The organism is Alcaligenes parafaecalis (assembly GCF_026344135.1).
GTDB classification, from domain to species: domain Bacteria; phylum Pseudomonadota; class Gammaproteobacteria; order Burkholderiales; family Burkholderiaceae_B; genus Alcaligenes; species Alcaligenes parafaecalis.
In genome coordinates this window covers 1-57,391 of record NZ_JAPKNA010000003.1, presented here as the reverse complement: position 1 = coordinate 57,391, position 57,391 = coordinate 1, and the positions used below count along the sequence as shown (strand labels likewise).

General features: G+C 56.4%; 52 protein-coding genes and 1 tRNA gene. 18 read left to right on the top strand and 35 right to left on the bottom strand.

Annotated elements, in window-relative coordinates; translation table 11 throughout:
• Positions 1 to 101: 101 nt before the first annotated feature.
• Positions 102 to 548 (bottom strand): MaoC family dehydratase, encoded by a 447-nt coding sequence (locus OSH09_RS10855; protein WP_207873375.1) that lies wholly within the window; start codon positions 546 to 548, stop codon positions 102 to 104.
• A gap of 308 nt (positions 549 to 856) precedes the next feature.
• Between OSH09_RS10855 and OSH09_RS10850 the strand changes: the two genes are divergently transcribed.
• Complete coding sequence (locus OSH09_RS10850; RefSeq protein ID WP_266120991.1) at positions 857 to 1,696, top strand: alpha/beta fold hydrolase; 840 nt, start codon at positions 857 to 859, stop codon at positions 1,694 to 1,696.
• A 41-nt stretch (positions 1,697 to 1,737) separates the two neighbouring features.
• On the opposite strand, the gene OSH09_RS10845 is transcribed toward OSH09_RS10850, so the two are convergent.
• The 8 genes from OSH09_RS10845 to OSH09_RS10810 form a co-directional block, all read right to left on the bottom strand.
• A complete protein-coding gene (locus OSH09_RS10845) occupies positions 1,738 to 2,763 on the bottom strand; it encodes an L-threonylcarbamoyladenylate synthase (protein ID WP_266120990.1) in 1,026 nt (341 codons plus the stop codon).
• Positions 2,756 to 3,928, bottom strand: coding sequence for a 5-(carboxyamino)imidazole ribonucleotide synthase (locus OSH09_RS10840; protein ID WP_243430217.1), 1,173 nt, complete (start codon positions 3,926 to 3,928; stop codon positions 2,756 to 2,758). Before OSH09_RS10840 ends, OSH09_RS10845 begins: the two co-directional genes overlap by 8 nt.
• A gap of 24 nt (positions 3,929 to 3,952) precedes the next feature.
• Positions 3,953 to 4,465: a 5-(carboxyamino)imidazole ribonucleotide mutase gene (gene purE / locus OSH09_RS10835; RefSeq protein WP_207873372.1), complete on the bottom strand. Its 513-nt coding sequence runs from the start codon at positions 4,463 to 4,465 to the stop codon at positions 3,953 to 3,955.
• 78 nt (positions 4,466 to 4,543) lie between these two features.
• Entirely contained in the window at positions 4,544 to 5,425 is an 882-nt protein-coding gene (locus OSH09_RS10830; protein WP_009455127.1) for a phosphoribosylaminoimidazolesuccinocarboxamide synthase, read from the bottom strand.
• A gap of 138 nt (positions 5,426 to 5,563) precedes the next feature.
• A complete protein-coding gene (gene fba, locus OSH09_RS10825) occupies positions 5,564 to 6,628 on the bottom strand; it encodes a class II fructose-bisphosphate aldolase (protein WP_207873371.1) in 1,065 nt (354 codons plus the stop codon).
• Positions 6,629 to 6,709: 81 nt separating this feature from the next.
• Positions 6,710 to 7,339: a molybdopterin adenylyltransferase gene (gene mog, locus OSH09_RS10820; RefSeq protein WP_207873370.1), complete on the bottom strand. Its 630-nt coding sequence runs from the start codon at positions 7,337 to 7,339 to the stop codon at positions 6,710 to 6,712.
• 80 nt (positions 7,340 to 7,419) lie between these two features.
• Entirely contained in the window at positions 7,420 to 8,178 is a 759-nt protein-coding gene (locus OSH09_RS10815) for an SDR family oxidoreductase (protein WP_207873369.1), read from the bottom strand.
• A 136-nt stretch (positions 8,179 to 8,314) separates the two neighbouring features.
• A complete protein-coding gene (locus tag OSH09_RS10810; RefSeq protein WP_266120989.1) occupies positions 8,315 to 9,757 on the bottom strand; it encodes an aldehyde dehydrogenase family protein in 1,443 nt (480 codons plus the stop codon).
• Between OSH09_RS10810 and OSH09_RS10805 the strand changes: the two genes are divergently transcribed.
• Positions 9,756 to 10,676 (top strand): NAD-dependent epimerase/dehydratase family protein, encoded by a 921-nt coding sequence (locus OSH09_RS10805; protein WP_376912312.1) that lies wholly within the window; start codon positions 9,756 to 9,758, stop codon positions 10,674 to 10,676. The two genes, OSH09_RS10810 and OSH09_RS10805, sit on opposite strands and share 2 nt — an antisense overlap.
• Positions 10,677 to 10,833: 157 nt before the next feature.
• On the opposite strand, the gene OSH09_RS10800 is transcribed toward OSH09_RS10805, so the two are convergent.
• The 3 genes from OSH09_RS10800 to tkt form a co-directional block, all read right to left on the bottom strand.
• A complete protein-coding gene (locus OSH09_RS10800) occupies positions 10,834 to 12,024 on the bottom strand; it encodes a phosphoglycerate kinase (RefSeq protein WP_279382244.1) in 1,191 nt (396 codons plus the stop codon).
• Positions 12,025 to 12,086: 62 nt separating this feature from the next.
• On the bottom strand, positions 12,087 to 13,100 hold the full coding sequence (gene gap, locus OSH09_RS10795) for a type I glyceraldehyde-3-phosphate dehydrogenase (protein ID WP_153229192.1): 1,014 nt from the start codon (positions 13,098 to 13,100) through the stop codon (positions 12,087 to 12,089).
• Positions 13,101 to 13,112: 12 nt separating this feature from the next.
• Positions 13,113 to 15,158: a transketolase gene (gene tkt, locus OSH09_RS10790; RefSeq protein WP_266120988.1), complete on the bottom strand. Its 2,046-nt coding sequence runs from the start codon at positions 15,156 to 15,158 to the stop codon at positions 13,113 to 13,115.
• Positions 15,159 to 15,352: 194 nt separating this feature from the next.
• Here tkt and OSH09_RS10785 point away from each other — a divergent pair, with 194 nt between their 5' ends.
• Entirely contained in the window at positions 15,353 to 16,081 is a 729-nt protein-coding gene (locus OSH09_RS10785) for a 16S rRNA (uracil(1498)-N(3))-methyltransferase (protein WP_266120987.1), read from the top strand.
• A gap of 3 nt (positions 16,082 to 16,084) precedes the next feature.
• Here OSH09_RS10785 and OSH09_RS10780 read toward each other — a convergent pair whose 3' ends face one another.
• The 4 genes from OSH09_RS10780 to OSH09_RS10765 all read right to left on the bottom strand — a co-directional run bounded on the left by OSH09_RS10780 (position 16,085) and on the right by OSH09_RS10765 (position 21,179).
• A complete protein-coding gene (locus OSH09_RS10780) occupies positions 16,085 to 16,552 on the bottom strand; it encodes a barstar family protein (RefSeq protein WP_207873364.1) in 468 nt (155 codons plus the stop codon).
• A complete protein-coding gene (locus OSH09_RS10775) occupies positions 16,552 to 17,748 on the bottom strand; it encodes a patatin-like phospholipase family protein (protein WP_266120986.1) in 1,197 nt (398 codons plus the stop codon). Before OSH09_RS10775 ends, OSH09_RS10780 begins: the two co-directional genes overlap by 1 nt.
• 8 nt (positions 17,749 to 17,756) lie before the next feature.
• Positions 17,757 to 20,051, bottom strand: coding sequence for an NADP-dependent malic enzyme (locus tag OSH09_RS10770; RefSeq protein WP_266120985.1), 2,295 nt, complete (start codon positions 20,049 to 20,051; stop codon positions 17,757 to 17,759).
• Between the two features lie 228 nt (positions 20,052 to 20,279).
• Complete coding sequence (locus OSH09_RS10765; protein ID WP_266120984.1) at positions 20,280 to 21,179, bottom strand: hypothetical protein; 900 nt, start codon at positions 21,177 to 21,179, stop codon at positions 20,280 to 20,282.
• Positions 21,180 to 21,321: 142 nt separating this feature from the next.
• Here OSH09_RS10765 and OSH09_RS10760 point away from each other — a divergent pair, with 142 nt between their 5' ends.
• Positions 21,322 to 22,482: a pyridoxal phosphate-dependent aminotransferase gene (locus tag OSH09_RS10760; RefSeq protein ID WP_222667659.1), complete on the top strand. Its 1,161-nt coding sequence runs from the start codon at positions 21,322 to 21,324 to the stop codon at positions 22,480 to 22,482.
• 95 nt (positions 22,483 to 22,577) lie between these two features.
• On the opposite strand, the gene OSH09_RS10755 is transcribed toward OSH09_RS10760, so the two are convergent.
• Positions 22,578 to 23,417, bottom strand: coding sequence for a lytic transglycosylase domain-containing protein (locus tag OSH09_RS10755; protein WP_207873359.1), 840 nt, complete (start codon positions 23,415 to 23,417; stop codon positions 22,578 to 22,580).
• 142 nt (positions 23,418 to 23,559) lie between these two features.
• On the opposite strand from OSH09_RS10755, the gene OSH09_RS10750 reads away from it, so the two are divergent.
• Entirely contained in the window at positions 23,560 to 25,104 is a 1,545-nt protein-coding gene (locus OSH09_RS10750) for a UbiD family decarboxylase (RefSeq protein ID WP_207873358.1), read from the top strand.
• A gap of 124 nt (positions 25,105 to 25,228) precedes the next feature.
• Here the strand turns inward: OSH09_RS10750 and gloA are convergent, their stop codons facing one another.
• Positions 25,229 to 25,645: a lactoylglutathione lyase gene (gene gloA, locus OSH09_RS10745; RefSeq protein WP_266120983.1), complete on the bottom strand. Its 417-nt coding sequence runs from the start codon at positions 25,643 to 25,645 to the stop codon at positions 25,229 to 25,231.
• A gap of 96 nt (positions 25,646 to 25,741) precedes the next feature.
• Positions 25,742 to 26,662, bottom strand: a complete 921-nt coding sequence (locus tag OSH09_RS10740) for a LysR family transcriptional regulator (protein WP_266120982.1) — start codon at positions 26,660 to 26,662, stop codon at positions 25,742 to 25,744.
• 309 nt (positions 26,663 to 26,971) lie between these two features.
• Here OSH09_RS10740 and OSH09_RS10735 point away from each other — a divergent pair, with 309 nt between their 5' ends.
• Both OSH09_RS10735 and OSH09_RS10730 read left to right on the top strand, forming a co-directional pair.
• On the top strand, positions 26,972 to 28,351 hold the full coding sequence (locus OSH09_RS10735; protein WP_207873355.1) for an MFS transporter: 1,380 nt from the start codon (positions 26,972 to 26,974) through the stop codon (positions 28,349 to 28,351).
• A gap of 249 nt (positions 28,352 to 28,600) precedes the next feature.
• Positions 28,601 to 29,035 (top strand): hypothetical protein, encoded by a 435-nt coding sequence (locus OSH09_RS10730; protein ID WP_207873354.1) that lies wholly within the window; start codon positions 28,601 to 28,603, stop codon positions 29,033 to 29,035.
• 68 nt (positions 29,036 to 29,103) lie between these two features.
• On the opposite strand, the gene OSH09_RS10725 is transcribed toward OSH09_RS10730, so the two are convergent.
• The 13 genes from OSH09_RS10725 to dacB form a co-directional block, all read right to left on the bottom strand.
• A complete protein-coding gene (locus OSH09_RS10725; RefSeq protein ID WP_266120981.1) occupies positions 29,104 to 30,414 on the bottom strand; it encodes an amidase in 1,311 nt (436 codons plus the stop codon).
• Positions 30,395 to 31,567 (bottom strand): oxamate carbamoyltransferase subunit AllG family protein, encoded by a 1,173-nt coding sequence (locus tag OSH09_RS10720; RefSeq protein ID WP_266120980.1) that lies wholly within the window; start codon positions 31,565 to 31,567, stop codon positions 30,395 to 30,397. Before OSH09_RS10720 ends, OSH09_RS10725 begins: the two co-directional genes overlap by 20 nt.
• 9 nt (positions 31,568 to 31,576) lie before the next feature.
• Positions 31,577 to 32,191 carry an NAD-dependent dehydratase gene (locus tag OSH09_RS10715; RefSeq protein WP_266120979.1) on the bottom strand — a complete coding sequence of 205 codons (615 nt, stop codon included), beginning with the start codon at positions 32,189 to 32,191 and terminating at the stop codon, positions 31,577 to 31,579.
• Positions 32,192 to 32,241: 50 nt separating this feature from the next.
• On the bottom strand, positions 32,242 to 33,114 hold the full coding sequence (locus OSH09_RS10710) for an NAD-dependent epimerase/dehydratase family protein (protein WP_266120978.1): 873 nt from the start codon (positions 33,112 to 33,114) through the stop codon (positions 32,242 to 32,244).
• Between the two features lie 21 nt (positions 33,115 to 33,135).
• On the bottom strand, positions 33,136 to 34,101 hold the full coding sequence (locus tag OSH09_RS10705) for a PDR/VanB family oxidoreductase (protein ID WP_266120977.1): 966 nt from the start codon (positions 34,099 to 34,101) through the stop codon (positions 33,136 to 33,138).
• A gap of 18 nt (positions 34,102 to 34,119) precedes the next feature.
• A complete protein-coding gene (locus OSH09_RS10700; protein ID WP_207873348.1) occupies positions 34,120 to 35,343 on the bottom strand; it encodes an aromatic ring-hydroxylating oxygenase subunit alpha in 1,224 nt (407 codons plus the stop codon).
• A 247-nt stretch (positions 35,344 to 35,590) separates the two neighbouring features.
• A complete protein-coding gene (locus tag OSH09_RS10695; protein ID WP_266120976.1) occupies positions 35,591 to 36,469 on the bottom strand; it encodes a LysR substrate-binding domain-containing protein in 879 nt (292 codons plus the stop codon).
• Positions 36,470 to 36,629: 160 nt separating this feature from the next.
• Complete coding sequence (locus tag OSH09_RS10690; protein ID WP_266120975.1) at positions 36,630 to 37,019, bottom strand: hypothetical protein; 390 nt, start codon at positions 37,017 to 37,019, stop codon at positions 36,630 to 36,632.
• Complete coding sequence (locus OSH09_RS10685) at positions 37,016 to 37,405, bottom strand: phage holin family protein (RefSeq protein WP_207873345.1); 390 nt, start codon at positions 37,403 to 37,405, stop codon at positions 37,016 to 37,018. The genes OSH09_RS10690 and OSH09_RS10685 overlap by 4 nt, the downstream gene beginning before the upstream one ends.
• 158 nt (positions 37,406 to 37,563) lie before the next feature.
• The gene (locus OSH09_RS10680; protein WP_207873344.1) at positions 37,564 to 37,881 is read right to left on the bottom strand and encodes a DUF883 family protein; all 318 of its coding nucleotides are present in this window, start codon (positions 37,879 to 37,881) and stop codon (positions 37,564 to 37,566) included.
• Between the two features lie 67 nt (positions 37,882 to 37,948).
• Entirely contained in the window at positions 37,949 to 38,665 is a 717-nt protein-coding gene (locus OSH09_RS10675) for a hypothetical protein (RefSeq protein WP_207873343.1), read from the bottom strand.
• Positions 38,666 to 38,767: 102 nt separating this feature from the next.
• Positions 38,768 to 39,418, bottom strand: coding sequence for a uracil phosphoribosyltransferase (gene upp, locus OSH09_RS10670; protein WP_207873342.1), 651 nt, complete (start codon positions 39,416 to 39,418; stop codon positions 38,768 to 38,770).
• A 70-nt stretch (positions 39,419 to 39,488) separates the two neighbouring features.
• Positions 39,489 to 40,937: a D-alanyl-D-alanine carboxypeptidase/D-alanyl-D-alanine endopeptidase gene (gene dacB, locus OSH09_RS10665; RefSeq protein ID WP_266120974.1), complete on the bottom strand. Its 1,449-nt coding sequence runs from the start codon at positions 40,935 to 40,937 to the stop codon at positions 39,489 to 39,491.
• A gap of 158 nt (positions 40,938 to 41,095) precedes the next feature.
• Here dacB and queA point away from each other — a divergent pair, with 158 nt between their 5' ends.
• The 5 genes from queA to secF all read left to right on the top strand — a co-directional run bounded on the left by queA (position 41,096) and on the right by secF (position 46,647).
• Entirely contained in the window at positions 41,096 to 42,160 is a 1,065-nt protein-coding gene (gene queA, locus OSH09_RS10660) for a tRNA preQ1(34) S-adenosylmethionine ribosyltransferase-isomerase QueA (RefSeq protein WP_222667673.1), read from the top strand.
• Complete coding sequence (gene tgt, locus OSH09_RS10655) at positions 42,157 to 43,293, top strand: tRNA guanosine(34) transglycosylase Tgt (protein WP_207873339.1); 1,137 nt, start codon at positions 42,157 to 42,159, stop codon at positions 43,291 to 43,293. Before queA ends, tgt begins: the two co-directional genes overlap by 4 nt.
• An 89-nt stretch (positions 43,294 to 43,382) precedes the next feature.
• On the top strand, positions 43,383 to 43,724 hold the full coding sequence (gene yajC / locus OSH09_RS10650; RefSeq protein ID WP_207873338.1) for a preprotein translocase subunit YajC: 342 nt from the start codon (positions 43,383 to 43,385) through the stop codon (positions 43,722 to 43,724).
• Positions 43,725 to 43,784: 60 nt separating this feature from the next.
• On the top strand, positions 43,785 to 45,656 hold the full coding sequence (gene secD / locus OSH09_RS10645; protein WP_266120973.1) for a protein translocase subunit SecD: 1,872 nt from the start codon (positions 43,785 to 43,787) through the stop codon (positions 45,654 to 45,656).
• 52 nt (positions 45,657 to 45,708) lie between these two features.
• On the top strand, positions 45,709 to 46,647 hold the full coding sequence (gene secF / locus OSH09_RS10640) for a protein translocase subunit SecF (protein WP_153229167.1): 939 nt from the start codon (positions 45,709 to 45,711) through the stop codon (positions 46,645 to 46,647).
• Between the two features lie 450 nt (positions 46,648 to 47,097).
• Here secF and map read toward each other — a convergent pair whose 3' ends face one another.
• Positions 47,098 to 47,865: a type I methionyl aminopeptidase gene (map, locus tag OSH09_RS10635; protein ID WP_266120972.1), complete on the bottom strand. Its 768-nt coding sequence runs from the start codon at positions 47,863 to 47,865 to the stop codon at positions 47,098 to 47,100.
• Complete coding sequence (locus tag OSH09_RS10630; RefSeq protein ID WP_153229165.1) at positions 47,862 to 48,083, bottom strand: ParD-like family protein; 222 nt, start codon at positions 48,081 to 48,083, stop codon at positions 47,862 to 47,864. Before OSH09_RS10630 ends, map begins: the two co-directional genes overlap by 4 nt.
• A gap of 261 nt (positions 48,084 to 48,344) precedes the next feature.
• Between OSH09_RS10630 and miaB the strand changes: the two genes are divergently transcribed.
• The 5 genes from miaB to lnt all read left to right on the top strand — a co-directional run bounded on the left by miaB (position 48,345) and on the right by lnt (position 53,850).
• Entirely contained in the window at positions 48,345 to 49,745 is a 1,401-nt protein-coding gene (miaB, locus tag OSH09_RS10625) for a tRNA (N6-isopentenyl adenosine(37)-C2)-methylthiotransferase MiaB (protein ID WP_266120971.1), read from the top strand.
• Positions 49,746 to 49,748: 3 nt separating this feature from the next.
• Entirely contained in the window at positions 49,749 to 50,744 is a 996-nt protein-coding gene (locus OSH09_RS10620) for a PhoH family protein (protein ID WP_207873333.1), read from the top strand.
• Positions 50,737 to 51,213 carry an rRNA maturation RNase YbeY gene (gene ybeY, locus OSH09_RS10615; RefSeq protein WP_266120970.1) on the top strand — a complete coding sequence of 159 codons (477 nt, stop codon included), beginning with the start codon at positions 50,737 to 50,739 and terminating at the stop codon, positions 51,211 to 51,213. The genes OSH09_RS10620 and ybeY overlap by 8 nt, the downstream gene beginning before the upstream one ends.
• 149 nt (positions 51,214 to 51,362) lie before the next feature.
• The gene (locus tag OSH09_RS10610) at positions 51,363 to 52,244 is read left to right on the top strand and encodes an HlyC/CorC family transporter (protein ID WP_207873331.1); all 882 of its coding nucleotides are present in this window, start codon (positions 51,363 to 51,365) and stop codon (positions 52,242 to 52,244) included.
• Positions 52,231 to 53,850, top strand: coding sequence for an apolipoprotein N-acyltransferase (lnt, locus tag OSH09_RS10605; protein ID WP_266120969.1), 1,620 nt, complete (start codon positions 52,231 to 52,233; stop codon positions 53,848 to 53,850). The genes OSH09_RS10610 and lnt overlap by 14 nt, the downstream gene beginning before the upstream one ends.
• A gap of 67 nt (positions 53,851 to 53,917) precedes the next feature.
• Here lnt and OSH09_RS10600 read toward each other — a convergent pair whose 3' ends face one another.
• The gene (locus OSH09_RS10600; RefSeq protein ID WP_266120968.1) at positions 53,918 to 56,623 is read right to left on the bottom strand and encodes a bifunctional diguanylate cyclase/phosphodiesterase; all 2,706 of its coding nucleotides are present in this window, start codon (positions 56,621 to 56,623) and stop codon (positions 53,918 to 53,920) included.
• Between the two features lie 673 nt (positions 56,624 to 57,296).
• On the opposite strand from OSH09_RS10600, the gene OSH09_RS10595 reads away from it, so the two are divergent.
• A tRNA-Ala gene (locus OSH09_RS10595) sits at positions 57,297 to 57,372 on the top strand.
• The last annotated feature ends 19 nt before the right edge of the window (positions 57,373 to 57,391 follow it).

The window sequence follows — 57,391 nt, the reverse complement described above, 5'->3', positions numbered from 1 at the left end:
AAAACGTAGCGTGGGGTTTCTTTCCAGCCGCAAGGACATTTTCAAGATCAAAAGGACCCCGGAAAAAATCGGCAAGCTAGAGATAATGTTTGGTGGTCTTTTTATTCTTGTTCGGGCTTCAACTCAAACATGCTGGTAGCTTCCAGTTCCAGCACCAGTTCATCACGCTGATTAAACACATTCCAGTTCCAGCGAATGATGCCCAGGTCTGAACGGCTGCTGGACACGCGTTTGGAAGCGACAGTGGCTTCCAGACGGATGGAATCGCCAGCCCGCACAGGCAAGACCCAGCGAAGACGTTCCAGACCGGGCGAGCCAAAGGACTCGGAGTCATGCAAAGCAGAGTCCACAGCCATGCGCATGGTCTTGCCACAAGTGAGCCAGCCACTGGCAATCAAACCGCCCCAATGGCCTTCTTCGGCTTGCTTGTCATCAATATGAAAGGACTGCGGATCGTATTTCTGGGCAAAATCCAGCATCTCTTCGCGAGTCACAGGTACAAGTGGGTGATTGATGACCATACCCACTTCAAATTCAGCAAATTTCATGTTGTTGTGTAAGCAAAAAAGCCCCCACGCTACGTTTTCGGCTTGCTACCCCCGAGGGGGAGCTTTTTGCCGGGGGGCACCGAGCCTTGGGACGGCCCGGCGGCAAAAACAGATCGAGAGCGCCACTCTACCATCTCTGCAAAAATTTGCAGCACCCCGCCAGAATGCAGACAAAACAGCAGCAAAATGTCCACATCAGGGATCAGGATGGGCCTGCGTATGCGTCTCTGATCAATCTATGGCATAAAGAGAGTTTCCTAATTACTTCAGCGCCCCCTCTGTCCAGGGCTTCTGTACACAAGACGGCTATGACAACACTCGATTCCTCTGTGCAATTTGCGAGCCTGACTCAAGGCACCCAAGCTATTAATCTGGAATATCAACGTATTTTCCCAGAGCGGGAAACAGCCCCTTTGCTGGTGTTTCTGCACGAAGGTTTGGGCTCGATTGCAATGTGGAAAGACTGGCCTGCGCAGTTGTGTGAACAAACCGGCTGTAGTGGCCTGATGTATTCACGCTATGGCTATGGCCGCAGCACCCCGCGCCCGGACAATAGCCCGAAAGAGCCGGACTATCTGCACGAGCAGTCACTGGAAGTACTGCCGCAATTGCTGGAACAGTTGGGGGAAGATGGGAAGAAACGCCCGATTGTGCTGGTCGGTCACAGTGATGGCGGATCGATTGCGCTGCTGGCGGCCAGCGGCTTTAGCGACAAGCTGCAAGGCATTGTGGTGATGGCCCCGCACCTGTTTGTGGAAGATATTTCCCTGCGCGGTATTTTGGTGGCCCGCGAAGCCTACGAACAAGGCTTTCTGCGCGAACGTCTGGGCCGTTATCACGACAATGTGGAATCGGCTTTCTGGGGCTGGAACGCTACCTGGACAGATCCCCGGTTCCGCGACTGGAATATTGAAGAAGACGTTACCCGCATCACCTGCCCAATTCTGGCTATCCAGGGCGTGGATGATGAATACGGCACACTGGAACAAATCCGCCGCATCAAGGAGTTGGTGCCACACACCGAGCTGCTGGAACTGGAGCAGTGCGGACACCTGCCCTACCGGGATAAGGAAGCACAGGTGAACCAGGCGATTGTGGACTTTCTGAAGCAAACAGCTCGCCAAGCAGCGAACTCACTCCGTCCCTAAGGTCAGCCCTTAAAGCACACACACACTACTAAACAGCAGCCTTACTCAAAGGCTGCTGCTGCTCGGCCCAGGCGGTCATTGACCGCCTGCCAGGCTGGCGTAGTCGGGCACCGCTGCACCCAGATATGCTCGTACTGGCCTTGATCCAGACGACGCAGCATGGCGTACAAATCCTGGGCATAGACTTGCGCATCAGGACTGCATACATACCAATCGTGTACATCCGCCGAGAACGGCGGCAAGGTTGCAAAGGCCACCACAGCCTGCTTGCCCCCTTCAGCCAGGGCGGCCTGCACGGCAGGCGCACTGCCTTCATCAAATAAAGACAAAGGGGTACGGGGTGCGTAATGCGCTTTCAAGCTACCCGATACTTGTGGTGCTTGCTGATCCGGGCTGGCTGGCTCATAGCCGATCACCTCGGCAATCATGGCTGCCGTGATATGACCGGGCCGCAAAAGCACAGCACCGAGGCCTTGATGGGTACGCGACACGTCCACAATAGTGGACTCGATCCCCACTTCTGAAGAACCCGCTTCCACAATCAGCAGCTCGTCCGCGCTCATATCGGCAAATTCGTCACGCACATGGCTGGCCGCCGTGGGCGATACCTGACCAAATTTATTCGCTGATGGCGCTGCCACTCCAGCCTGCCCGCTAGGCTTGAGTTCCGCCATGCGTTTGAGCAAAGCCTGCGCGACCGGATGAGACGGGCAACGAATACCAATACTGCTTTGGCCACCACTAACCGTATCGGGGATAGCAGGGTTACGCGGCAGAATCAGGGTCAAAGGACCGGGCCAGAAAGCGTCAATCAATTGCTGCGCAAGGGCTGGGATCTCCGTCACCCAATAGCGCAGATCCGCCCCAGGAGCCACATGCACAATCAAAGGATGATTGGCTGGGCGTCCCTTGGCCTTGTAAATCAACTGCACAGCAGCCGGATTTTCTGCATCCGCACCCAAGCCGTAAACCGTCTCGGTCGGAAAGGCCACCAGCCCCCCTTGTGCCAGCACACGGGCAGCCTGCTCTATTTGCTGTTCAGAGGGGGTGTGGGGAGTATCAGTCATGGTCAAAAGCAATGAGCAAGGCAGCCGCGGCACGAGCCGTACGATCACGCACCTGCTGGTCGGACTCGCCCACAATATTGACGTGACCCATCTTGCGACCTATGCGGGCCTCGGTTTTACCGTACAGGTGCAAGGACACACCCGGTACGGCCAGCAAAGCCGCCCAATCCGGTTCACGCATCTGGCCTTGAGCATCAAACCAGATATCGCCCAGGATATTCAGCATCATGGATGGGCACAGCGCCTGGGTGTCACCCAAAGGCAAAGCGGCCATCACACGGGCCTGTTGTTCAAACTGGCTGGTGACGCAGGCGTTCATGGTGTAGTGACCACTATTGTGTGGACGAGGAGCCACCTCATTCGCCAGCAAACGGCCATCTTCCAGAATGAAAAATTCCACGCAAAGCACACCTACGTAATCCAGGGTGCGGGCAATGGCAGCCGCCGCCTGACGGGCCTGCTCGGACAAGACATCGTCCTGGAACTGGGCGCTAATCGTGGACACAGCCAAAATGCCATCACGGTGCTCGTTACGAGCACATGGAAAGGTTTTGACCTGATCGTCCAGACCACGGGCCAGGACAACCGAAATTTCGGACTTCAAAGGCTGCAAGGCTTCCAGCACACAGGCTTGGGAACCGAATTCCTTGAAGGCAGCCAGCGCCTGTTCACGGTCCGCCACACGGGCCTGCCCTTTACCGTCATAACCAAAGCGCGCCGTCTTCAGAATGCCGGGGAACAAGGCGCTATCGGCGGCTTGCACGTCTTCCAGGCTTTCAATGGCCGCATAGGGTGCCACTGGCACACCGGCTTGTGCGATAAAGGCTTTTTCACGGATACGATCCTGCACGATACCCACGGCATCACCCGAAGGCGTGACACGAGTGTGCTGGGCCAGGGTCAGCAGGGACTGTGCTGGTACGTTCTCGAACTCGGTACTGACGGCTTGGCACAGCTCCCCCAGTTGAACCAATGCTTGTGCATCATCGTAGGCAGCACAGATATGCAGATCCGCCACGGCACCAGCCGGGCTGTGAGTGTCGGGGTCCAGCACCGCCACTTTGTAGCCCAGGCTTTGAGCACTATGGCAGAACATGCGGCCCAGTTGGCCGCCTCCAATCATGCCCAGCCAGGAGCCAGGGACCAGTAGGACAGCATCAGTCATGGGGGTCATCATCACAAAATCAAATCAGGCAGTGGCAGGAGGAACGCGCATAGCTCGGGCGGCCTCAGTCTGGCGGGCACGGTACGCAATCAGTTTTTCAGTCAGGACCGTATCGTTGACGGCCAGATTGGCAATAACATGCAGCGCGGCATTAGCGGCACCCGCTTCACCAATGGCGAAGGTAGCAACCGGCACGCCCTTGGGCATTTGCACAATCGACAGCAGGGAGTCCTCACCGCGCAGGTAACGCGAAGGCACGGGTACGCCAAACACAGGCAAGTGTGTCAGGGCAGCCAGCATGCCGGGCAAATGAGCCGCCCCGCCTGCTCCCGCAATAATGGCTTTCAGGCCACGGGCTGGCGCCTGGGCACCGTAATCCACCATGTCAATCGGCATGCGGTGGGCAGAGACCACACGGCACTCGTAAGACACGCCAAATTCATCCAGAATGGCCACGGCCTGGCTCATGACATCCCAGTCGCTGGAGGAACCCATCACAATGCCGACGGTGGGGGTCGCAGGAGTTTGTACGCTCATCAGAGATACGCCCTAAAAGGAAGAAGGCGCCATGCTGCCAGGCGCCTTGGTAAATAGAAAATCCGAGCTACTGCCCGTTCACGCTGTCAGGCGCTCCAGCGCTTCGCGATATTTGTCAGCGGTGCGCTCAGCCACTTCAGCAGGCAAGCGAGGGGCAGGTGGCGTCTTGTCCCAAACCTGGGTTTCCAGCCAATCACGCACAAATTGCTTGTCGTAGGACGGTGGGCTGATGCCTTCGGCATAGCTGTCGGCTGGCCAGAAACGCGAGGAATCCGGAGTCAGCACTTCGTCCATCAAATGCAGTTGGCCTTGATCATCCAGACCGAACTCAAACTTGGTGTCAGCGATCAGGATGCCACGGCTGGCGGCGTAGTCAGCGGCTTCGGTGTACAGACGCAAGGTCACATCACGAATCTGCTCAGCCAGCTCCTGGCCCACTTCCTTGACCACGTGCGCAAAATCCACGTTCTCGTCGTGCGAGCCCATTTCTGCTTTGGCAGCCGGTGTAAACAGCACGTGAGGCAGCTTGGCGGCTTGCTTCAAGCCAGCAGGCAAGGTGATACCACAAACAGCACCTGTCGCCTGGTAGTCTTTCCAGCCCGAACCAATCAGGTAACCACGAGCCACCGCTTCCACCATGATGGGCTTCAAGCGCTTGACCACCATGGAGCGGCCTTCGACTTGAGCACGCTCTTCAGGCGCCACCACATCAACCGGGTTCACGCCCGTCGTGTGATTAGGGATGATGTGTGCCAGCTTGTTCAGCCAGAATTCGGTCATCTGCGTCAAGACAGCGCCCTTGCCGGGAATGGGGTCGTCCAGAATCACGTCGAATGCCGAAATGCGATCACTGGCCACGATCAACAACTTATCCTCACCCACCGCATACATGTCCCGAACTTTGCCGCGCGCGAGTAGCGGCAAGGAGCTCAGGCTGGATTGATGTAAGGGCTCTTGCACGATTTCATCCTTAAAACGAAAACATCCCGCTGACTATGGATGCAGGCGGGACGACAATCCCGGCGCCTGCGGCACCGGGCAAAGACGCGGAACCGGGGCGGGCAGTCGTGCTGCCCACTCCTGCTCCGCCTGACAAAATTACTGAACGATCTGGGACAGCTCGCCGGTGCTGTACTGGCGGGCGATTTCCTGCAAAGGAATGGCCTTGATCTTGGAAGCCTGACCAGCAGCGCCGAATTCCTGGTAGCGGGCCACGCACACTTTCTTGGCGGCTTCGCGAGCAGGTTTCAGGTATTCGCGCGGGTCGAATTTCTCTGGGTTTTCAAACATGAAGCGACGGATGGCAGCGGTCATGGCCAAACGGATATCGGTGTCGATATTGACCTTGCGCACACCGTACTTGATGGCTTCCTGAATTTCTTCCACAGGCACGCCGTAGGTTTCTTTCATGTCGCCACCGAACTGGCGGATTTCAGCCAGCAGTTCCTGAGGCACGCTGGAGCTGCCGTGCATGACCAGGTGGGTGTTGGGCAAACGACGGTGAATTTCTTTCACACGCTCGATGGACAGGATGTCACCAGTAGGCTTGCGGGTGAACTTGTAAGCACCGTGGCTGGTGCCGATGGCGATAGCCAGCGCGTCCAGTTGAGTGCGGGTCACGAACTCAGCCGCTTGCTCAGGGTCGGTCAACAACTGATCCAGGGTCAAAACGCCGTCCGCACCGTGGCCGTCTTCCTTGTCGCCCTGCATGGTTTCCAGGGAACCCAGGCAACCCAGCTCGCCTTCAACGGTCACGCCCAGCTTGTGAGCCATGTCGACCACTTTGCGGGTCACTTCCACGTTGTATTCAAAGTCGGCAATGGTTTTGCCGTCTGGCAGCAAGGAGCCGTCCATCATTACGCTGGAGAAACCCAGGTCGATGGCGCCTTTGCAGATTTCGGGGGACTGGCCGTGATCCTGGTGCATCACCACAGGGATGTTGGGGTAGGACTCAACCGCAGCTTCGATCAGGTGACGCAGAAAATCGCCACCCGCGTACTTACGAGCACCCGCCGAAGCCTGCATGATGACGGGACTGTCCGTCTCCGAGGCGGCTTCCATAATGGCCTGGACCTGCTCCAGGTTATTGACGTTGAACGCTGGAATACCATAACCGTGCTCGGCCGCATGATCGAGCAGCTGGCGCATGGAAACTAGGGCCATGAAAAGACCTCCTGAAGACTAAAATAATTGAAAAACTTGGCTGGGCACGGTTCGTGTCCAGCCGATTGTTTGTTGAGCGTGTTAACTGGCGGTCCGACGCGCCGACTTGGGGCGGAACGCTTGCACCACATGCTCGTGAGTTTGTGCGTAGGGCCCGCCGATCAGGTCGATGCAATAAGGAACGGCTGCAAAAATACCGGGAACCAATACCTGTCCGGTTTCTGTATCCCGTAATCCTTCCAGTGTTTCCTGAATGGCTTTGGGCTGCCCAGGCAGATTGATAATCAGAGCAGCGTGGTCCTGAATTTCTCGGATGACCGCAACTTGCCGCGACAAAATCGCTGTTGGTACGAATTTTAAACTGATTTGGCGCATCTGTTCACCGAATCCGGGCATTTCGCGCGTTCCCGCGTCCAGAGTGGCCTCTGGCGTCACATCGCGACGGGCCGGGCCCGTGCCGCCGGTGGTCAGAATCAGGTCGCAACCGGCCTCGACCAACTCGATCAGGGTGCCGGTAATCTGGGCTCGCTCATCCGGAATCAGGCGCTCCAGATAGGCTGGCGCGACCGTCAAGGCGGAATCCAGCCAGCGGCGCAGCGCCGGTATACCTTGATCCTGGTACTGTCCGCTGGAGGCGCGATCCGAAACCGACACCAAGCCTATGCGCAATTGATCCGGATGTTCGCGAGAAGACTGTCGATTGAATGTCATGCTTTTCCTTGGAAGCGAAATAAACTACAGGCCCTTAACGGGCCTGCCAATAGCACGATTGTAACGAATCGCAGTGGCGCTTAAATACAACGGCCGCCATCTACCTCGATGCAGGTGCCGGTCACAAACTCGGCCTCATCGGAAGCCAGATACAGCGCAGCAGCAGCAACATCCTTGGGTGTGCAAAAACGGCCCAGCGGAATTCCCGCCAAAAAGCGGCTGCGGTTTTCGGGGGTATCGGGCATACCCATGAATTGTTCCAGCAATGCCGTGTCACCAATCACCGGGTTGATGCAGTTGACCCGAATATTGTCCGGACCCAATTCGGCTGCCATCCCCTTGCTGATCGTCACCACGGCACCTTTTGTGCCGTTGTACCAGACCAGACCGGGACGAGGCCGCAAAGCGGCAGTCGAGGCGATATTGATGAACGACCCCGAACCCTGAGCCCGCAAGTACGGCACAAAGTGTTTGGCACTCCAGTAAATGCTTTTCACATTGACGGCATAGACCAGATCGAACTCGCTTTCACTCACCTCCAGCAAAGGCTTGTTGCGGTGTGTGGTGCCTGCATTGTTCACCACAATGTGCAGCCCGCCGCATTCGCGCAGGGCAATATCCAACAGGGCATGAACTTCGTCCCCTTGCGAGACGTCGCAAGCGGCAAAAATGGCCTGACCGCCTTGTGCCTGAATCTGGGCGGCGGCTGCCTGCCCTTGCTCTGCATTCAGGTCAGCAATCAGTACACGCGCTCCTTCGCGTGCAAAGCGCTGTGCAATGCCCAGACCAAAACCCGAGGCACCGCCCGTCACGATAGCCACTTTGTCTTGCAATCGCATGTTTGTCTCCTTCTGCTTTTTTATATAGAAATGGCGGCTTTGCGCCGCCATGTAGAAATACGGTTTAGCGTTCAGCAGCCATGCTGCCAGAAAACGCCCGGCACCACAGCCGCGCTTACCCTAAAGACTCCTGTGATTAGTTGACTGCATGACGTAGAGCAACTGTTTTCAGACTGGTCAGGGCATACAAGGCCTCAAAGCCCTTTTCACGCCCGATGCCGGACTGCCCGGTGCCACCGAAAGGCAGCTCCACCCCGCCTGCTGCACCGTAGTTATTCACAAAGACCTGACCGGCCCGCAATTGCCGAGCCATGCGCACCTGACGGGCGCCATCACGGGTCCAAACTCCGGCCACCAGGCTATAAGGCGTGCCATTGGCCATGTCGATTGCTTCTTGCTCCGTGCCAAAAGGCTGAGCCACCAGCACAGGGCCAAAGATTTCTTCCTGCGCCAGACGATGTTCAACAGGCACATGCCCCAATAAAACAGGCACTTGGTAGAAGCCACCCGCCGGGGCTTTAGAATCCAGCTTGCCTTGAGCCAGCACCACAATGCCGTCCTTGTCCAGATTCTCCAGATAGGAACGGACCCGCGCCTGCTGCTGCGCACTGATCAGGGGACCGCAATCCAGATTGTCGCTGGCCGCCCCGGTCAGCAAGGCTTTGAAGGCTTCGGCCAGACGCTCGGTAAAGTCGCCATAAATAGCGCGCTGAATCAGCACCCGGCTGCCTGCCGAGCAAGTCTGCCCGGCATTTTGCACAATCGCATTGACGACCACAGGCAGAGCAGCGTCCAGATCCGCATCCGAGAACACGATTTGAGGAGACTTGCCGCCCAGTTCCAAGGTTACCGGCACAAAGTTCTGCGCGGCTTGCAAGGCCACCTGACGGCCTGTGCCGGGAGAGCCGGTAAAAGAAATATGGTTGATGCCGGTATGCGCCGCCAGGGCCTGGCCCGCCTCGCTGCCCAGGCCAGTACAAATATTCAGTACGCCGGAAGGCAAGCCAGCCTCGTGCAAGAGCTCTGCGACGCGCAGCAAGGACAGGCTGGCGTCTTCTGCCGGTTTGACTACGCAGGTATTACCGGCCGCCAAGGAGGCCGCCACGCTGCGGCCAAAGATCTGCAAAGGGTAATTCCAGGGAATGATATGCGCCGTCACCCCCAAGGGCTCGCGCAGGGTAAAGGCCGTCATCTCCCAGCCCAACGGGATGGTTTGACCATGCAGCTTGTCCACCGCCCCGGCATAAAACTCAAAATAGCGGACAATAGCGGCAGCATCGGACTGGGCCTGACGCAAAGGCTTGCCGGTATCACGCGACTCCAGCCGCGCCAGCTCCTCGCGCGCATCAGACAGGGTTCGGGCACAACGCAGCAGCAACTGGCTGCGCTGCGCCGCACTGAGGCGGCTCCACGGCCCCTGGCTGGCACGCCGGGCAGCCTGAACGGCCCAATCAATATCCACCTCGGACGATTGCGCCAAGCGGGCGAAGGTTTCGCCAGTGGAGGGGTCGATAACTGGTAGCAAACCACCGCCCTCCGCGCCAAGTTGCTGTCCGTCAATCCAATTGCGACACTCCATGACCGCCTCCAATGCTATTGTTATCTTCAGCCAATCGAGCTTTGCTCGAGATCATTCTACTCAAGGACCTGCTGCTTTGGACTCTCGACACCGTACTTTGCTTTTAGCTGGCGCTGGCGATCTGGGCACCCGCACCGGTAAGCTGGCCCGCCATCACGAATGGCCGGTTATTGGGCTGCGCCGTCATATCCCCCTGGAAGACAATAGCGGGATTGAATGGGTGGAAGCAGATCTGAGCGAGCCCACGTCCCTGCGTCTGAAACACCGCAAGATTACCCACGTACTCTACGCCGTCTCTCCCGACCAGCGTAGTCAGGCCGCTTACGAGCGCGTATTTCTGCAAGGTTTGGAAAATCTGCTCAACGAGCTGGACCTGAAAGCCCTGAAACGCTTTGTGTTTGTTTCATCCAGCGCGGTCTATGGCCCCTCCAACGAGTGGGTGGACGAGAACTCACCAACCGAGCCGACGCAATTCAATGGACAAGTGCTGCTGGAGGCCGAGCAACTGCTGCACCACCGCATCCCTGCCCAGGCCGTCGTCATCCGCCCTAGCGGCCTGTACGGGCCAGGGCGTACCCAATTACTGGATCGCCTGCGTGAAGGCCGTGCGACCGTGCCAGACGACCCGGAACACTGGGCCAACCGCCTGCATATAGAAGATGCCGCGCGTGCCTGCTGGCATTTGCTGCGTACTCCTGCACCCTTCCCCTGCTATATAGGCACGGACAGCCGCCCTTACCGGATCACTGAACTGTATGACGGCTTGGCGGATCTGCTGGAAGTGGCTCACCCCGAACGGCGACAATCCAACGAGGGTGGCAAGCGCCTGAGCAACCAGCGACTGCTGGATAGCGGGTTTCAACTGGACTGGCCGGATGCTCTGCAAGGGTATGCGCAGTTGATTAAAGATGGGGCGTGAACAAAGTCTGCCGCTTTGGGTCTCGTAGTTTGATGCCACCGGAGTGACTCGGACCCGCCTGCATTTATTAACTACTTAATACAGCCAGGCGGTAACCAAGAAAAAAGCCAGTCAACCTCTGTTGACTGGCTTTTTTCCTTATGCAGCAAAGACTAACTTAAGCCTTGTCTTCCAATGCAGCTACAGCAGGCAAGCGCTTGCCTTCCAGGAATTCCAGGAATGCGCCGCCGCCAGTGGAGATGTAGTCTACATCGTCACCAATATTGAACTGGGCAATCGCAGCCAGGGTGTCGCCACCGCCAGCAATCGAGAATGCCTTGGAGCCTGCAATCGCGCGCGACAGGGTTTCGGTGCCTTGTGCAAAGGCCGGGAACTCGAACACGCCCAGCGGGCCGTTCCAGACCACGGTGCCAGCCTTGGCAATGATGTCTGCGATCTGCTGAGCCGTTTGCGGGCCCACATCCAGAATCAAATCATCCTCTTGCACCTGATCTGCTGATTTGGTTTCAGCAACTGCATCTGCCGCAAAGGACTTGGCGCACACCACATCCACTGGGATAGGTACTTCAGCACCGCGCTCTTTCATGATGCGGATAACTTCGCGAGCCTCTTCCAACTGGCTTTCTTCCACCAGGGATTTGCCCACAGACAAGCCACTAGCCATCATGAAGGTGTTGGCAATGCCGCCACCGACCACTAGCTGGTCAACTTTTTCAGCCAAAGCGCGCAGGATGGACAGTTTGGTCGACACCTTGGCACCGCCCACAATCGCCACCAGAGGACGGGCGGGCTGGTTCAGGGCACGGCCCAGAGCCTTCAACTCGGCTTCCAGCAAAGGACCGGCGCACGCCACAGGGGCAAAACGGGCGATACCTTCGGTGGTCGCTTCAGCACGGTGAGCCGTACCGAAGGCGTCGTTTACGTAAACGTCACACAAGGCCGCCATTTTGCGAGCCAATTCGGGTTCGTTCTTCTTCTCGCCCACATTGCAGCGGCAGTTCTCCAGCAAGACCACCTGACCGGGCGACACTTGCACGCCATCCAGCCAATTGCGACGCAGCTCAACTGGCATGCCCAACAATTCGGACAAACGCTGCACCACAGGTTCCAGCGAATCCACAGGCTGGCACTCGCCTTCTTTGGGGCGACCCAGGTGAGACGTGACCATTACTGCAGCACCGGCATCCAGCGCCATGCGAATGGCAGGCACCGAGGCACGCACACGCGTGTCTTCGGTAATACGTCCGTCTTGCAGGGGGACATTCAGATCAGAGCGGATAAACACCCGCTTGCCTCGCAGCGCGTCCGTTTCGGCCAGCGCAGACAAGGTCTTGATGCTTGTAGACATGATTTTTTGTTCTGGGAATTAACGTGACAGGGGCGGGAAATCCCGCCCCTGCTATTCAGATCTTACTTGGCCGACATCAGTGCGATGGTGCTGTCGAGCATACGAATGGAGAAGGCCCATTCGTTGTCGTACCAGGCAGCCACTTTAACCATATTGCCGCCGGTAACTTTGGTCAGCAGGGAATCAACCGTGCTGGAAGCGGTGGTGTGGTTGAAGTCGATGGACACCAGAGGTTCGGTGCAGTAGTCCAGAATGCCCTTCATGGCGCCTTCCGAAGCCGCCTTCAGGATGCCATTCACTTCTTCAACGCTGGTGTTGCGGCTGGCCACGAAGGTCAGGTCAACCATGGACACGTTGATAGTAGGAACGCGCACGGCGTAACCGTCCAGCTTGCCATTCAGTTCTGGCAGCACCAGACCCACGGCAGCAGCGGCACCGGTCTTGGTTGGGATCATGCTGCTGGTAGCCGAACGGGCACGGCGCATGTCCTTGTGACGCACGTCAGTCAGAACCTGGTCGTTCGTGTACGCGTGAATGGTGGTCATCAGACCGCTGACCACGCCCAGTTCCTTGTGCAAAGGAGCAACCAAGGGAGCCAGGCAGTTGGTGGTGCACGATGCGTTAGAGATAACGGTGTCGGTACTCTTCAGAATGTCGTGGTTCACACCGTACACGATGGTGGCGTCCACATCTTTGCCACCGGGGGCCGAGATGATGACTTTCTTGGCACCGGCTTGAATGTGCTCACCAGCTTTTTCCTTGGTGGTGAAAGCGCCGGTACATTCCAGCACCACATCCACACCCAGTTCAGCCCAAGGCAGGGTCAGCGCATCGCGCTGGCTCAGCAGGCGGATACGGTCGCCGTTGACCACCAGGTAGTCGCCATCCAGCGACACATCGGCGTTGAAACGGCCATGCACGGAGTCATAGCGAGTCAGGTGTTCGTTGATCTCGGCACCGCCCGAGGCGTTGATGGCCACGATCTCGATATCGTGTTTTTTGCCGTACTCGTAGTGGGCACGCAAGATCATGCGGCCGATACGACCATAACCATTGATTGCGACGCGAATCGTCATATCAGACTCCAATTACAAAATTTCTTGAACGGCCTCAGCGACCTTCTCTGCTGTCAGACCAAAATGCTTGAACAGGACGCCAGCCGGAGCAGATTCACCGTAGGTATCAATACCCACCACGGCGCCTTCCAGGCCCACGTACTTGAACCACAGCCCTGTCGTACCGGCTTCAACCGCAACACGCGGGATACCGGGAGTCAAAACTTGATCACGCCACTGTTTGTCCTGGGCGTCGAACAGGTTGGTACAAGGCATGGACACCACGCGGGTCGCAATACCTTGCTGAGCCAGTTGTTCCTGAGCTTGCAGAGCCAAACCGATTTCCGAGCCGGTTGCCATGATGATGGCGCGCGCATCTTGCGCGTCACGCAGCACGTAGCCACCACGACGGATGTTCTGAATGGTTTGCGCATCGCGCTCGACGAATGGCAAATTCTGGCGCGACAAGAGCAAGGCGCTAGGACCACCGTTCTGTACGTCCATGCCAATGCTGGTAGGACGCTCGACCGAGCAGGCCCAGGCCACGGCAGTTTCCGTGGTGTCGCAAGGACGCCAGACGTGCAGGTTGGGGATCAGGCGCAGGCTGTTGGCGTGCTCGATGGACTGGTGCGTAGGACCGTCTTCGCCCAGACCGATGGAGTCGTGGGTGAATACGTGCACAACACGCTGCTTCATCAGGGCAGCCATACGGATGGCATTGCGCGAGTAGTCGGAGAAAGTCAGGAAGGTGCCGCCAAAAGGCAGGTAACCACCGTGCAGAGCCAGACCATTCATGATGGCGGCCATACCGAATTCACGCACACCGTAGTTGATGTGGCGACCAAAATGCACACCGTCGGCGTGGGCGCGAACGGCTTCGGCACCCTTCCAGTCGGTGAAGTTCGAGCCGGTCAGGTCCGCCGAGCCGCCCAGCATTTCTGGCAGCACATTGACCAAGGCACTGATTGCCAATTGCGAGGCTTTACGCGATGCAATGGTTTCCGCTTTCTGAGCAGTTTCTTCAATAAAGGCCTGTACTTTGGCGCTGTAGTCGGCAGGCAGTTCGCCTTTCAAACGACGGGCCAGTTCGGCGGCCAATTCAGGGTAAGCCTGGCTGTAGGCGTCAAAACGCTTTTGCCATTCCGCCTGCTGAGCACCGCCTTTTTCGCGGCAATCCCAGCCTTGGTAGACTTCCTGAGGAATTTCAAACGGACCGTGGTTCCAGTCCAGCGCGGCACGGGTGGCGGCGATTTCATCAGCACCCAGAGGAGCACCGTGGACTTTCTCGGAACCAGCAGCGTTAGGAGCGCCCTTACCGATCACGGTACGGCAGCAAATCAGGGTAGGACCCGTGCCCTCTTTCGCGTTGCGGCGAGCCTGTTCAATCGCGTTGTGGATCGAAGCGGCATCGTGGCCGTCAACGGCGCGGATCACATTCCAGCCGTAGCTTTCAAAACGAGCGGGAGTGTCGTCACCAAACCAGTTCTCGACCTTACCGTCGATGGAGATGCCGTTGTCGTCGTACATCACGACCAGTTTGGACAGTTTCCAGGTACCGGCCAGAGAGCAAGCCTCGTGCGAGATACCTTCCATCAGACAGCCGTCGCCAGCAAAAACCCAGGTCAGGTGATCGACCACATCGTGGCCTTCGCGGTTGAACTCGCGCGCCAGCAAGGCTTCAGCCAGTGCAAAACCAACGGCATTGCCCAGACCCTGGCCCAAAGGACCCGTGGTGGTTTCCACACCCGAGGTAATACCCACTTCAGGGTGGCCCGGCGTGCGCGAATGCATCTGACGGAAGTTGCGCAGCTCGTCCATGGGCAGGTCGTAGCCGCTAAGGTGCAACAAAGCGTAGATCAGCATGGAACCGTGGCCGTTTGACAACACAAAACGGTCGCGATCAAACCAGGCAGGGTCGGCAGGGTTGTGTTTCAGATGTCGGGACCAGAGAACCTGGGCGATATCGGCCATGCCCATAGGCGCACCGGGGTGGCCCGAATTAGCTTGTTGCACGGCATCCATAGACAAGGCACGGATGGCATTGGCAAGGGTTTTATCAGAGGCTGACGCAATATCCATTAGAAGCTCATTGGGGCGGCGGCGCGACAATTCCGGCTAGCGGACGGCTCACGGCCCTGATTAGTTTATAAAACGCGCTATTTTAGCATCGCTGGCGCCAAATCGGCCCCACTAGACCTAGGGCCTTGCGCTTTCGTCCCCAAGCTCGGGTACGGTATGCTTGTGCGGTTTTTTATGCTTGATGGTGTCTTGATATGGCCACTCCCCGTTTCTACTCCCCCTGTGCCCTGACGGCCGACACTGAGGTCGCCCTGCCCGAAGCACTGGCGCATCACGCCATTCGGGTCCTGCGATTGAAGGACGGCCAGGACATCGTGCTGTTTGATGGACAGGGAACGGAATATCCGGCCACCTTGCGCATCGACGGCAAGAAAGGCTATGCCGATCTGGGTGCGGCCCAGACCCCAGAGCGTGAACTGGCTGGCCGCATCACCGTGCTGCAAGGCATTGCCTCCAGCGACAAGATGGACTGGATTATCGAAAAAGCGGTGGAAATGGGCGTCAGTCGTTTCGTCCCGATTCGGGCGCAGCGCAGCGTGCTTCAACTTAATGCAGAGCGACAGGTCAAGCGCATGAGCCATTGGCAACGAGTTATTGAATCGGCCAGCGAGCAATGTGGCCGCAACCGCCTCATGGAACTGACCGCGCCGCTGAGCTTGGCTGAGTATTTTCGCGAGGCCGAAACCGGCCTACATCTATTTTGTGATCCCGATGCGCCCAAACAGTTGGCGCAAGCCATTGGGCCGCAAGATCAGGCCATGACGATATTGATTGGCCCCGAGGGCGGTTGGTCGCCCGAAGAACAAGAGCTGGCACTACGTGCCCAGGCTCAGGCGATTCGTTTCGGGCACCGCGTGCTGCGAACCGAAACCGCCGCCTTGGCGCTGACAGCAGCGATCAGCGCCTTGCAAGGCTGGGAATAAGGCTTATTCCTCGTCCTGGCTGGAGTAGGAAGCAGGGGTCTCACCCGGTTCAGGGTCAGGATGCTTGCCAGCGTGCAGAACGGCACATACAAACAGGCGCTCGTTATTCGAGGCCCAGGCTTGCACATCTTCACACACACCCAAAATAGCCTGGGCGTCTTTTTCCAATGCAGGATCACCACTGTGCAGATTGTCCAGCCACAGGGCCAGGCCTGCTTTCTGATCCAGCACGGTGTCACACAGGCAATCGTAGAGCGCATCCAGATTGCCACCAAAAAATTCAGGGTAATCGACAGCCTTGGCGACTGCTCGCAGCACAGCAGAACGATTGCGCGCACGATCGCAACTTACTTCCAGGGCGGTAAGCCCCTGGTCCTGTGCCTGCTCCAGAAAATCAGCAGCCGTCAGGCCCGTTGCGTCGAGCACACCGCCTTGTTGCAAAGCTTCTTGCAAAGTCAGGGATTGGCTCATCAGGACGCTTCCTTAAAAAACGCTAACACTTCTTCACGACGACTCATGGTATCGGTCTTTCCTAACTCGATCAGCTCTTGGGTGTAGCCGGACTCGAATAACAAGTATGAAATTAATGCGCCGCCTGTGGTCGGACCGGACTTTGAAGATACACCAAGTACTCGAAATAGGGTACGTGCAGCAGTTGGCATCTGATGAATATGCCGGGTGGCAATTTCATCCAGCGAGCGGCTGGGAGTGATGGCAAACGTGCTGACAGGACGCAGCGATTGGCTTTGTAATACATTTGCAGGCATATAGGCAAGCAATGTATTGATGCGTTCCATACGCTCAATATCCGTTGACACACTATCGAGGAATATGTTGGATAAAGCATAGCCACTGATCTGCGCCAAAGAGGGGTATGGCGGATCTTTGCATTCCTGCTCGTGATAAGTGTTGTCCGCGTATCCGGTGCCCACAATCAGCACCTTGTGCGCCCCCAGATGAATGGCCGGGCTGATGGGGGCCAACTGACGCATCGTCCCGTCCCCGCACCACTGGGTTTGCTTGCTCACTTGCAGGGACTGGGCCGGAAACATGAAGGGAATCGCACTGGAGGCCATCAGGTGGTCCACCCCGATCACCCCAGGGATGGCACGGCGCAGATTGCGGGACCAGGGCCGGATACGCTCGTCGGACTGGTAGAAAGTCAGGTGCTCGCCCGTGGTGTAAGCCGCAGCCGTAATCGCCAGCGCTCCCACATGCTGCTGGGCCAGATTGCGCTGCAAACGATCGAAGTCCAGGCTCTCTTCCAGCAGGTCGCGCAACGGTGAATTGTCCAGCATGGAGTGCGGCACATGGTCACGCAGACGCGGGGCCAGCCAGCCCAAGGCCAGCGTGGCCACCCAGTGCACACTGGTCGCCAGCAACTGCAAAGGGTCAGCATGAAAAATATCGTTGGTGCGCAACGAGCCCCATAGCTGTTGTATATGGTCGACAGCCTCGTGAGGCTTGTCAGCGCGGCAAGCTAATCCGGCAGCATTGATGGAGCCTGCCGAAGAGCCACAAATAATATCGAAGGGATTGCGAAACTGAGGGTTGCGATCAGCGTCCAGCAGCTCCAGCAAACCGGCCAACACCCCGGCCTGATACGCACCGCGCGCACCGCCCCCATTCAAAATTAATGCCACAGGAGCGGGAGAGCGCTGGATCATGATAAGTATCAGCCTTCAGTAGCGACGTTGGCATCCACCACCGTCACCGCCGTCATATTGACGATACGGCGCACCGAGGAGGTGGACGTCATGATGTGTACCGGTGCCCGTGCGCCCAACAAGAAGGGACCGATGGCCACGTTACCGCCCGCTGCCGTCTTGAGCAGGTTGTAGGCAATATTGCCTGCTTCCACGTTCGGGCAGACCAGCAAATTGGCCTCGCCGCTCAAGGCCGAAGTCGGCAGGATTTGATGGCGGGCTTTTTCATCCAGCGCGCAGTCGCCATGCATTTCCCCATCCACTTCCAGACTGGGGTCCAGCTTGCGCACACGCTCCAGCGCACCGCGCATGGTGACAGCGGCTGGCGAATCGTTTGTGCCAAAGTTGGAGCTGGACAGCAAAGCCACCTTGGGCTCGATATTGAACTGGCGCATCTTGCGTGCCGCCGCCAAGGTAATTTCTGCCACCTGATCCGAATCGGGATCGTGGTTGACGTGCGTATCCGTCAAGGCCACGGTACGTTCGCTGAGCAGCAAAATATTCATGGCGGCATAGGTCTGCACACCCGGTGCTTTACCGATTACCTGATCCACCAGTTCCAGGTGGTTCTCGTAACGGCCCACGGTGCCGCAGATCATGCCATCGGCATCGCCCAGATGCAGCATCATGGCGCCGATCAAGGTCGGGCGACGGCGCATTTCTACACGCGCCATCTCTTTACTGATACCGCGACGCGACATGATTTCCCAGTAACTGGTCCAGTAGCGGTGAAAGCGATCATCCTGCTCGGGGTTGGTCACTTCCACATCAATACCCAGACGCAGCCGCAAGCCATAGCGCTCAATACGCTGTTGCAAAACGGCAGGACGGCCCACCAGAATGGGGGTCGCCAGACCTTCGTCCACAATAATCTGCACGGCGCGCAATACACGCTCGTCCTCGCCTTCGCTAAAGACCACGCGCGATTTAGCCCCGTCCTGCACCAGTCCACGGGCCAAGGAGTAAATCGGCTTCATGAAGGAGCCGGACTTGTAAACGAACTGGCGTAGCTGATAGATATAGCTCTTCAGGTCCGCAATCGGCCTGGTGGCCACGCCCTCTTCCATGGCCGCCTTGGCCACAGCCGGTGCAATACGCACGATCAGGCGCGAGTCAAAGGGGCGGGGAATAAAGAAAGACGGACCGAAAGAGACTTCCTCCAATCCATAAGCAGCAGCCACGCCTTCGTCCTGCTCTTCGCGAGCCAGTTGGCAAATCGCCAGCACAGCGGCTTTTTCCATACCACGCGTAATCGTGGTGGCGCCTACATCCAGCGCACCACGGAAAATGTACGGGAAGCACAGCACGTTATTGACCTGATTCGGGTAGTCCGAACGGCCCGTTGCCATGACCACATCGTCACGCACGGCGTGAGCGTCTTCAGGCAGGATCTCGGGATTCGGATTGGCCAAGGCCAGAATCAAGGGCCGGGGAGCCATGTTCTTCAGCATTTCGGGCTTGAGCACGCCACCGGCGGACAAGCCCAGAAACACATCAGCCCCATCAATTACGTCACTCAAGGTACGGGCGTCGGTCTGTTTGGCAAAACGAGCCAGCTCGGGCACCGGATTACCGGGACGGCCTTCGTACAACACGCCATCAATATCCGTCACCCAGATATTTTCCAGCGGCAGGCCCATATCAATCATCAGGTCCAGGCAAGCCAGCGCGGCAGCACCGGCCCCGGACGTCACCACCTTGACCTGCTTGATGTCTTTTTCCACCACGCTCAGGCCATTCAGAAAGGCCGCGGTCACGCAAATGGCCGTGCCATGCTGGTCGTCGTGAAAAACAGGAATGCTCATGCGCTGGCGCAGCTTGCGCTCTACCTCGAAGCACTCGGGCGCTTTGATGTCTTCCAGATTGATGCCGCCAAAGGTCGGCTCCAGGCCCGCAATAATATCGACCAGCTTGTCGGGGTCGGTTTCATTGATTTCGATATCAAAGACATCCAGACCCGCAAAGCTCTTGAACAGCACGGCCTTGCCTTCCATGACCGGTTTGGCAGCCAGAGGGCCAATATTGCCCAGGCCCAACACGGCGGTACCGTTGGAGATCACTCCAACCAGATTGCCCCGACCGGTATAACGGAACGCATTTTGCGGATCATTGACGATTTCCTCGCAGGCCGCCGCAACTCCAGGCGAATACGCCAGCGCCAGATCTCGCTGGTTTGACAGTTGCTTGGTCGGCGTGACCGAGAGTTTTCCGGGCCTGCCCTGTTCGTGATATTCCAGGGCTGCTTTCCGAAAATTGGCGTCCATGCTGTATTCCTACCCAAAAATCCATTTAAAACGGACCGGAATCGCCAGAAAGTCACCGTCGCCTGTCAGCGCCAATTCAAACAAGCTCCTGGCTTGCCCAAACTTCCTGTCGCTGAATGCCGTTCTTGTCTCCTGTGCTCCAGTCGCCTTGCTCGGCCTCCAGGGCCAAAGCAAGGACCATTCTAGCCCTTGAGTTACAACATGGGTCAAGCGCAGGCCTGGACAAACTTATAGCGTCTGGCCTGGATAGGAGAATCGGTCCGCAGGATCAAACAGGGCTTTGATGCGGCTATCCACATCCTGAGCCTGCCAGGACTGCTCCTGATTCGGCCAGGACCAGTCTTGCGGGTCCGAGCCGCTTAACACGGCATCATCCAGCACCAGCCATTCCACCCAGGCCAAATCACCGCCGTGACCCAACATCAAATGAGCCAGATTGATCCCCTCGCCCTCCACCGGCTCCAGCGCATCCAGACGGTAACGGCAGGGCCACTGCTCTTGTCGCAGGGTCTGGGTTTCAGAGTCGCCCATCAGTTGGAACAGAGCAGGAATCAATTGCTGCATTCGCAAGCTATCAAGCGGATTGCGATTTTCCTGCCCAAAAGGACCCAGAGCAGCTTGCGTGTTGTCGGCCAGAATCACCGAGCAATGCAAGACACCGGACAAAGCCGTACGACCTGTAGGCCAGTCATGCTGACGCCGGTCGGCCAACCAGGCGGCGACAGTCATCCCAGCCGGAGCATTGGCCAGACCTTGAAAACCTTTGGCTTCCATCTCGCCCAGCAGGCAGCCGGGCTGAACAAACCAGCGATTGGAATTCGGTTCTAGACGATCACAACGAGCCATTTGTCGGCCTGGGGCCAGAACAATCATGGGGCCATCGGTTTCACTAGCCTGCGGCACACCTTCCAGACACACCGTCACACCGTACTCGGCGGCCAGCGTCAACACCATATGTACGTCCGCACTGGAAGCAGGCTCCAGACGAGCCTGTTCATGATGCGGTTCAGCGTTGAGTTCGGACCACTCACCCTGAACTCGGGCTTTCAGGCGCGAACAAAATGTCTGCCAAGCCGTCTGGGGGGGACGACGCCCCATCAAAAATGCACGCCGCGACGAAGAAACCATAGACTTTTCCTGCAACAAACCTAAACTTGAGTCTCACTGGCCCGCCGGTTTGCGCCCCCATCGAGCACACGCACATGCCACAGCCACCTGACGCCCTTTTGAGCAAGGTCCTACAATACACTTTTTACCCGAGATTTGCCGTATGTCCCGCCTCGCCAGTCGTACCGAACACGTTCTTCCTTTTCATGCAGTTGAACTCTTCAAACAGGCCAATGCCCTGAAGGCCACCGGCCGCGACATTATCAGCCTGGGCATAGGCGAGCCGGACTTCACCGCCCCTCAAGCCGTGGTCGATGCCCTGCATCAGGCCAGCAACCAAGGCTTAAGCCAATACACCGCCCCTGCCGGTCTGACGGCCTTGCGTGAACGCATCGCCCTGTATTACGAGCAGCAGTTCCAGGCCCGTGTCGACCCTTCCCGTATCGTGGTGACGGCGGGCGCCTCGGGTGCCTTGTCTCTGGCTACGCTGGCCCTGATCAATCCCGGCGACGAAGTGTTGATGCCTGATCCGTCCTACCCGGCCAACCAGAACTTCATCATGGCGGCGGGTGGCACAGCACGACTGATCCCGGCCTCGGCTGAAGAACGCTTTCAGCTAAGCGCCCAGCACATTCGCGAGCATTGGGGTCCCAAGACCCGTGGTGTTCTGATTGCTTCGCCCAACAATCCTACTGGTGCGACGATTTCCCGTCCCGCCCTGCAAGAGCTGATCAAGGAAGTGCGCGCCCGTGATGGCTTCATCATCATGGACGAAATTTATCTGGGGCTGTTTTATGAAGAGGCACCACTCAGCGCCTTGACCCTGGATCAGGACATTATTGTTATCAATAGCTTTTCCAAGTACTTCCACATGACGGGCTGGCGTCTGGGCTGGTTGATCCTGCCTACCTGGATGACGGAAGCCTGCGAGCGCATGGCGGCCAGTCTGGCGATTTGTGCGCCCTCTTTGGCTCAACATGCTGCCCTGGCCTGCTTTGAGCCTGAAACCATGGCCATTTACGAAGAACGCCGTCTGGCCTTCAAGCAGCGTCGGGACTACTTGCTGCCCGAGCTGGAGCGTCTGGGCCTGCGCGTGCCCGTCCGCCCGGATGGCGCCTTCTATATCTATACGGATATTCGTGAGTACAGTCAGGACAGCGATGCTTTCTCGCAGCAGCTTTTGCATGAAGCGGGTGTAGCTGCTGTGCCAGGCCGGGACTTCGGCACCTTTCACGCTCCTCACACCCTGCGATTATCCTACGCGACGGGTATGGATCGCTTGCAAGAAGCAATCAGCCGTCTGGGGCAATTTCTGGGTCGCTAAGCCCAGCGTTTTTTTCAGTCTCGCGGGCAATGAAGCCCGACACCATGACAGCATTTCGGGCCGCAAGGCCCGATTTCTTTTTCTGCTCAGACCGCTTAGCGTGCGCGAATCGGGATGCCCGAGGCCAAGGCAATGCGGCGGCGTTCTGCCAGCACTTTTGCACCGTAGCCACCATCGCTAGGCCCAGTCGCCCCGACATAACAGGCCAAGCCACCTTCAATCGAACCACGGCGACGAATACAGTCCGACAGAATCTGCCCACCCACGCGAATATTCGCCTCCGGACTCAGCACCGCCAACGTCCCTTCCATATAGATATCGAACTTCTCTTTATGGACTTTGGTCATCACCTGCATCAGGCCCTGCGCCCCCACATGACTTTCCGCATAGGGGTTGTAGCGTGACTCAATGGCAATCACAGCCAGAATCAGTTGCGGGTCCAGATTCTTTTCCTTGCCCACGATAAACGCCGTGTGGATCAAGGCTCCGGCCACGGAATAGGCAATCTTGTACTTGCGCGCCAGATAGCTGCGCAAGGCCTGCTGCTGGGCCGCAGTGACGCCCGCAATGGGCTGCCCAGTTACCGACGCACGCAAGTTCTTCATAAAGCCTTGATACGTAGAAACCGCTTGCTGCTGTTCCGTCTGGCTCAAGTCCTCGCCCTCTTCCGACAAAGCGGGCTGGGTTTTATCCGCAGGCCAGACCGACTGGCTGTACGCATCGTATTTCACCGCCTCGGGACGCAGGGTTTGCACGAGACCGGTATAAAGCTGGTTAAACTGAGCGCGCATCGATGGCACAACCACACAGGCTGCAATCGTCACCAGTACGGCAATGCCCAGGTACATGGCACACACGTGCACAAACTCGCCGATGCGATACGTCAGGGTGCGGGCCGAGCGACTAAGTACATAGTCCATATCTTGGAAGCCCATGGGATCATCCTTAGTATTGCTAACTGCCCGATGTTAACCTTAGAACCCGGTCAAGGTCTTTGCATGGTTCCCGCAAGACATAAAAAGATCTTGGGCAGGTTCTTTACCACCTAACTATCTGTAAGCGGAGCCCCGTTCTTCTGTGAAATACCGTGACTTGAGAGACTTTATTGCCCAGCTTGAAGCCAAGGGCGATCTGAAACGGATTACGCAGCCAGTTTCCACCTCGCTGGAAATGACTGAAATCAGTGACAGGGTACTGCGTGCCGGTGGACCGGCGCTTCTGTTTGAAAACGCCCAGCATCAAGGCTCCAAAGCGGCCATGCCCGTCCTGGCCAACTTGTTCGGCACGCCCCAACGCGTCGCCTGGGGCATGGGTGCTCAGGATGTGTCGGCATTACGCGACACTGGCGAGCTGCTGGCCAATCTGAAAGAGCCGCAAGCCCCCACCGGGATGCGTGATGCCTTGTCCAAGGTATCCATGCTCAAGTCCGCCCTGTGGGATATGAGCCCCAAGAATGTCCGCTCTCCCGCGTGTCAGGAAGTGGTGCTGGAAGGCAAGGATGTGGATCTGAACCAGATTCCCTTGCAACTGTGCTGGCCCGGTGACGTGGCTCCCTTGCTGACCTGGGGCCTGGTCATTACCAAAGGCCCTCACGCCAAACGCCAGAACCTGGGCATTTACCGCCAGCAGTTGATTGGCCGCAACAAGCTGATCATGCGCTGGTTGTCCCACCGTGGCGGTGCCCTGGATTTCCGCGATCATGCGCTGAGCAACCCCGGCAAACCCTTCCCGATTGCAGTCGCCCTGGGTACTGACCCGGCCACGATTCTGGGTGCCGTGACACCCGTTCCTGACAGCCTGTCCGAATACCAGTTTGCCGGTTTGCTGCGCGGCTCGCGCACCGAAGTGGCCAAAGCCCTGGGTAGCGATTTGTCCGTGCCCGCCTGGGCCGAAATTGTGCTGGAAGGTCATATCCTGCCCAGCGATCACCCGGATGCTCTGGCTCCCGAAGTCCCCGAAGGCATGAAGCCGCCTGCCGACAGCAGCTACGAGATGGCACTGGAAGGCCCTTATGGCGATCACACCGGCTACTACAACGAGCAAGACTGGTTCCCGGTCTTTACCGTCGAGCGCATCACCATGCGCCGCAACCCGATTTATCACAGCACCTACACCGGCAAACCGCCCGATGAGCCTGCTGTTCTGGGCGTTGCGCTGAACGAAGTTTTTGTGCCTTTGCTGCGCAAGCAATTGCCTGAAATTGTGGACTTCTACCTGCCACCCGAAGGCTGCAGCTACCGACTGGCCGTCGTGTCGATTCGCAAGCAGTACGCAGGCCATGCCAAGCGCGTGATGTTCGGCGTCTGGAGCATCTTGCGCCAGTTCATGTACACCAAGTTCATCGTGGTGGTGGACGAGGATGTGAACACGCGCGACTGGAAGGAAGTGATCTGGGCCATGACTACTCGTATGGACCCGGTGCGCGATACCGTGCTGGTCGAGAACACACCCATCGACTATCTGGACTTTGCCTCGCCGGTCTCGGGACTGGGCGGCAAGATGGGTATGGATGCCACCAACAAATGGCCGGGAGAGACCCAGCGCGAATGGGGCACACCTATCAAGATGGATGAGTCCACCAAGAAGAAAGTGGACGATATGTGGGGTTCACTGGGGCTGTAAATCAGAACGTGCCTTCATCCGGCGCATTCAAAAACAAACAAAGACCATCACCGCAACGGTGCATGGTCTTTGTTTTACTCAGGCCAGCAAACCGGACTCTCCAACATGGCATCCGAGACCGAGCCTAGCCCGGCAAAGTCAGCGGCTCCACCAACTCAATCAGGTACTCGTCCGGATCGAACACAAACGCAATCGTGCGTTTGCCATGATTCATCTGCTTTGGAGGTGTCTTGACCTTGACCCCACGCTCTTCAAGATAGCGCACCGCCTGATGAACGTCTTTGACCATCAGGGCCAGATGACCAAATGCGCCGCCCTTTTCATAAGGCTCGTTCTGATCCCAGTTCCAGGTCAGCTCCAGACTGGATTGCGTGGCTTCATCAAAGCTGAGAAACACATTACTGAATCGACCGGACTCATAGTCTGTGTGTCGTACAACTTTCATGCCCAGCGTATCCCGGTAGAACGCCAGAGATCGCTCCAGATCCAGAACGCGCAGCATGGCGTGGTCAAAGCCAAATTGAATTTCAGTGGTACTCATGAGCAGGGCCGGTATTTGAAAATGGCAATGTAGCAAAACCGCCCCACTTCAATCATGACCGCTCGTCAAAGACCCATGAGAAATACTCAAAGCGGCCTAGCCCGCCTTCATCAGCTCTGAAGAGATGGTCTGAATAAACAAGGGCACACAGGGATTGGCATTACTTTCCTGCCACATGATGTTGATAAAGGACTGTGGATGCTGGCCCGACAAGTCCAGATCAATGGCCACCAGATCACGATGCACGTATTTGCGCAAAGACTGAGACAACACGGCAATGCCGATATTGGCCGCCACCATGCTCATGATGCCGGTAATGGTGCTGGCTTCCTGCACGGAATTAGGATGAAAACCGGCATGTCGGCACAAGGAATAAAAATAACGTCGCCAGACCTGCCAATGCGTCTTGCTACCCACCACAAAGCGCTCATTGGCCAGCTCCACCAAAGGAATCGACTTTTCCTTTGCCAGCGGGTGATCACTTTGCAGAAGAACGATAGGATCATCCCGGCATACCGGCTTCCACTGCACACCCAGTTCCTCGGGGTCGTCCGAGAAGGCAAAACCAAAACCCAGGTCCAGGCTGCCCTGCTGCAAACCCTGAATCTGCTGCTGGGTGGGCATATATAACAAATCGGTTGTGATGTTCGAGTACTGCTGCTTGAAGTGCTCCAGCGTTCGGGGCAGCACGTCCTGCACGGCGTAGTCGTTATAGGCAATGATCAGGTGACCAATATCGCCAAACTTGGCTTTCTGGGCCAGTTCAATCCCGCGCTCCAGATGCACAAAAACCTGCTCTATTTCTTGTAATAACAGGAACCCTGCCGCTGTCAGCCTGACCTGGCGCGTGCTGCGCTCAAACAGATCTACCTGCAAGTCCTCTTCCAGCTTTTTGATAATGCGCGTCAGCCCCGGCTGTGTGATGTGCAGCAGCTCGGCCGCCTTCTTGAAATGCAATTGTTCAGCCACCGTTTTAAAGGCACGCAGGTGATGCAAATCAAGACGTCCAGGGATCATGGCTCAGCTCGTTTTTTTTGATTAATAACATCTCGATCAATAATAGTGCGCGAATAGTGAATGGACAAGCAATTTGCAGAGGTTTAGCTTATCAATCACGCGTCAGTCGGCCTGTTTACGCCAGTGTTCCGAGCTGATGCAGACCCAGACACAAAGGAGACCATGACCTCGTTCCCGTCGATTTTTTATTCGACGTTTGAATCACCATTAATAAAACGAATACCAAGGTATCAATAATAAAAACAGACAGCCCCACAGGGTTTGATTTCAGAAAAAACAGATAGTCCCAATACTTGAGGAGACATAAGTATGCAAAGGGCAAACACCGTGGCCGAATCGGAGCATACCGATACCGGCCATATTAAAAAAGTAATGATGGGTTCGGCGGCGGGCACCATTGTTGAGTGGTTTGATTTTGCTTTATTCGGCTATATGGCCGTCTATATTGCACAGAACTTCTTCCCGACCGAAGACAAGATGGCAGGCTTGCTGGCCACCTTTGCGGTGTTCCTGGTCTCGTTCATTGTGCGGCCCTTGGGGGGCATTTACTTTGGCAGGCTGGGTGACCGGATTGGCCGCAAGAAGATTCTGGCCCTGACGGTTCTGCTGATGTCTGGCTCTACCGCCGCTATTGGCCTGATTCCCACCTACCACAGCATTGGTATCTGGGCACCGATTCTGCTGATCATCATCCGCTGTATTCAGGGGCTGTCGGCGGGTGGCGAATACACCGGCGCCACCATATACACCGTTGAACACAGTCCCATGAACAAGCGCAATTCCTACGCCTGGGCCATGTCCGGCGCAACCTACTTTGCCTTTGCGCTGGCCGCCGGGATCAGCGCGGGTCTGGCCGCAATTGTCGGCACCGAGGCGATGGGCGACTGGGGCTGGCGCACCATTTTCCTGCTGGCTATTCCTATGGGGATTGTGGCTTTCTTCATTCGTGACCACCTGGCCGAATCGCCCGAGTTCCAACAAATGCGGGCAGAGAAAAAGGGCCAGATCAGCTACAGCGCCTCGCAGGTATTCAAGGCGGAAGGTTCCAATATTGTGAAGCTGGGCGGCTTTATCGTGCTGTACGCCCTGTCCTTCTACATCTTCTCCACCTACATGAACACCTTCCTGCGTACCGTCATTGGTTTGTCGTCGGTCCAGTCCCTGACCGCCAATATGGTTGCCTTGCTGTTCGTTACTGCCCTGACTCCGATTGCCGGGATTATTTCCGACAAGGTGGGCCGTCGCAAAATGATGCAGTTTGCTGCGGTATGGCATGCGCTGTTTACCATTCCCGCCTACATGATCGTCAGCAATGGGGCCTCCTTGCAAGCCGCCATTATCGGGATGCTGATTATCGGGATTGGTCAGGTCGCCGCCAGTGTCGTGGCCGTCACCCTGCTGTCCGAGATGTTCCCCACTGACATGCGCTATACCGCGTCGAGCATGTGCTACAACATCACCTTCGCGATTTTCGGTGGCACTGCACCGTACCTGGCTATCTGGCTGACCACACAAACCGGCAGCTATCTGGCTCCTGCTTTCTACGTGACAGTGGTCGCTGTGCTGTGCTTTTTCTGGGTCACAGTATTAATGCCCGAGACGGCCAACAAGCCCTTGCGCCGCTATCACACCGAACCTGTGCCTGATGGCAAAGCGGCCAGCAGTTTGGGTAAAGCCAATGCAGGCTAAACGCTAAAATCTGGACATATTGTCGATATCAAACAGCCCTGTTTTACAGGGCTGTTTTTTTATGCCGAAAAAGAATTGATTTACGGTAAACCTTATTCACAAAAACGAAATTCAGCGTATACAAAAAGCATATTCCCTTAGCTGCTTCGATAGAATAGCCTTCTATCTATAGAACACAGCCACAGTAGACTCACTCCCTGCCTCCTGCAGACCCAAGAACGAGCGCGCGCTGCCAAAGGGAAACCCGATATGACCACCATAAGCCTGACAGACGTAACGGTACGCAGCGATGACAGCTCGCGCGCTGAAGGATGGCTGACTGTGGAATTCAGCAATGGGCACACGATTCATGCCTACTGCCCTGATGCTCAGGACAACTGGAGCCAGGGCACCCAGCGTCTGTGCACAAACCAGAACGAGCCAGGCCTGCAAAACACCCAGGTGGACAAGCTCTTGCTGCAGGCTGCCAACGACGGCAGCTACATCGTCCTGCAAGCTGATTTACCCAGGGCCAGCACTCCCATGACCTACGCCCGCCCAGCCAATGAGCATGTCTATATGGAACTGCCGCATCAACAGCAAAGCGTGTTCAGCGCCGACTTCCTGATGATTGCTGCGATCATTGCGGCGGCGCTGTATGGCCTGAAATGGGCATTTGAAAAATACCTTCTGCCCAAGCTGTAAGAACCGCGGCCCATAAAAAAACGTCCTGTAAAAACAGGACGTTTTAGTTTCAGCAAGCAGGCAGACCATTACACCAGCACTGCGGCCCCTGCCCCTAGAAACCGTTGCTGCAATTGCAAGGCTTGCGACAGCAAGAGATCATCTTGATGCGGCTTGCCAATCAACTGCAAACCCAGAGGCATTTTCTGGTGATAGCCCAAAGGCAAGGAAACAACAGGAAGGCCGACAAGCTGCCAGGCCCGGCTCATGAAAGGCGCCCCCGTCCCTTCCGTTTTAGACGGGGCCACCCCTGCCGCAGCGGGTGCCAGTATGAAGTCCACTTGCTCGCGTTCAAACCACTGCAGCAAGCTGCGCTTAAGCTCATCGGCTCGCTGCAAGGCGATGATGTACTCCTTGTAAGGCAAAGCCAGACCGCTGCTCATCAAGCCCTGCATGTGCGTACTCAAGGCTTCAGGCTGCTGTTGCTCGTAGAGCAGATTACGGGCCACTTCATAAGCCATGATCTGGGCATGCAAGGCCGTCAACTCTGTGATGGCATCCACAAAGGGAAAGTCGATGGCTTGATGCCCCTGCTCCTGCAAGGCTTGCTGGCACGCCGTCAAGGTCTCCAGCATGGGAGCCTGAATATCACCCAAAGCCTCCCCCGAGAAGGTGGCAAACACATAAGACTGCGGAGTGCCCGGTGCTGCCAGGTTCAAGGATTTATGCAGCAGGATATTGCGTACCAACAGGGTATCGAGCACATCGTTGCTGATGATGCCCAGCGAATCCAGTGATTGAGCCAGGGGCTGGATATTGCGCAAGGAGAACTCATTCTTGCTGCCTACGTAGCCAATGCAGCCACAAAACGAGGTAGGCCGAATCACCGAAGCCGCTGTTTGAGTCCCAAAGGCAATCGGCACCATGTAGTCCGCCACAGCCGCAGCGGAACCACTGGACGAACCACCTGGCGTGCGCTGTGGATCATGGGGGTTACTCGTTTTTCCCGCCTGAAAATAGGCAAATTCGGTAGTGACGGTTTTGCCCATCAAAATACCGCCTGCCGCTTTCATGGCCGTCACACAAGACGCATCCATATCCGGGATACGATCCTGATGAATCGCCGAGCCCATGGTGGTGGGGATATCAGCCGTATCAATCACATCCTTGACCGCGAAGGGCAGCCCCATCAAGGGCGAGGCCTTGTAGAACTCGCTGCGGCTTTCGTATTCGGCCAGATAGTCTTCCTGGTCAATCAGATACTGCCAGGCACCCACCTTTTCATCACGAACGGCAATGCGTTCGTAAAAAGACGCCATGATCTCCGGCAAGGTGGCCTCCCCTGTATGCAGGGAATGCAGCAACTGGTGCAAGGGCAACTTAAACCACTGTCGTTTCATGCTGCCACTCCTTCAGACGATGCAACAACTGGGCATCCACGGTTGCCACTCCGCCCCCGATTCGACCCTGCTCCCCAGCGGCATCAATCATGCCCAGCAAGACCAGGGGCCCTGTATCACTGGTTTTGATTGCAGCCATATCACTCACACCCAGACGCCCGGCCAGAAAAGGCAAACGCGTCATCAAAAACCGGCTTTGCCGACTCAGATAATCTGCGGGCAAAAAGGCCTGCAAGTTCTTCGCACTTAAGCCAGCCAGATCCAGACACTGCCCACCCAGACCCAGAAAATCCACCACCGCACTATCGCCCAAAGCGCCCAGAGCCTGGGCCTGTTCTTTAGCCGCTTCTTTCTGACCGGCAATAAGAGGGGCATCTACCACCAACCAGTTGCTTGAACCCGCCAGTTGCAGACCAAAGCGCAGGCCATTGCCACCTACTTTGACAATGGTATCTGCTCCTTCAGCGCGTGCCTGCGTCGCCAGAATCAGGGCGCTGGCAGCCATCCAGTAGTTCAAGGCCCATGCCATCGCACCGTAGAGAAAGCTTGTACTTTGCTCATCATTAATGCCCCAGGAGACAATAATGTCGGCCAGCAAGTCGGAGGCATGCATCGTGCGGGCATGACCATCATCACCATTGAGCAGGGAAGCCTGCACAATCGGAGCCAGATTGACTGGACCACCAAAGTGAGTGGCCAGCCTTGAACCCAGATCCTGATGCAGCCAGCGCAGATGCGGCACCATTTCATCGGCAAAAATACCCAGGCGGGTGCACCACTGCATCCCTTCATTCAGCACAGAGTACTTTTTGTTCTCAGGCCGATTGCTGTCGCTCACCTCCAGCACATACATGGAAGGTGTCACCACGCCAGCCAAGGGAACGACCACATCGTAATCCTGGGCAGGCGCAAGCTGCACTCCGCCCTCATCCAGCAAGGCTTGTGCTTCTGTCTTGCTGCTTGCCCAGCCTTCATACAGGATTCCCACCAGCACCGAATTACGGATGGCTGGCGGTAACTCTGCCGCATCGCGAAAAGGAGGCCCGGCATGTAAAACCAGACGGTCCTGTGACGGCAGAATTGCTTGCAGTGGCTTGACCCCAGTCCAGAACGGCAGGACGGCGGCGGCTTGCTTGTCTACATGCTGAGCCATATGCCCTCCTTACGCCACGCGCACCCAGGTTTCACTATTGGCCAGGCTGGCCGATTGCGCCCGCGTGCCATTGAAGTCCCGCTCTATGGTGCTACCGGGCAAAGCGGTGCCATTAATCAACACCCTGGCCTGCTGAGCGGGATGAAACACACACATCATTTCGTGCTTCTGGGTTTGAGTCTGGCTTTGCGGCAAATCCACACAAATCGCAGGCTGGGTCATTTGATGCCATTGCAGCGCTATCTCCAGACCCGCACTGGCCGAGCTGACCGATTCTGTGACCAGCTCAGGAAAGCGGTTGACGGTCTGAAATACGCCATCACCCAACACCTTCAATTTATCCAGGGCGACCGCTTTGCGAAACAGGCCAAAATGACGCACAAAATCACGCACCAGATACTCTGCCAGGGCCTCGTTATCGGTAATCAGCCAGCGCGCGTCACTCTCCTCTCCTTCCTCGTAAGGCTTGTCCAGCACCAGAATGGCCTGACCACTACCGTATTCCGAACTGGCGATACGGAAATACAAGGACAAGGAAGACCAGTCCAGATCAGGATCGGTTTTCAAGTAGATAAAAGGGTTGTCGCCCGTCCAGTCCAAGGTGCCTGTTTTAATACCGTTCATGCTCAGTCTCCGTACTTGTGTTTTTAGTCATGGGCTTGATCTGGCTGCTCTCAAGCCTGTTCTTTTGCCACTGCATATTCTTCGCGTAACTGCGTGAAATCCGTGCTGGGCTGCCAGCCCAGGATGTCCTTGGCAGCACTGCTGCTGAAAATGGAAGCGCGTGGATTGTTCTGATACCAACGCGGGTTCTTGATGGGCGGGACAGGGCCAATAATCTGCTGATACCACTCGGTCGTTGCCGCAGGATGAGAGCTGTCGTCCGCACTGATGAAGAACACGCCATAGCGCAAGCCCTGCACATTGACGGCCGCTTCAAAGGCACGCGCCAGATCAGCCGCCCAGATGTAATAGAACAGCCAATTACGATCCGGGCTATCCACAAACTGGATGTATTCGGCAATGGTTTCCGGCAAGACCACCGCCAGCGGACGCAAGCAGATCACGTCCATATCCGTGGCATCGCTAAAGCTCTTTGCCATCTGCTCCATCATGATCTTGCTGACACTGTAGGCCTGATAAGGCTTGTTCTCGTGGGCCTCATCCACAGGCAGATACTGGGGCTTCCAGTCCGCGCGCATTTCAGACAGACCGCAGGCCGAAATGCTGGAACACAGCACCACTTTCTTGACACCGTTTTCGCGACAGGCTTGCAGTACATGCCAGGTGCCCCGCACATTGACATTGATGTATTGCTCTTCCGGCGCTTTCCAGTCGAAGTCGATCGCCGCCAGATGGATGACCGCGTCGGCATCTTTGGTGGCAGCGCGTACGGCCTCCAGATCCATCACGTCAGTTTGAATGAATGAAACCTGATGCTGGCTGGGCTTCAAATCGGCCACCACCACGTCCATGGTCTGCATAAGCTGCTGAACCACGTAAGACCCCACACGGCCCGAGCCGCCTGTAACCACCACTTTTTTCATGGTGTGTTCTCCTGTTTATTGTTATAGATCCAAAACCAATTCAGCCGACACGGCCCGCGAGACGCAGATCATCATGGTTTCATTAAGCTGCCGCTCCTCGGGGGACAAGACGAAATCCCGGTGTTCAGGCAGGCCCGAAATCACCACCGTCTCGCAAGTGCCGCAAGTCCCGTTCTGGCACGAGCACTTGACCCGTATCCCCTCACGCTTCAGGGCGGCCAGGATGCTTTCATCACTGGCGACCACGATGCTTTTGCCAGATTTCTGCAAAGTCACCGTAAAGCTCTGGCCCTGCAACAAAGCAGGGTCGGCTTCCACCGAGAAGCGCTCCAGCACCAGTTGCCAGCCAATTTCTGTCTGTTCCTGTTGATAGCTTTCCAAGGCATTGAGCAAAACTTGCGGGCCGCAGGAGTACACGACGGTGTTCTCATCCAGCGCCTGCAAGGCTCCCTGCAAATCAAACAAGCCATCCTGATTGGAGGCATGTGCCGTAATGCGGGCCCCATCCACTTGCTGCAACTCGTGAAGAAAGATGAAATCTGCCGCGTTTCTGGCCAGATACAACAAATGCCAGTCCAGACCGGCTGCAGCCGCCGCCTGGACCATAGGCACGATGGGCGTAATACCTATACCGCCCGCGATAAAAAAGCACTTCTTATCTGCAGCAAAGGGAAAGTGATTCTTCGGGCTGCTGACCGCTACAACATCACCTTCCTGCAACACCTCATGGATATAGGCAGAGCCACCCCGACCAGCGTCCTCTTTCAGAACCGCAATTTGCCATTCACGCGTATTGGTCTGTTGGCCGCAGAGTGAATACTGTCGATAGAGCGGCTCATCCTTGGAGACCGCCAGTTCCAGCTCAATATGAGCGCCCGGCTCCCAGACGGGAAACTCTGCCCCGTTTTGCAGACCGAGCGTCAAACCCACCACCCGCTCTGATAGCCGGGTCTTTTTCAGCACGCGTGTTTGCAATGTTTGCTGCATGATGCTGCTCCCGCTCCCTTAGGCAATCGCTCGGATCGGCAGGACCCGGCTCTGCTCGTCTGCCCGGCTGTCTTCTGCGCGGTACAAATCAATCAGCCAGTTCTGCAAACGCTTGATGACCAGTTCCTCGTTGGTCAAACGACCACGGGAGGCAAAATTGGACTGCATGCCCATGTGCGAACGACGCCATGCAAACAGATCCTCGATCATGACCGGGTACAGATCATCGTGTTCCTGGTCGAATTTCTCTTTGTGATCCTCGCGCTCCAGCGTGGATTGCGGGTACATCCAGGACACGCCATAGGTCGATTGCTTGGCGCTTTTGGGCAGCCACATGAAGTACTTCACCTTGTCGGGCATGGCCACCAGCAGCAGGTTTGGCGCCACCGTCACGTAGGACAGTTGGGTACGCTCCTGATCGGTCAACGAGCCCATGGGCGGCTGCAGAACCGAACCGGTATGGGTAGGGGCCGCATCGATGTGCGTGGAGATCAGGTTGTAGGACACGATGCCATTAGAGACATCGTTAAAGACTGCGCCTTCATCCACGCGGTCGGGATTGGTTTCGTACATACCGCCCCAGGAGGAAGCATGCAGAAAGCTGCAGTGGTAGCACTCGTCGTTAAAGATCTTCCAGTTCCAGTCAAAACTCTCCATCTTCAAGGGCTCGGAAGACTTCAGTTCTGACATGCGGTAATTTGCCAACTGCTTGCCCAGGTTTTCCAGGCGGGTATGCAGGGCAGGAGCCAAAGCGTCGTAATTGATGAAAATGAAGCCTTCCCAGACCTCGGTACGGATCTTGGGCAGACAGACACTTTTCGGATCAAAGCTGGCACCGGTATCAGTCAGGCCAGGGGCGGACACCAGCTCGCCTTCCATGTTGTAGACCCAGGCGTGCAAAGGACAACTAATGCGGCGCACATTGCCCGTGCCTTCCAGCAAAAGCATATTGCGGTGGCGGCACACGTTGGACAGCACATTAATGCCGCCTTCACGGGTGCGAATGGCAAATAGCGCGTCATTACCCACATCAAAGGTGAAGAAGTCACCTGCATTGGGAATATCGGTGGCGCGGCCCACACAGAACCACTGCTTCTTCCATACCGCATTCAGCTCGAACTCAAAGAAGTCTTCCGAGTTGAAGCACTCGGGCGGCAAGGCATAGACCTCATCCGTTTCCTGCTGAAAGTAGCTTCGATCGAACTCCTCAATTGCGATCGGTGAGCGTAGGGCTTTATTCATCTTGATATCTCCTCGGGTCTGCAAGAGCACCCTGAATGGCTTGTTATTAGGTCAGACCAATCATGCGACAGGGGACGAGGCTTGAAAATTGAGCAAATTTGACGGAACGATGAGTTTTTTTTGAGGCTGAGTGAAAACAGACGCAAAAAAGCCTGCTGATAGGCAGGCTCTCAAGGCGATAGTGACTGTGATTGCTAGCGCTACTGCCAGCTACTGCTGCTACCGAAGAAGCAGAGTCAGGTGCAGCTTAAGGAATGGCGATAGAGGCGACCCAGTCAATGAACTCCTGCTCCTGACTGCTGATATTGGCTTCTTTGGGGTAGGCCAGAAAATAGGCATATTCATCCAGATACACGTCAAAGAGCTGAACAATGTCCCCCTTCTCGATCATGGGCCGCAACAGCGCCGGACAGCCCAGCATCACGCCTTGCCCATTCAGAACGGCGTTCATGCGCACATTCGTGTCATCAATATGGAAACCCTTCTTGGCCGTCAAATCCTGCCCCGCCGCCTTGCGTAGCCATTGTTCCCAGCACAACTGATTTTCTTCATGGATCAGCACATGCTGGTTCAACTCGGCAGCAGATTCGATCTTGCCATGAGCCTGCAAATAAGACGGCGCACACACTGGCGTCAGATTGCCCGGAATAATGCGCAAGGTCTGTAACTGCGGCCAATCATCCTGCTTGCCCCAGACAATCGCAAAGTTGATGTTGTCTCTGAAAAAATCCGGTGCTTGCAGGCGGTGCAGCAAATTAATTTCAATATCCGGGTGTTTCAACCAGAAATCACCCAACTGTCCCGTAAACCACATGCTGGATACGAAAGGCCGCAGGGATAGGTTGATACGGCTTTTGCCATGCGGCATGCGCAATTCGCTCAAGGCCTGGTTGATTTCATAAAACGGTCGTTGCAGACGATCAAACAGGAACTGGCCCTTGTCCGTCAGCTCCAAAGAGCGGTTTTTACGCAAAAACAGCTTGCAGCCCAGATACTCTTCCAGAACCTTGACCTGGTGACTCACCGCCGAAGGAGAGACCAGCAGATCTTCTGCCGCCTTGGTGAAGTTCAACCTTTGTGCGGACACCGTAAAGGTTCTTAAGGCATTCAGTAATGGCACCTGCATGACGGGCTATGTCTCCTGATGATGGTCGCTTTGGTTTGGAATTATTTATTATCGGGAGCATAAGCCCTGTCGACCTCAAAAACCAGTCAGGCAGAATACGGACTTGTTGATAGGCATAAAAAAAACCGGCCTGGGCCGGTTTTTCAAAATACATGCAGGCTTACTCTTGCTCATCGGTCTTGCGCCGCACCGGAACCAGCACGCTACGTGCTTTTTCCCGAGACGACTTGGCCGAGTCAAACAGCTTCCACGCCCCCAGAGCCAAGGCCCCGATCCGCATCCATCGACCGCCAAAACTGCTCAGTACAGCCGACGCACCCGACAGCAAAAACGGATAACGACGCGACAAGGACAAGGCACTGGTCACAACACCGCCCATGCTCAAGCCGGAGGGTTTGACGCTGTTCCACAAATTGCCAGGACTCAAGTCATCGCCCAGGGAATGGATCTGGGACGACATGGTCTGCCGCTCCAAGGAGGCGCGGACTCGCAGCAGTTCGATACGCACGGCCCGCTGCTGGGCGGACATGCTCTCTTGCTTAGTGCTCATTTCCCGTCTCCCTCGGAATCCCTCAAGCGCTCAATAAACGCGACATCGCGACGCAGCTCGGACAAGGTGGCTGAAAAAGGAATCGGACCGGTAGTCAGGCGTCGACGTACGGCCAGGAACAAACCTATTCCCAAACCGGCGTACAGAACAACCAACACCCCAAGAGCCCAATAACGGTAATCGGTAGGCCAAAAGTACAAAGCCAGCAACAAGCTGAACACCAGCACGGCCAGCGTGGAGAACAGCAGTGCGCCGAACACCATGCTGAAGATGGTAATCAGGCTCGCCTTTTGCTGACCGGCTTCCAGAGCAAATAGCTCCAGGCGCGTACTGACAGCCCCTATCAAGGTCGAACCTAGCTGACTGATCGTTTGCCTAAGCGCCATGATGTATCCCTGCTCTGCGGCATCCTGTCATGAACAGCAAGGACAAGTGCCTAAGGTCTAAAAGGCTGCCGACCTGAAACACAAGGCCCAGATCGGCAGAGCTACTTTTTTTGCTGCTGCAGCCCCGGACAGGGCCAGCAGCGCAGAGCAAAGACAGATTAACGACGGCTGATCAGCATGCCGAACATCAGGCCCACAACACCGGCTACGCCAATGGCTTGCCAGGGCTTGTCATGGACATAGTTATCGGTGGCTTTGGCAGCACGCACGCTGTGCTCAACCACCGCTTCCTGGGCGTCGTGCAAGGAATCCCGGGTCAGACGCAATGAGCGCAAGGCTTTCTCACGCAGCTCACCGGCTTTGTCGCCCGTGGCTTCGGCTGCTTCACGCATCAATTGTTCGGCCTCATCCAGACTTGCTTTCACCTCTTCGATGAATTTGTCTCCGCTGTTTTCCACACTTTTCTTGGTAGCCATATATAACTCCTTGCAGTTGAAAGGGACACGCGACAAATACGTATCGCCAAGTGAATTGATCACTGGTTTACTTCAGTTGCGTCACATCCACCGTGGACGGAACACCGTTCTGAATACTTTCCTGTTTCATGACCATCTGCACATCCGGGCAGTACCAGTCGGTAACCTGGGAATTAATACCCGGAATCGGCAAGCTGATGCCGCTAAAACTGGCCTGGGTAGGCTCGATCTCGCGCTGATAGCGAATAGGCCAACATTGATAGTTGCCTAAGGCCGTCTGCACGGTTTGCTGGGCTCCGACCGTCTTGGCACCCGTATGGATACGCAAGACATTGGATGCCGACCGCTTGTCCAGATTGACCTGAAAATCCTGGCGAGGAAAGGTCTGACCTTCCTGCAATCCGCCATGCTCATAAGAAAACAGACCTAACAGGCGCAGGTCAAAAGAGCCTTGCACGGCTTCCAGACCACCACGGCCATCATCACGCTGAAAGCGGGTGCGGCCATCGCGCACAGTCATCACATAATCAATATTGGGCTTGCTGGCAGGCAAGCCTGCCAGAGCCACACTGGCCTTGCCCTGCACGCGAGCCTGACATTGGTCGCCGCCCTGCTTTTTTACGTCGGAGAAAGCCAGATCCGCGCCCATGGCCAGAAAACCCGAGCCCGTCAGTTGTACTTGCCCGCCGTCCCGCATAAACGGCACGTCACACAGACCGGCCTGAGCCGAGCTCAAGCCCATCATGACAAACAGCGGTGCAAACATCCAAGCATTCAGTTTCATGTACATCCTGGTTTCAGTGAAACTTAAGTTTGACTCTTTATTATGCCTATCCCCTCTGGTGTACTGGCAAGGGATTGTAAAAAAGCACAACAAGTTCTGGGCTTAAATATCGCCGTCCTGAACTTTTTGACGTGTACCAAAAATACGGTCACCAGCGTCGCCCAGACCAGGCACGATATAACCATGTTCGTCCAGGTGCTGATCAATGGACGCGGTATAGATATGGACATCAGGGTGGTGTTTTTCAAGAGTGGCGATACCTTCGGGAGCCGCCACCAGCACCAGAGCACGAATATTTTTGCAGCCCGCTTTTTTCAGCAGATCAATCGTGGCGACCATGGAACCACCGGTTGCCAGCATAGGGTCGATAATCAGGGCCAGACGCTGGTCCAGTTCACCCACCAGGCGCTCCAGATAGGTCTGGGCCTCAAAGGTCTCTTCGTTACGGGCGATACCGATCACACTGACCTTGGCACCCGGGATCAGGCTCAACACACCGTCCAGCATGCCAATACCGGCACGCAAGATAGGAACGACCGTCACTTTCTTGCCAGCCAGCTTTTCCACTTCCACATCACCACACCAGCCCGAAATGGTAGTGGGTTCCAGAGGCAGATCCTTGCACGCCTCGTAGGTCAGCAAGGAAGCAATTTCCTGGGACATTTCGCGGAAATTCTTGGTGCTGAGATCTGCCTTGCGCATCAAGCCCAGTTTGTGGCGGATCAAAGGGTGGCGTATTTCGTGTATGGGCATGATTGCTTCATCAAATTAGGGACAAACTAAAAACAGGACCGCCCCAAAGCGGCCCGCACTATCGTGATCGTTAACGTACTGCCAACCACTTCACCACAGCATCAAAAAAGGGTCGGGCAGAGGCAGAACGTTCGTCATTGACCATCATGACGACAATATACCGCTTTCCGCTGGCTCCCAGCACGTAACCGGCCAGTGCACGGCTATCGCGCAGGGTGCCGGTTTTCAGGTGGGCACGCCCCTGCACCTCGTCGTCGCGCAAGCGCGAACGCACGGTGCCATCGACGCCGGAGATCGCAAAGGAGGAAATATATTCAGGCATCCAGTTGGAGCGCCAGGCGACTTTCAGCATGTCGGCCATGCCTCCTGCGGTCACTCGTGCATTGCGGGACAAGCCCGAGCCGTTATCCACCGTCCAGCCTGCGGTATTCACACCCTGACGACCCAGCACGTTCATGACGGCACGCTCGCCAGTGGCCACCGTGGCACCGGGACCATTTATTTCCGCGCCCACGGTCAGCAGGATGGTGCGGGCCATCACATTATTGCTTTGCTTATTAATAAGGCGGATCAGGTCAGACAGGGACTGGGAGTCATGCCAGGTAATGGCCTGAGCACGGGCAGGCACGCGGCCTGTCTTGATGTCTCGCGCCAAAGTGCCGCCCAGATCACGCCACAGGCCACGGAACAGTTTGTCGAAAAATTCGGTTTGGGAATGAACCAGACGATAGACGCTGAACTCCCCGCAAGACGCCGCCGCCTTGCCGCTGACACGCACCACCATGCCACCGGCTTCAGGCTGAATCTGCGTGCCTACAACGGGCGAGCCAGGACATGTCGCTGTCGACCACTCCACTTCACCCTGAACGCGTACGCCAGGCAAGGGCGGGTCGATAATCGCAATCCATTTGCGCGCTTGTGTATCAGGCTGAAACACCAGACGGGATGCGCCCAAACCTACCATCATGGCGTCCGGGCTGGCGTTGTAGGGGCGGTCACCCGCGTTATCAAAATCGCCTGGATTGATGGTGACATTACCGAAGATGGAACGATCCACAATAACTTCGGTCAGATTCTTCACCCCACGCAAGCGGAGCTCGCGCAACATGTCCCACAACTGCGGCACGGTCAAAAACGGATCGCCCCCCGCCTTGATATACAAAGGCCCTTTCAAAGTGCCTTGTTCGTCCACCTGCAGGCCATCTTGGGCCATCAAGGTGGTACGCCAGGTATATTCTGGCCCCAGAGCGGACAAACCTGCCCAGGTACTGACCAGCTTCATGACCGATGCGGGATTGCGGGGTTCCTGGGGATTGACGCCGATCAGGCGCGGGCCGTCCGCCTCGTCCACCACAATGGACAGCGCCGATTGCGGCAGGCGGCTGGCATTCCACACCGAAGCCAACTCGGGCGGCAAGGCCTGGGCCAGGGCTAGTGATGCGCCTTGCACCATGAGCAAGGTGGCCAGGGCCACATGCTTGCAACGACTCAAAACAGGCTTTGCCTTTAAAACGCCCATGCCCTCGTCTCCAACAGATCAATTCAGGAAAGACCCAAGCATACCGAAAGAAAAACACCGAGGATATGGCCGTTTCAGCAATCTGGCGGCAAAGCGTTAAAATAGTCGGTTACCCCATCAGGCCCGGCCTTCTGGCCAGCGGCCCTTTACGACAAACCATGAGCATCGACCCCTCTTTAACTATCGCCCAGTTCGACTACGAGCTTCCCCCTGATCTGATCGCTCAAAGCCCCCCGGCCCAGCGCCAGGGCAGCCGTTTGCTGCATCTGGACGGTGCCAGCCAATTACATGATCGCCAGTTCACCGACCTGCCCAGCCTGCTGCGCAAGGGTGACCTGCTAGTCTTTAACGACACCCGCGTCATCAAAGCCCGCCTGCAGGGCCAGAAAAGCAGCGGCGGCAAAGTAGAAGTGCTGATTGAGCGCGTCACCGGCCCCGATACAGCCCTGGCCCATATTCGTGCCAGCAAGTCCCCGAAACCGGGCACCTTGCTGGAACTGGCCGAAGGCCGTGTGCTGGCCGATTGCACAGGCCGCGAAGACGCCCTGTTTGCGCTGCGCTTTCACGAGCCCGTGCTGGACATGCTGGAGCAGTACGGCGCAACGCCCCTGCCGCCCTACATTACCCACACTGCCGATGAAGAAGACGAATCGCGTTACCAGACTGTCTACGCCCGTCATCCCGGTGCCGTGGCCGCCCCAACGGCTGGCCTGCACTTTACCGATGAGATGCTGGCCACCCTGCGCGAGCAAGGCGTCGACCAGGCTTTTGTGACCCTGCACGTCGGTGCCGGTACCTTCCAGCCCGTGCGTGTCGATACGATCAGCGAACATGTCATGCATGCCGAGCGCTACCATGTGCCGGCTGCCACCCTGGCCAAGATCGAAGCCACCCGCGCTGCCGGTGGCCGCGTCATTGCCGTGGGCACCACCAGCGTACGTTCGCTGGAATCGGCCGCCAGCAAAGAGCCCGGCATGAACCAGCGCTGCGCCGATGGCAGTATTGAAGGCGATACGCGTCTGTTCATTACTCCCGGCTACCAGTACCAGTCTGTTGACGCGCTGATCACCAATTTCCATCTACCCCAGTCCACCTTGCTGATGCTGGTATCGGCCCTGGCGGGGATCGAACCCATACAACGTGCCTACCAGCACGCCGTCCAATCCCGGTATCGCTTCTTTAGTTACGGCGATGCTATGTTCATTGAGCCCCTTAACCCATGAGTGGACTGAAGTTTGACCTTTTAAGCACCGATGGCGCCGCTCGCCGTGGCCAGATCACCCTGAACCACGGTGTGGTGCAAACCCCCATCTTCATGCCGGTAGGCACCTATGGCAGTGTGAAAGCCATGATGCCGCACGAGTTGAAAGACATTGGGTCGCAGATCATTCTAGGCAATACCTTCCACCTGTGGCTGCGCCCAGGCACGGAGGTCATGGACAAGTACAAGGGCCTGCATAACTTCATGCAGTGGGACAAGCCCATCCTGACGGACTCGGGCGGTTTTCAGGTCTTCAGCCTGAAAGGCATGCGCAAGATTACCGAAGAAGGGGTGAAATTTGCCTCCCCCATCACCGGCGAGCGCCTGTTCCTGACCCCTGAAGTGTCCATGCAAATCCAGTATTCCCTGAACTCCGACATTTCCATGGTGTTCGACGAATGCACGCCCTACCTGATTGACGACCGCCCCGCCACGCATGATGAAGCGGCCAAATCCATGCGCATGTCTCTGCGCTGGGCCCGCCGTTCCCGTGAGGAATTCAAAAAGCTGGCCAACCCCAATGCCCTGTTCGGCATTGTGCAAGGTGGCATGTATGAAGACCTGCGCGACGAATCCCTGGCCGGTCTGACGGATATCGGCTTTGAAGGCTATGCCATTGGCGGCCTTTCCGTAGGGGAGCCTAAAGAAGACATGATGCGCATTCTGGCGCACACCACACCCAAACTGCCTACCAACGCCCCTCGCTATCTAATGGGGGTAGGCACACCGGAAGATCTGGTGGAAGGGGTCAGCCAGGGCGTGGACATGTTTGACTGCGTGATGCCCACCCGCAACGCCCGCAATGGCTGGCTGTTTACACGCTATGGCGACATCAAGATTCGCAATGCCCGCTACCGCGACGACACCCGCCCGCTGGACCCAAGCTGCACTTGCCATACTTGTCAGCATTTCTCGCGTGGCTACTTGCATCATTTGCAGCGTTCCAATGAAATTACCGGCTCGCGTTTGAATACCTTGCATAACCTGCATTTTTATCTGCAGATCATGCAGGAGATGCGTGATGCCATCGAGCAAAAGCGTTTTTCCGCCTGGCGCGAACAATTCCACCAGGACCGAGCGCGTGGCATTGAATAACACGCGGTTTGTGATACCGCAATAAAGTGCCGCTACAATACACCGTTAGTTTTTGACAACCCACACAAAAAAATCCTCAGGAGCCCCACATGTCCGCTGTTGACATTCTGACTCTCATCCCCGCCCAGGCTGCTGGCGGCGAAAATGCCTTGATGGGCATGCTGCCCATCATCTTGATGTTCGTTGTGCTGTACTTCCTGATGATTCGCCCTCAGATGAAGCGTCAGAAAGAGCACCGCAATCTGGTGTCCAACCTGGCCAAAGGCGACGAAATCATCACTTCCGGCGGCCTGCTGGGCAAAGTCAGCAAAGTTCACGACAACTACCTGACCGTTGAAGTGGCCAACCTGACCGACAAGCCGGTCGAAGTTCTGGTCCAACGCGTGGCCGTTACGACTGTTCTGCCTAAAGGCACCATCAAGTCGCTGTAATGCCTCCGACCCCGGACCTCGGTCCGGGGTTGCCATTTCTGCACCCGTCGTAGATATCCCATGAATCGTTATCCCCTCTGGAAATATGTCATCGTCTTGGTCGCGCTGGCGATCGGCCTGATCTATACCTTGCCCAATCTGTTTGGTGAGTCTCCTGCTGTGCAGGTTTCCAGCGCCAAATCCACGGTCCGGCTTGAAACCAACCTGATCAGCCATGTTGAAGAGCTGCTCAAGAAAAACAATATTCCTACGACGGGCTCATATTTTGAGCAAAACGGACCCAGCGCCACCGCGCGTTTTCGTTTTGAGTCCACCGATGTTCAGCTCAAGGCCAAAGACCTGATCGAGCGTGAACTGAACAAGGACTCCACCGCAGCCGCTCCCGACTACACCGTCGCGCTGAACCTGGTGTCCGCGTCGCCTGCCTGGCTGACCGCACTGGGCGCCCACCCCATGCACCTGGGTCTGGACTTGCGCGGTGGCGTGCACTTCCTGCTGCAAGTGGACATGCAGGGCGCACTTCAAGCCCGCTACGACTCCATGGTGGCTGATGCCCGCAGCGTGCTGCGCGAGGCCAAAGTGCCCGTTGGCAACATCGAGCGTGATGGTCACTCTCTGCGCATGAGCTTTGCGTCGGCAGACGAACGCGACAGCGCTCAATCCGAAATGCGCCGCGCCATGCCTGATCTGGCCTTCACTCCTGTCGGCGACAGCGGTTTGAGCGCTCGTTTGACGGAAGCAGCCACCATTCAGGTACAGTCCAACGCGCTTAAACAAAACATCACCACCTTGCATAACCGAATCAACGAGCTGGGCGTAGCCGAGCCTGTGATTCAACAGCAAGGGTCAGACCGTATCGTGGTGCAGTTGCCCGGTGTACAGGATGTCGCCAAGGCCAAGGAAATTCTGGGCCGTACCGCCACGCTGGAACTGCGCATGGTGGAGGACTCCCCCGCTGCTGTGGCCGCTCTGAACTCGGGCACCGTGCCCTTTGGTCTGGAGCGCTACACCGAACGTGGCGGCTCGCCCTTGCTGTTGCGCCGTCAGGTCATCCTGACCGGTGAAAACCTGCAAGACGCCCAGCCTGGCCGCGATTCGCAAACCCAGCAGCCCACCGTCAACCTGACGCTGGACAACAAGGGCTCGCGCATTTTCCGCGACATTACCCGCAACAACATCAACAAGCGCATGGCCATTGTGCTGTTTGAAAACGGCGTGGGTGAAGTGGTGACGGCCCCGGTAATCCGCAGCGAAATTCCTAACGGCCAGGTACAGATCAGCGGCAGCATGAATGCTCAGGAAGCCGCCGATATTTCCCTGCTGTTGCGTGCTGGTTCACTGGCCGCCCCCATGAGCATTATCGAAGAGCGCACCATTGGCCCAAGCCTGGGTGCCGACAATATTCGCCAGGGCTTTAACGCCACGCTGTACGGCTTTATTGCGATCGCCATCTTCATCATGCTGTACTACCACCTGATTGGCCTGTTCTCCACCATTGGTCTGACCTTCAACGTGCTCTTGCTGCTGGCCGTGTTGTCCATGCTGCAAGCGACCTTGACCTTGCCCGGTATTGCGGCGATTGCGCTGACCCTGGGTATGGCCATTGACGCCAACGTGCTGATCAACGAGCGTATCCGTGAAGAGCTACGCAATGGTGCTTCACCGCAGCAAGCCATTCACCTGGGTTTTGATCGCGCCTGGGCCACCATTTTCGACTCCAACTTGACCAGTCTGATTGTGGGTGTTGCTTTGCTGGCCTTCGGTTCCGGTCCCATCCGTGGTTTTGCGGTGGTACACGTGATCGGTATTCTGACCTCCATGTTCTCTTCGGTGGTTGGGGTTCGTGCCCTGGTCAATCTCTGGTATGGCAACCGTCGTCGCCTGCAAGGGATTTCTATCGGCCAGGTCTGGAAGCCACAGGACAAGAAGTAAAGCGCCGGGGCCGGTGCAAACCGGCCTGGCCCAACTACAGGCATAAAGCATCATGGAATTTTTTCGTATTCACCGCACTATCCCGTTCATGCGCCATGCGTTGGTGCTGAACCTGATCAGTTTTCTGACGTTTATCGCAGCGGTTGTTTTCATTATTGTGCGCGGCTTTCACCTGTCCATCGAATTTACCGGTGGCACAGTCATGGAAGTGCATTATCAGCAAACCGTGCAGGTTGAAGATGTACGCGGCTCGATTCAGTCGCTAGGCTATACCGACTTCCAGGTACAGAACTTCGGGACTTCGCAGGACATCATGATCCGCTTGCCCGTTCTGGACGGTCAGGACTCGACTCAGCAAAGCGAGCAAGTTATCCAGGCCTTGAAACAACAACACTCGGACGTGGAACTGCGCCGTGTGGAGTTTGTTGGCCCTCAAGTCGGGCAGGAACTATTGCATAACGGCCTGATGGCCCTGGCCTTTGTGGTCGCGGGTATCTTGCTGTACCTGGGTTTCCGCTTTGAATGGAAGCTGGCGCTCGCGTGTGCCATTGCCAACTTGCACGACGTGGTCATCATTCTGGGCTTTTTCGCCTTCTTCCAGTGGGAGTTCTCGCTGTCGGTGCTGGCCGGTGTTCTGGCGGTGCTGGGCTACTCGGTGAACGAATCCGTTGTGGTGATGGACCGTATCCGTGAAAACTTCCGCAAGCAGCGCAAGATGTCGGTTTCCGAGATCATTGACCTGTCTATCACCCAGAACATCTCGCGTACCATCATCACCCACGGTTCTACCCAAATGATGGTGCTGTCGATTTTCTTCTTCGGTGGCCCAACCCTGCATAACTTCTCGCTGGCACTAACCATCGGTATCTGGTTTGGTATTTACTCTTCCGTGTTCGTGGCTGCCGCTATTTCCATGTGGCTGGGCGTGAAACGTGAAGATCTGGTCAAGCCAGTCAAGAAGGATGAAGGCGGCGAGGTTGTAGAAGGTTAAGTTGCTTCGTTAGTCGCTGTTCAAGAAAAGCCCGACATTGTTGTGATGTCGGGCTTTTTTGTTTCTGGGGGTACAAGATTGCGAGCAATAGGGTGGCAGCAACACGCCTCTTTTTGTTTTCTTGAGGGGCCCGAGCGGGTCGGCGGGGCGAGTCAGGCCGTTCGCCGCGGGCAGTGCTCTGATGCGGGGTGCAAGGGTCGTGCTGTTTGAGGAGCACGCTTGCGGTTTGTCCGGGGGACAAACCGCGCTCCGAGTTCACGACCCGCCCGCAGCAGAGCACTGACAAGGGGACCCGTGCGCAGCACGGGCGAATGGCCCGCCAAGCCGACCCGCTCGGGCCCCTCAAGAAAACAAACGCCTGCCACCCTATATTCATCTAACGAAATACTTCGGCACGATAGCTATGCAGCAGGCGATACTGCGATGGCAATATGGCGGCAGACTACTGAACTAATGTGGGATGTTTTCATCCGGCCGCAGCGTCAAGACGCGCACACCACTTTCTGTCACGGCCACCGTGTGCTCGAACTGAGCCGACAGCAAGCCATCACATGTACGTACGGTCCAGCCATCTTTCCCGGTTTGCACCGCATGACCGCCTTGATTCAGCATGGGTTCTATCGTGAAAGTCATGCCCTCTTTCAGTCGCAAGCCTGTACGCGGTGTCCCCCAGTGCAGAACCTCGGGCGCTTCGTGCATTTCTCGCCCGATGCCGTGCCCGCAGTAATCTCGAACAACCGAGTAGCCATTCTTGCGTGCGTACTGCGAGATGGCGAATCCTACGTCTCCTAGTGTTGCGCCGGGACGTACCGCCTGTATGCCCTTCCACATCGCCATATAGCAGGCATCGACCAGTTTTTTCGCAGCAGGAGTAACCTGCCCTGCCATGTAGGTTTTGCTGGAATCGGCAATAAAACCGTTCTTCTCCAGGGTGATATCAAAGTTCACGATATCGCCCTCTTTCAGCACATCCACAGTGGACGGCATGCCGTGGCACACCACTTGATTGGGCGAGGAGTTCAGGACATAGGCATAGCCGTACTGTCCTTTGCTGGCGGGGCGGGCTTGCAGATCCTGAACAATGTAGCTTTCGACCAGATCATTGATCTGCATGGTGTTCATGCCAATCAGGTTCAATTGATCCAGACGCGTAAACACTTGAGCCAGCAAACGCCCCGACTCGGCCATCAAGGCAAGTTCATCTGCCGTCTTGATCATGCTGGCTCCGTCTGATCCAGAGGCACAGCAGGCTCACCCAAACCGGCCGCCTTCATTTCACGGGCGACAATTTCGTTAAAGCTCAAGGTCGGATTCAGTTCGCACAGCAGCCCCATGCGTATCCAGAAAGCCGCCTGCGCATTGATGGAACGACACGAAACCGTGCTCGCCTTGCGTAGCTGGTCGTGCAGCTCGTCATCAATATTCACGATACCCATTTCTCAATCCTTATATGATCCATATACGAATCATATAATCCACAAAAACAGGACGCAAGCAGAACCTGTCTGAAGATCCGATCCAGCCCGATACCCTGGCGAGGCTGTTTCCAGTCCTCTTAATCAAAAGGGCGGCCTGTCTGCAACAAGTCCTCCCCCATGAGCCCTGCTTGCTTGTGGCTCATGGGAGGCTGGGCGTTATAATGCTCGATTCATCATTTTCAATGGCCCGCGGGATATACACCCGTCACGGCTCCTTCTATGACCGACACCACAATCTCTACCCCCGCCAGCGCGGACGCTGCCACCAAGCCTGCCCGCAAGCTCTTCATTCGCACCTTTGGCTGCCAGATGAACGAGTACGACTCCGAAAAAATGGCCGACATCCTGAATCAGGATCGTCCTGTGGAGTTGACCACCAACCCCGAAGAAGCAGACATCATCCTGTTCAATACCTGTTCGGTGCGCGAGAAAGCGCAAGAAAAGGTGTTTTCGGATCTGGGCCGGGTTCAGCACCTGAAAGCGCTCAATCCCGATCTGGTGATTGGCGTAGGTGGCTGTGTGGCCAGTCAGGAAGGCGACACCATTATTCGTCGCGCGCCCTATGTGGATGTGGTGTTCGGCCCCCAGACCTTGCACCGCCTGCCCGAGCTGATCGTCAAGCGCCGCAACAGTGGCCGCTCGCAAGTGGATATCAGCTTTCCGGAAATCGAAAAGTTCGACGCTCTGCCCCCCGCACGCGTGGAAGGCTATTCGGCCTTTGTGTCCATCATGGAAGGCTGCAGCAAATACTGTAGCTTCTGTGTGGTGCCCTACACCCGTGGTCCCGAAGTCTCCCGTCCTTTTGACGATGTGCTGATGGAAGTGGCTGACTTGGCCGACCAGGGTGTGCGTGAAGTGACGCTGCTGGGCCAGAACGTGAACGCCTACCGTGGCCCTACCGACGTCGCGGGCGAGATTGCCGACTTTGCCATGCTGCTGGAATACGTACACGAGATTCCTGGCATCGAGCGCATTCGCTACACCACCTCGCACCCCAAGGAAATGACCTCGCGCCTGATCGCCGCCCATGGCAATCTGCCCAAGCTGGTGCCCTTCCTGCACCTGCCCGTACAGGCTGGCAGCGACCGTATTCTGTCTGCAATGAAACGCGGCTACACTGCGCTGGAGTTCAAATCCATCGTGCGCCGCTTGCGCGAAGCGCGTCCCGACATCGTCTTGTCCTCGGACTTTATTGTTGGCTTCCCCGGTGAAACAGAAGAAGATTTCCAGAAGACACTGAAGCTGATTCGTGATGTGAATTTCGATCAGTCTTTCTCTTTTGTGTATTCGCGTCGCCCCGGCACGCCGGCCGCCGACCTGGAAGACAACTCCACCAAAGAAGAGAAGCTGGACCGCCTGCACCGTCTGCAAGCTCAGATCAACGAGCAGGCCCAGGCGATCAGCCAGGCCATGATCGGCAGCGTGCAACGCATTCTGGTTGAAGGCACCTCGCGCAAGGACGACTCGGAACTGAAAGGCCGTACCGAAAACAACCGCATCATCAACTTCCCCGGCGACCCTCGCCTGATCGGACAAATTGTGGATGTGCATGTGACTCAAGTACTGACCAACACTCTGCGCGGAGAAATCGTGACCCATGACCGGGTTGCAGGAGCCTGATCGATGACTAGCCAACGCCGCCGCATGCCCACTGCTTTGCGCCTGGACGGGGACAATACCCATCTGGCCAATCTGTGTGGCCCCCTGGACGAAAACATCAAGCAGATTGCCATGGCGTACAACGTCACCCTGCGTCGGCGTGGCAGTCATGTTTCGATTGAAGGCGAGCGCGCGGACGAGGCCGCCAAGGCGATTGACTGGTTTCATTCCCGTGCCGTACACCGGTCCTTGAATATCGACGATATTCAACTGGGCCTGGTGGAGCTGGGCGCCAGCCGCAGCCACGAGCCCGCCAAGAAAGCTGAACCCCTGCCCGAGCCTCCTCCGGTTGGTCAGGAAGACATCAGTCTGCGCACCGCCAAGCGCGATTTGCGTCCCCGTACGCCCGGCCAGCGCGATTACCTGCGCAATATTCTGGCTAATGACATCAACTTTGGCATTGGCCCGGCCGGCACCGGCAAGACCTGGCTGGCGGTAGCCTGCGCAATTGATGCTCTGGAGCGCGAGTCTGTCCACCGTCTGGTTCTGACTCGGCCTGCTGTAGAAGCGGGCGAGCGCCTGGGTTTTCTGCCCGGTGATCTGGCCCAGAAGGTAGACCCGTATCTGCGCCCGCTATACGACGCTCTCTACGATCTGATGGGTGTAGAAAAAGTACAGCGCCTATTTGAAAAACAGATTATTGAAATCGCGCCTCTGGCCTATATGCGTGGCCGCACGCTAAACCATGCTTTTGTGATTCTGGACGAAGCCCAGAACACCACGCCAGAGCAAATGAAAATGTTCCTGACCCGCATCGGTTTTGGCAGCAAGGCCGTGATTACCGGCGACCCCACCCAAGTGGACTTGCCCAAGGGCCAGCGCAGTGGTTTGACGCATGCGGTCAAGGTGCTGGAAAACGTGCAGGGCATTTCCTGCTCGCGTTTCAGCAGCCGCGATGTGGTGCGCCACCCCTTGGTCGCGCGGATTGTGGACGCTTACGAGGCCGCGGGTGATGCCTGATTTATCCTTGAGCGTTCAATACGCTGTTCCCTGCCCCGAACTGAGCCGTTCACGCATTCGCCGCTGGATGCAGCGAAGCATTGATATGGCCGTGGAACGTATTCACCCCGAAGACCGCTTCACTGCCTTGGCCGCGACCTTGCGCATTGTAGATGTCGAGGAAGGCCAAAGCCTGAACCTCAGTTACCGGGAGCGCGACTACGCAACGAACGTCCTGACCTTTGAATATGGCCAGGATGAAGACGGCGTCGTCCAGGGCGATATCGTGCTGTGCCTGCCTGTGCTCGAGCGTGAAGCCCAGGAACAGGGCAAGCCTTTTTTGCATCATGCCGCGCATCTGATTGTTCACGGCTGTCTGCATTCTTTGGGGTATGACCACATCGAAGAAGACGAAGCACAGGACATGGAAGCGCTGGAAACTGCCATTCTGGCCAGCCTGCGTATTCCCGATCCCTATCAGGAACGGTAAGCCTGCCCTTTGCCAGGGCCTGCCCCCCCAATCATCACAAAACGAGGCGAAGACTCCATCCCCTTCGCCCATTTTGAATGATGACAGGTCCATACCTTGTCATCATTTTTCGGTTATGCTTGTTTCTCCCTTAACTCGTCCTTCGGACAATGTCAGACTCTGCTCCCGACCCTGAGCCTCGCCCTTCTAAGGCCAGCTCAAACAATCCCATCTCTCGCTTAAGTGCTTTTTTCAATCGGCGTCACGAACCCGAAGACCGAGAAGACCTTAAGTCTGTCCTGGTTGCGGCCCATGCCCGCAACGTTATCGACGACGAATCCCTGTCCATGATCGCCGGAACGCTGGATATGGCCAGCAAGACCGTGGCCGATATCATGGTGCCGCGATCCAAGATCGATATGCTGGACATCGCCAAGCCTTTGACCGAGATGCTGCCCATCATTATTGAGACGGGCCATAGCCGCTTCCCCATCTATGAGACGGAACGCGACAACATCATCGGTATCTTGCTGGCCAAGGATTTGCTGCTCTCGATTGCCAATCCCACACTGGATTTGCGTCCATTGATCCGTCCTGCCGTCTTTATCCCCGAGACCAAACGCCTGAACGTTCTGCTGCACGAATTCCGAGGCAGCCGCAATCACTTGGCCGTCGTTATTGACGAGCACGGTGGCACTGCAGGCCTGGTCACCATGGAAGACGTTCTGGAACAAATTGTGGGTGACATCGAGGACGAATACGATGAAGACGCCGAACAAACCATCTTTCAGGCTGGCCCTGATAGCTGGCGTGTCATGGCGCTGACTGAAATCCCCGATTTCAACGAAGCCTTCCAAACCAATCTGCCTAACGACGACTTCGATACGGTAGGTGGTTGGCTGGCCTCCGAATTGGGACATATCCCTCGCCGGGGCGATGTGGCCCAGCTCAATGGCATCAGCATCACGGTCGTCCGCGCCGATGCCAAGCGAGCCCTTTGGTTACACGTTCAGCGAGCCACCCCCGCCGAGCCTAATCTTGAACAAGCCTGATTCCAAACCTTTACCCCAGGCGCTTAGCGTCGCTTTATTGCTGGGCCTGGGGGGCTTGCATGCCCTGTCCTTCTCCATTGGCCCGCTGCCATCCTGGATTCTGCCCTTTTATCAGATCACCTTGCTGGCCATTGCCTGTTCGCAGATCATGGCCTCGCGCTCGGTACGGCAGGCCTTTGGCCGCAGCTATCTCTTTGGTCTGGGTCACTTTGGCGTAGGGATTTATTGGCTGTACATCAGCATGCACCAGTATGGTGGCATGCCCTCCTGGATGGCCGCCCTGGGTGTCTTGCTGCTGGCGGCTGCTCTGGCCATCTTTCCGGCGCTGGCCTCTGCCGTCTGGCAAAAGCTGCGCCCTAAAGACGATAGTGATTCCTGGCTACCACGATTGTTATTATCGGCAGGCTGGGCAAGCTGCTGGGCGCTGAGCGAATGGCTACGCGGTAATTTGTTGACCGGTTTTCCCTGGCTGAACATAGGCTACGCCCACGCCGAAGGCATGTTTACCGGTTGGGCGCCTGTTGTCGGCGTCTATGGTCTGGCCTGGCTATCCGCCTTCAGTGCCGCCGTCATCGCCCAATTTGCCGCATCCAAAGACAAGAACCAAAGCCCGTCCAGCGCGATTGGGATTGGTATCGCCATGGTATTTGGCCTGATCGGTATCAGCCTGCCACATATTGCCTGGGTGCAAGCCCATGGCGCGCCCTTTATTGCCCGTTTGGTACAAGGCAATATCGACCAAAGCGCCAAATTCGGCCCCAATATGGCTGAAGGCATAGAGCGGTACTACGAGCTGGCTAATTTGCCCGCCAAGACACCAGAAGACACTCCCCGCCTGATTGTGCTGCCCGAAACCGTAATCCCGGTTTTGCAGAACCGCCTGGAAACCAGCTTCTGGCTACGCTGGACAGAACTGGCTCAACGTCATCAAGCCAATCTGGTGCTGGGTGTGCCCATGGACCGTGGCACAGAAAATGGCAAGCTCAGCTATACCAATAGCGCTTTGCTGATCAGCCCGGACACACAGCCACAAGATATTTTGAACAGCACGGCCAGCTATTACGACAAGCACCATCTGGTGCCGTTTGGCGAATTCATCCCCACAGGCTTTCAGTGGTTCGTAGACATGATGAACATCCCCCTGGGGGATTTCCATCGTGGTGCGCTGCCACAAGCCCCCTTCCAGATGGCGGAAGGCCGCGTTGCTCCCAATATCTGTTACGAAGACGTATTTGGTGAAGAAATCATCCAGGCCGTGCAAGGTACGCCTGATCAGGAAGGCGCTACCTTGCTGCTCAACATCAGCAACCTTGGCTGGTTTGGGGACTCCTGGGCCTTGAGCCAGCACCTGCAGATCTCGCGGATGCGTGCTTTGGAAACAGGCCGCCCCATGCTGCGTGCCACCAATACCGGCATGACAGCAGCCATTGATCCGCGTGGCCGTATTCGTGCCGTATTGCCGCCCTTGACTCCGGGCGTGCTGGATGTGGAAGTGCAAGGCACTACCGGCCTGACTCCCTACGTGAAGTACGGCAACCTGCCCTTCCTGATCTGGGCCAGTCTGATTCTGATTATTTTTGCTTGGCGATCCCGCCGTCAGCACTAAGCATCACGGTATTCAAGACAGCGCCTTGGGCGCAGAAGCACCGCAGTAGAGGCTGCCTGACGCAGCCTTACTGCAAAACCTGCGGCGTATTGGGATGCAGACGCTCTACAAACCCACCCGCATGATCCCGATTCCAGGTCTTGCACCAGTCCACGAACTCGCCGGCTGGAATGGGTGTGGAGCACAAATAGCCCTGCATATAGTCGCAACCCGCGTTGTTCAGCAAATCCAGTTGCTCGTGGCTGGTGACCCCTTCTGCTACCACCCGTAAACCCAGCTTTTGTGCCATCACAATCATGGCCTGAGTCAGCACCAGATCCTCACTGCTCAAAGCCAGATTACGGATATAGCACTGGTCAATTTTGAGCACATTGATAGAGAAGCGCTTCAAATGCGAGAGGGATGAGTAGCCAGTACCAAAATCATCCAGCGCCACACTCATGCCGTATTCACGCAAGGAGCGTAACTGTTGCAAGGCTTGGCCCTGGTCGTCCAAGAGCAAACGCTCCGTAATCTCCACCACTAGCGCATCGCCCGGAATGCCTTGGTGTTGCAGGTATTCCACCCATTCCCGTGCGCAGGAACCGTTCAATTTGAATTGTGCTGGTGACACATTCAGGCTGACTCTAAAACTGGGGTCCAGTTCGTGGCGCAACATCACTGCCGCTTGGGCGGCTGTCTCAAACACCCACTCGCCAATCAAGACAATCAAGCCCGAGTCTTCAGAGAAAGGAATGAACTCCGAAGGCGGCACCAGGCCCAATTGCGGGTGCTCCCAGCGAATCAAGGCTTCAGCACGGGTTACGCGCCCCGTGCGCAAATCAACAATGGGCTGGTAATACAACTGAAACTGATGTTCGCTCAAGGCTTTTTGCAAGTCCTGAGAGAAGCGCAGGCGCGCTTCCACCGCTTCACTCATGGCGGGCAGGAAACGGCAGTATTGATTGCGACCACAGGCCTTGGCGGCGTACATGGCCATATCCGCATTCTTCAATAGCTGACCGGCGTCGTCGCCATCCTCAGGGAACAAGGTAATGCCCACACTGGCAGAGACTGACACCGAGTTCTTGCCCAACTGAAAGGGCTCTTCAATGGTGTCCAGCAAACAGCGGCAGGTACGCTCCACAATCGAGGTATCACTGATGTCCGACAAAATCACGGTGAACTCATCCCCACCAATACGAGCCACGGTATCCGTTACCCGCACGCAACGCTGCAAACGCTGGGCCACTTCCTGTAAAAGCACATCGCCTTTCTCATGCCCCAGGGAGTCGTTCACATCCTTGAAGAAATCCAGATCCATGAAGATCAGCGCAAAGGGCAAACCGGTGCGGCGAGACTGCTCACGCGCTTGCTGCAAACGATCCTGGAACATCTGACGATTGGGCAAACCCGTCAAATGATCGTAGTGCGCCTGCTTCCACATCTGCGCTTCACGCTTTTTATGGCTGGTAATGTCGGTGAACAAACCGATATGGCGATACACCGTGCCATCTGGATTCCAGGCTGTGCTGATAGTCAGACGTTCAGCAAAGTCTTCGCCGTTTTTACGACGATTCCAGATATCCCCCTGCCAGCGTCCCGTTTCCGAGATTTCACGCCACATCTTGCGGTAGAACTCACGGTCCTGACGACCTGAATTCAAAATGGACAGCGTGCGGCCCCGAACTTCATCCAGTTCATAGCCCGTAATACGGCTGAAAGCGGGATTGGCATCCACAACATGACCAAAACGATCCGTCACCACAATGGCTTCACAAGTGTTCTCGTACACCACGGCAGCCAGACGCCCGGTTACTTCATTACGTACCCGCGTGGTGATGTCCTGCACCACGGACACCATCGCCATACGGCCTTCAAGCTGAATGGGAATTGCGCAAACCTCGACATCAATCGATTTGCCGTCATAACGCAGTGCTCGCGTTTCATAGCGCAGACTATTCCCGCCAGAACGCGAATCCGGCACCACTTGAGTTAAAGAGGGAAATCGAGGCTCCAGAAAAACCTGGTCAACCGTGAACTCCTGCCGCAATTGCGCACGGCTATATCCCAATGTTTCAGCCAGCTTTTTATTAACAAAATCAAAGCGACCATCTCGGGATAAATAAACTCCCAATAAAGGGTTATGACTCAAACTGCGGCATATGGCATTGAGCTGAGATAAATTGCGTTGCTGAATAGCGTGCTGGGCATCCAGTTGCTGAATCTGCAAGCCGCAGTAATTCAGAATCTGGGATAAATAACGCGTTTCGCTCGTGCCGGAGCTGGTGCTTTTTGCCCGGTAATGACCACTGGTAAAGGCCCTGCCCTGGGCAACCAACTGCCGCAAGGGATCGGCCGCCCAGGCACGCAACATGAAGTAGGACAAACACAGCGCGACCAAGTCCAGGCTCAGCATAAAGAACACCGTCCAGCGGTGCTGGGCACGAGTGCTTTCACGCGAGGCATCGAACGCATCCAGCAATTGCTGGGTGTTATGACGAAATAGGGAGTCTTCCGCATTCAGGCTGGCGGCGGGCAACAGGACTTGCTCCGAGCTGACCGGAAAGTCCAGGCGCATCAGGCGCCGCTGCCATTCATTACTAAGCTGCGACACCAGGCCTAATAAAGGCTTGTCCAAAGGCAGCAGCATCACGCCATCAACCACACCACCGTCTCTCAGTAGCTGCACCACGCCCTGGAACTGCTGATCCAAATGACGCAAACGGGCAGGAGTGGAGCTGGAGGGTGCGGCCAGGGCCACGGAATAGCTGATATCAGAGAGCTGACGCAATAGGCCGCTACTAGCCTGCAGGCGAGTTTCCGCCTGATTTTGCTTGTAAATGACAGTAACCGTTGCCGAGATCAACAACAGCCAGACCAAAAGCACCCAAATCAGCAAGGCACTTAAACTGATTCGTCTTTGTGCATCCACTGGAACAGGCAGAGGTGATGATATGCACTGCTTTGCTGACATAGCGCCATTAAATAAAAAAATGCAGGCTAAGAGAATGGCCTACAAAACGTAATTATTGCAGGTGAAATGTTACCCAACGAAGCATACCATCATTAGATTACAGAGCAGCGCAAATTTCGTATAAACCCTGCATTTATGCGCCTAAGGCGAGAATAAGACAACATCAACAGGGACAAAAAAACGACGGTAACACTTGAAAGTATTTCCTTTTATTGAGCCATAAATGAAACCTTGTGACACAAAGAAGATACAAAACTCCGTATAAAACAAAAAGATACAAGCAGCCGTCGGGATGACCCTGATCCCTTTTCACAGCGCCTGCCAGCCAGGACCATCGCCTTGCTGTCCTGGCGTCTTTGCCCCTCTGAGCCCCCTCAGGAAGTTTTTTTCACTTTATTTTGAGTTTTCCTCTCAAAACACTTGCACAAAGTTCAAAACACCCCCATAATCTCAATTCTTCGTTGGTGGTCAACAAAAAGAACACCGAAATGGGGGTATAGCTCAGCTGGGAGAGCGCTTGCATGGCATGCAAGAGGTCAGCGGTTCGATCCCGCTTACCTCCACCAAAAAACGAAGATTAGCTGT

Excerpts from the sequence above, each read along its gene's own strand:
- OSH09_RS10610 (WP_207873331.1), top strand. The coding sequence starts at position 51,363 with ATGTCAGACTCTGCTCCCGACCCTGAGCCTCGCCCTTCTAAGGCCAGC.
- secF (WP_153229167.1), top strand. The coding sequence starts at position 45,709 with ATGGAATTTTTTCGTATTCACCGCACTATCCCGTTCATGCGCCATGCG.
- OSH09_RS10775 (WP_266120986.1), bottom strand. The coding sequence starts at position 17,748 with ATGATCCAGCGCTCTCCCGCTCCTGTGGCATTAATTTTGAATGGGGGC.
- tgt (WP_207873339.1), top strand. The coding sequence starts at position 42,157 with ATGAGTGGACTGAAGTTTGACCTTTTAAGCACCGATGGCGCCGCTCGC.
- OSH09_RS10620 (WP_207873333.1), top strand. The coding sequence starts at position 49,749 with ATGACTAGCCAACGCCGCCGCATGCCCACTGCTTTGCGCCTGGACGGG.
- ybeY (WP_266120970.1), top strand. The coding sequence starts at position 50,737 with ATGCCTGATTTATCCTTGAGCGTTCAATACGCTGTTCCCTGCCCCGAA.
- gloA (WP_266120983.1), bottom strand. The coding sequence starts at position 25,645 with ATGAGTACCACTGAAATTCAATTTGGCTTTGACCACGCCATGCTGCGC.
- OSH09_RS10680 (WP_207873344.1), bottom strand. The coding sequence starts at position 37,881 with ATGGCTACCAAGAAAAGTGTGGAAAACAGCGGAGACAAATTCATCGAA.
- OSH09_RS10805 (WP_376912312.1), top strand. The coding sequence starts at position 9,756 with ATGACCGCCTCCAATGCTATTGTTATCTTCAGCCAATCGAGCTTTGCT.
- OSH09_RS10705 (WP_266120977.1), bottom strand. The coding sequence starts at position 34,101 with ATGCAGCAAACATTGCAAACACGCGTGCTGAAAAAGACCCGGCTATCA.
- secD (WP_266120973.1), top strand. The coding sequence starts at position 43,785 with ATGAATCGTTATCCCCTCTGGAAATATGTCATCGTCTTGGTCGCGCTG.
- OSH09_RS10815 (WP_207873369.1), bottom strand. The coding sequence starts at position 8,178 with ATGCGATTGCAAGACAAAGTGGCTATCGTGACGGGCGGTGCCTCGGGT.
- OSH09_RS10700 (WP_207873348.1), bottom strand. The coding sequence starts at position 35,343 with ATGAATAAAGCCCTACGCTCACCGATCGCAATTGAGGAGTTCGATCGA.
- OSH09_RS10710 (WP_266120978.1), bottom strand. The coding sequence starts at position 33,114 with ATGAAAAAAGTGGTGGTTACAGGCGGCTCGGGCCGTGTGGGGTCTTAC.
- upp (WP_207873342.1), bottom strand. The coding sequence starts at position 39,418 with ATGCCCATACACGAAATACGCCACCCTTTGATCCGCCACAAACTGGGC.
- OSH09_RS10855 (WP_207873375.1), bottom strand. The coding sequence starts at position 548 with ATGAAATTTGCTGAATTTGAAGTGGGTATGGTCATCAATCACCCACTT.
- OSH09_RS10685 (WP_207873345.1), bottom strand. The coding sequence starts at position 37,405 with ATGGCGCTTAGGCAAACGATCAGTCAGCTAGGTTCGACCTTGATAGGG.
- gap (WP_153229192.1), bottom strand. The coding sequence starts at position 13,100 with ATGACGATTCGCGTCGCAATCAATGGTTATGGTCGTATCGGCCGCATG.
- OSH09_RS10845 (WP_266120990.1), bottom strand. The coding sequence starts at position 2,763 with ATGACTGATACTCCCCACACCCCCTCTGAACAGCAAATAGAGCAGGCT.
- OSH09_RS10690 (WP_266120975.1), bottom strand. The coding sequence starts at position 37,019 with ATGAGCACTAAGCAAGAGAGCATGTCCGCCCAGCAGCGGGCCGTGCGT.
- OSH09_RS10810 (WP_266120989.1), bottom strand. The coding sequence starts at position 9,757 with ATGGAGTGTCGCAATTGGATTGACGGACAGCAACTTGGCGCGGAGGGC.
- miaB (WP_266120971.1), top strand. The coding sequence starts at position 48,345 with ATGACCGACACCACAATCTCTACCCCCGCCAGCGCGGACGCTGCCACC.
- OSH09_RS10760 (WP_222667659.1), top strand. The coding sequence starts at position 21,322 with ATGTCCCGCCTCGCCAGTCGTACCGAACACGTTCTTCCTTTTCATGCA.
- fba (WP_207873371.1), bottom strand. The coding sequence starts at position 6,628 with ATGGCCCTAGTTTCCATGCGCCAGCTGCTCGATCATGCGGCCGAGCAC.
- OSH09_RS10735 (WP_207873355.1), top strand. The coding sequence starts at position 26,972 with ATGCAAAGGGCAAACACCGTGGCCGAATCGGAGCATACCGATACCGGC.
- OSH09_RS10740 (WP_266120982.1), bottom strand. The coding sequence starts at position 26,662 with ATGATCCCTGGACGTCTTGATTTGCATCACCTGCGTGCCTTTAAAACG.
- tkt (WP_266120988.1), bottom strand. The coding sequence starts at position 15,158 with ATGGATATTGCGTCAGCCTCTGATAAAACCCTTGCCAATGCCATCCGT.
- OSH09_RS10675 (WP_207873343.1), bottom strand. The coding sequence starts at position 38,665 with ATGAAACTGAATGCTTGGATGTTTGCACCGCTGTTTGTCATGATGGGC.
- OSH09_RS10730 (WP_207873354.1), top strand. The coding sequence starts at position 28,601 with ATGACCACCATAAGCCTGACAGACGTAACGGTACGCAGCGATGACAGC.
- dacB (WP_266120974.1), bottom strand. The coding sequence starts at position 40,937 with ATGGGCGTTTTAAAGGCAAAGCCTGTTTTGAGTCGTTGCAAGCATGTG.
- mog (WP_207873370.1), bottom strand. The coding sequence starts at position 7,339 with ATGACATTCAATCGACAGTCTTCTCGCGAACATCCGGATCAATTGCGC.
- OSH09_RS10840 (WP_243430217.1), bottom strand. The coding sequence starts at position 3,928 with ATGACTGATGCTGTCCTACTGGTCCCTGGCTCCTGGCTGGGCATGATT.
- OSH09_RS10850 (WP_266120991.1), top strand. The coding sequence starts at position 857 with ATGACAACACTCGATTCCTCTGTGCAATTTGCGAGCCTGACTCAAGGC.
- OSH09_RS10725 (WP_266120981.1), bottom strand. The coding sequence starts at position 30,414 with ATGAAACGACAGTGGTTTAAGTTGCCCTTGCACCAGTTGCTGCATTCC.
- OSH09_RS10715 (WP_266120979.1), bottom strand. The coding sequence starts at position 32,191 with ATGAACGGTATTAAAACAGGCACCTTGGACTGGACGGGCGACAACCCT.
- OSH09_RS10780 (WP_207873364.1), bottom strand. The coding sequence starts at position 16,552 with ATGAGCCAATCCCTGACTTTGCAAGAAGCTTTGCAACAAGGCGGTGTG.
- OSH09_RS10720 (WP_266120980.1), bottom strand. The coding sequence starts at position 31,567 with ATGGCTCAGCATGTAGACAAGCAAGCCGCCGCCGTCCTGCCGTTCTGG.
- queA (WP_222667673.1), top strand. The coding sequence starts at position 41,096 with ATGAGCATCGACCCCTCTTTAACTATCGCCCAGTTCGACTACGAGCTT.
- OSH09_RS10785 (WP_266120987.1), top strand. The coding sequence starts at position 15,353 with ATGGCCACTCCCCGTTTCTACTCCCCCTGTGCCCTGACGGCCGACACT.
- yajC (WP_207873338.1), top strand. The coding sequence starts at position 43,383 with ATGTCCGCTGTTGACATTCTGACTCTCATCCCCGCCCAGGCTGCTGGC.
- map (WP_266120972.1), bottom strand. The coding sequence starts at position 47,865 with ATGATCAAGACGGCAGATGAACTTGCCTTGATGGCCGAGTCGGGGCGT.
- OSH09_RS10765 (WP_266120984.1), bottom strand. The coding sequence starts at position 21,179 with ATGGTTTCTTCGTCGCGGCGTGCATTTTTGATGGGGCGTCGTCCCCCC.
- OSH09_RS10695 (WP_266120976.1), bottom strand. The coding sequence starts at position 36,469 with ATGCAGGTGCCATTACTGAATGCCTTAAGAACCTTTACGGTGTCCGCA.
- purE (WP_207873372.1), bottom strand. The coding sequence starts at position 4,465 with ATGAGCGTACAAACTCCTGCGACCCCCACCGTCGGCATTGTGATGGGT.
- OSH09_RS10770 (WP_266120985.1), bottom strand. The coding sequence starts at position 20,051 with ATGGACGCCAATTTTCGGAAAGCAGCCCTGGAATATCACGAACAGGGC.
- OSH09_RS10755 (WP_207873359.1), bottom strand. The coding sequence starts at position 23,417 with ATGGGCTTCCAAGATATGGACTATGTACTTAGTCGCTCGGCCCGCACC.
- OSH09_RS10630 (WP_153229165.1), bottom strand. The coding sequence starts at position 48,083 with ATGGGTATCGTGAATATTGATGACGAGCTGCACGACCAGCTACGCAAG.
- OSH09_RS10800 (WP_279382244.1), bottom strand. The coding sequence starts at position 12,024 with ATGTCTACAAGCATCAAGACCTTGTCTGCGCTGGCCGAAACGGACGCG.